54 protein-coding genes (1 of these 54 cut by a window edge) are annotated in these 54,630 nt (G+C 72.1%); 25 read left to right on the top strand and 29 right to left on the bottom strand.

From position 1 onward, the window contains the following. Both ACZ6I3_RS08165 and ACZ6I3_RS08170 read right to left on the bottom strand, forming a co-directional pair. A protein-coding gene (locus tag ACZ6I3_RS08165; RefSeq protein ID WP_469412761.1) for an ATP-dependent DNA ligase crosses the window boundary here: on the bottom strand, positions 1 to 278 show its 5' end (the start). Its footprint begins 1,261 nt before the window's first position; 278 of the gene's 1,539 nt are visible here — the first part of the coding sequence; its start codon is at positions 276 to 278; its stop codon lies off the left edge, out of view. A gap of 142 nt (positions 279 to 420) precedes the next feature. Then, positions 421 to 1,362, bottom strand: a complete 942-nt coding sequence (locus tag ACZ6I3_RS08170; RefSeq protein WP_469412763.1) for an NAD(P)/FAD-dependent oxidoreductase — start codon at positions 1,360 to 1,362, stop codon at positions 421 to 423. A 77-nt stretch (positions 1,363 to 1,439) separates the two neighbouring features. Between ACZ6I3_RS08170 and ACZ6I3_RS08175 the strand changes: the two genes are divergently transcribed. The 6 genes from ACZ6I3_RS08175 to ACZ6I3_RS08200 all read left to right on the top strand — a co-directional run bounded on the left by ACZ6I3_RS08175 (position 1,440) and on the right by ACZ6I3_RS08200 (position 6,679). Beyond that, entirely contained in the window at positions 1,440 to 2,012 is a 573-nt protein-coding gene (locus ACZ6I3_RS08175; protein WP_469412764.1) for a helix-turn-helix domain-containing protein, read from the top strand. 95 nt (positions 2,013 to 2,107) lie between these two features. After that, positions 2,108 to 3,076 (top strand): NADPH:quinone oxidoreductase family protein, encoded by a 969-nt coding sequence (locus ACZ6I3_RS08180; protein WP_469412766.1) that lies wholly within the window; start codon positions 2,108 to 2,110, stop codon positions 3,074 to 3,076. Next, the gene (locus ACZ6I3_RS08185) at positions 3,073 to 4,254 is read left to right on the top strand and encodes an acyl-CoA dehydrogenase family protein (protein ID WP_469412767.1); all 1,182 of its coding nucleotides are present in this window, start codon (positions 3,073 to 3,075) and stop codon (positions 4,252 to 4,254) included. Before ACZ6I3_RS08180 ends, ACZ6I3_RS08185 begins: the two co-directional genes overlap by 4 nt. Next, entirely contained in the window at positions 4,251 to 5,324 is a 1,074-nt protein-coding gene (locus ACZ6I3_RS08190; RefSeq protein WP_469412770.1) for an acyl-CoA dehydrogenase family protein, read from the top strand. The genes ACZ6I3_RS08185 and ACZ6I3_RS08190 overlap by 4 nt, the downstream gene beginning before the upstream one ends. A 185-nt stretch (positions 5,325 to 5,509) precedes the next feature. Beyond that, positions 5,510 to 6,373, top strand: coding sequence for a phosphatidylinositol-specific phospholipase C/glycerophosphodiester phosphodiesterase family protein (locus ACZ6I3_RS08195; protein WP_469412772.1), 864 nt, complete (start codon positions 5,510 to 5,512; stop codon positions 6,371 to 6,373). A 111-nt stretch (positions 6,374 to 6,484) separates the two neighbouring features. Continuing rightward, complete coding sequence (locus tag ACZ6I3_RS08200; protein ID WP_189724366.1) at positions 6,485 to 6,679, top strand: hypothetical protein; 195 nt, start codon at positions 6,485 to 6,487, stop codon at positions 6,677 to 6,679. 35 nt (positions 6,680 to 6,714) lie between these two features. On the opposite strand, the gene ACZ6I3_RS08205 is transcribed toward ACZ6I3_RS08200, so the two are convergent. The 6 genes from ACZ6I3_RS08205 to xylB all read right to left on the bottom strand — a co-directional run bounded on the left by ACZ6I3_RS08205 (position 6,715) and on the right by xylB (position 13,185). Continuing rightward, positions 6,715 to 7,950, bottom strand: a complete 1,236-nt coding sequence (locus ACZ6I3_RS08205) for a phosphodiester glycosidase family protein (protein ID WP_469412774.1) — start codon at positions 7,948 to 7,950, stop codon at positions 6,715 to 6,717. A 123-nt stretch (positions 7,951 to 8,073) separates the two neighbouring features. Next, the gene (locus ACZ6I3_RS08210; protein WP_469412776.1) at positions 8,074 to 9,243 is read right to left on the bottom strand and encodes a bifunctional class I SAM-dependent methyltransferase/NUDIX hydrolase; all 1,170 of its coding nucleotides are present in this window, start codon (positions 9,241 to 9,243) and stop codon (positions 8,074 to 8,076) included. A gap of 6 nt (positions 9,244 to 9,249) precedes the next feature. Further along, a complete protein-coding gene (locus ACZ6I3_RS08215; RefSeq protein ID WP_403887634.1) occupies positions 9,250 to 9,645 on the bottom strand; it encodes a luciferase domain-containing protein in 396 nt (131 codons plus the stop codon). 128 nt (positions 9,646 to 9,773) lie between these two features. Further along, the gene (locus ACZ6I3_RS08220) at positions 9,774 to 10,376 is read right to left on the bottom strand and encodes an N-acetylmuramoyl-L-alanine amidase (RefSeq protein WP_469412779.1); all 603 of its coding nucleotides are present in this window, start codon (positions 10,374 to 10,376) and stop codon (positions 9,774 to 9,776) included. A gap of 142 nt (positions 10,377 to 10,518) precedes the next feature. Continuing rightward, positions 10,519 to 11,727 (bottom strand): ROK family protein, encoded by a 1,209-nt coding sequence (locus ACZ6I3_RS08225; protein WP_469412781.1) that lies wholly within the window; start codon positions 11,725 to 11,727, stop codon positions 10,519 to 10,521. A gap of 15 nt (positions 11,728 to 11,742) precedes the next feature. Continuing rightward, positions 11,743 to 13,185 carry a xylulokinase gene (gene xylB, locus ACZ6I3_RS08230; protein WP_469412782.1) on the bottom strand — a complete coding sequence of 481 codons (1,443 nt, stop codon included), beginning with the start codon at positions 13,183 to 13,185 and terminating at the stop codon, positions 11,743 to 11,745. Between the two features lie 141 nt (positions 13,186 to 13,326). On the opposite strand from xylB, the gene xylA reads away from it, so the two are divergent. Beyond that, a complete protein-coding gene (gene xylA / locus ACZ6I3_RS08235) occupies positions 13,327 to 14,493 on the top strand; it encodes a xylose isomerase (RefSeq protein WP_261683683.1) in 1,167 nt (388 codons plus the stop codon). A 106-nt stretch (positions 14,494 to 14,599) separates the two neighbouring features. Beyond that, on the top strand, positions 14,600 to 14,920 hold the full coding sequence (locus ACZ6I3_RS08240; protein ID WP_469412783.1) for a hypothetical protein: 321 nt from the start codon (positions 14,600 to 14,602) through the stop codon (positions 14,918 to 14,920). On the opposite strand, the gene ACZ6I3_RS08245 is transcribed toward ACZ6I3_RS08240, so the two are convergent. Next, positions 14,909 to 16,186, bottom strand: a complete 1,278-nt coding sequence (locus ACZ6I3_RS08245) for an SWIM zinc finger family protein (RefSeq protein WP_469412784.1) — start codon at positions 16,184 to 16,186, stop codon at positions 14,909 to 14,911. The genes ACZ6I3_RS08240 and ACZ6I3_RS08245 overlap by 12 nt on opposite strands. Beyond that, a complete protein-coding gene (locus ACZ6I3_RS08250) occupies positions 16,186 to 19,020 on the bottom strand; it encodes a DEAD/DEAH box helicase (protein WP_469412786.1) in 2,835 nt (944 codons plus the stop codon). The genes ACZ6I3_RS08245 and ACZ6I3_RS08250 overlap by 1 nt, the downstream gene beginning before the upstream one ends. Positions 19,021 to 19,333: 313 nt before the next feature. Between ACZ6I3_RS08250 and ACZ6I3_RS08255 the strand changes: the two genes are divergently transcribed. Next, complete coding sequence (locus ACZ6I3_RS08255; protein WP_469412788.1) at positions 19,334 to 19,516, top strand: hypothetical protein; 183 nt, start codon at positions 19,334 to 19,336, stop codon at positions 19,514 to 19,516. A 36-nt stretch (positions 19,517 to 19,552) separates the two neighbouring features. On the opposite strand, the gene ACZ6I3_RS08260 is transcribed toward ACZ6I3_RS08255, so the two are convergent. Further along, the gene (locus tag ACZ6I3_RS08260) at positions 19,553 to 20,437 is read right to left on the bottom strand and encodes a hypothetical protein (protein WP_469412789.1); all 885 of its coding nucleotides are present in this window, start codon (positions 20,435 to 20,437) and stop codon (positions 19,553 to 19,555) included. A gap of 133 nt (positions 20,438 to 20,570) precedes the next feature. Next, a complete protein-coding gene (locus ACZ6I3_RS08265; protein ID WP_469412791.1) occupies positions 20,571 to 20,867 on the bottom strand; it encodes a hypothetical protein in 297 nt (98 codons plus the stop codon). A gap of 99 nt (positions 20,868 to 20,966) precedes the next feature. Here ACZ6I3_RS08265 and ACZ6I3_RS08270 point away from each other — a divergent pair, with 99 nt between their 5' ends. Beyond that, on the top strand, positions 20,967 to 21,869 hold the full coding sequence (locus ACZ6I3_RS08270) for an oxygenase MpaB family protein (protein ID WP_469413123.1): 903 nt from the start codon (positions 20,967 to 20,969) through the stop codon (positions 21,867 to 21,869). 9 nt (positions 21,870 to 21,878) lie between these two features. Here the strand turns inward: ACZ6I3_RS08270 and ACZ6I3_RS08275 are convergent, their stop codons facing one another. Then, positions 21,879 to 22,478, bottom strand: coding sequence for a class I SAM-dependent methyltransferase (locus tag ACZ6I3_RS08275; RefSeq protein WP_469412793.1), 600 nt, complete (start codon positions 22,476 to 22,478; stop codon positions 21,879 to 21,881). Between the two features lie 153 nt (positions 22,479 to 22,631). On the opposite strand from ACZ6I3_RS08275, the gene ACZ6I3_RS08280 reads away from it, so the two are divergent. From ACZ6I3_RS08280 to ACZ6I3_RS08300, 5 genes are all read left to right on the top strand, one after another. Next, positions 22,632 to 23,405 (top strand): MHYT domain-containing protein, encoded by a 774-nt coding sequence (locus tag ACZ6I3_RS08280; RefSeq protein WP_469412795.1) that lies wholly within the window; start codon positions 22,632 to 22,634, stop codon positions 23,403 to 23,405. Positions 23,406 to 23,475: 70 nt separating this feature from the next. Further along, entirely contained in the window at positions 23,476 to 25,992 is a 2,517-nt protein-coding gene (locus ACZ6I3_RS08285; RefSeq protein ID WP_469412796.1) for a sensor histidine kinase, read from the top strand. Beyond that, complete coding sequence (locus ACZ6I3_RS08290; protein WP_469412799.1) at positions 25,989 to 26,426, top strand: roadblock/LC7 domain-containing protein; 438 nt, start codon at positions 25,989 to 25,991, stop codon at positions 26,424 to 26,426. Before ACZ6I3_RS08285 ends, ACZ6I3_RS08290 begins: the two co-directional genes overlap by 4 nt. 22 nt (positions 26,427 to 26,448) lie before the next feature. Further along, entirely contained in the window at positions 26,449 to 26,859 is a 411-nt protein-coding gene (locus ACZ6I3_RS08295; RefSeq protein ID WP_469412801.1) for a DUF742 domain-containing protein, read from the top strand. A 38-nt stretch (positions 26,860 to 26,897) separates the two neighbouring features. Beyond that, positions 26,898 to 27,503, top strand: a complete 606-nt coding sequence (locus ACZ6I3_RS08300; RefSeq protein WP_469412802.1) for a GTP-binding protein — start codon at positions 26,898 to 26,900, stop codon at positions 27,501 to 27,503. A gap of 25 nt (positions 27,504 to 27,528) precedes the next feature. Here ACZ6I3_RS08300 and ACZ6I3_RS08305 read toward each other — a convergent pair whose 3' ends face one another. After that, a complete protein-coding gene (locus tag ACZ6I3_RS08305; protein ID WP_469412803.1) occupies positions 27,529 to 27,957 on the bottom strand; it encodes a PPOX class F420-dependent oxidoreductase in 429 nt (142 codons plus the stop codon). Between the two features lie 104 nt (positions 27,958 to 28,061). Here ACZ6I3_RS08305 and ACZ6I3_RS08310 point away from each other — a divergent pair, with 104 nt between their 5' ends. The 3 genes from ACZ6I3_RS08310 to ACZ6I3_RS08320 all read left to right on the top strand — a co-directional run bounded on the left by ACZ6I3_RS08310 (position 28,062) and on the right by ACZ6I3_RS08320 (position 29,977). Then, positions 28,062 to 28,475 carry a roadblock/LC7 domain-containing protein gene (locus ACZ6I3_RS08310; protein WP_468188710.1) on the top strand — a complete coding sequence of 138 codons (414 nt, stop codon included), beginning with the start codon at positions 28,062 to 28,064 and terminating at the stop codon, positions 28,473 to 28,475. A 126-nt stretch (positions 28,476 to 28,601) separates the two neighbouring features. Further along, the gene (locus ACZ6I3_RS08315) at positions 28,602 to 29,528 is read left to right on the top strand and encodes a DUF6397 family protein (RefSeq protein WP_469412805.1); all 927 of its coding nucleotides are present in this window, start codon (positions 28,602 to 28,604) and stop codon (positions 29,526 to 29,528) included. 77 nt (positions 29,529 to 29,605) lie between these two features. Beyond that, positions 29,606 to 29,977, top strand: a complete 372-nt coding sequence (locus tag ACZ6I3_RS08320) for a VOC family protein (RefSeq protein WP_469412807.1) — start codon at positions 29,606 to 29,608, stop codon at positions 29,975 to 29,977. Between the two features lie 4 nt (positions 29,978 to 29,981). Here ACZ6I3_RS08320 and ACZ6I3_RS08325 read toward each other — a convergent pair whose 3' ends face one another. From ACZ6I3_RS08325 to ACZ6I3_RS08340, 4 genes are all read right to left on the bottom strand, one after another. After that, positions 29,982 to 30,731 (bottom strand): SDR family oxidoreductase, encoded by a 750-nt coding sequence (locus tag ACZ6I3_RS08325; RefSeq protein WP_469412808.1) that lies wholly within the window; start codon positions 30,729 to 30,731, stop codon positions 29,982 to 29,984. Between the two features lie 35 nt (positions 30,732 to 30,766). Then, entirely contained in the window at positions 30,767 to 31,720 is a 954-nt protein-coding gene (locus ACZ6I3_RS08330; RefSeq protein ID WP_469412809.1) for a DMT family transporter, read from the bottom strand. 92 nt (positions 31,721 to 31,812) lie between these two features. Further along, positions 31,813 to 32,685 (bottom strand): acyl-CoA thioesterase, encoded by an 873-nt coding sequence (locus ACZ6I3_RS08335; protein ID WP_382824798.1) that lies wholly within the window; start codon positions 32,683 to 32,685, stop codon positions 31,813 to 31,815. Between the two features lie 37 nt (positions 32,686 to 32,722). After that, positions 32,723 to 35,236: a DEAD/DEAH box helicase gene (locus ACZ6I3_RS08340; RefSeq protein ID WP_469412811.1), complete on the bottom strand. Its 2,514-nt coding sequence runs from the start codon at positions 35,234 to 35,236 to the stop codon at positions 32,723 to 32,725. 146 nt (positions 35,237 to 35,382) lie between these two features. Here ACZ6I3_RS08340 and ACZ6I3_RS08345 point away from each other — a divergent pair, with 146 nt between their 5' ends. Beyond that, positions 35,383 to 36,177 (top strand): metal-dependent hydrolase, encoded by a 795-nt coding sequence (locus ACZ6I3_RS08345; protein WP_469412813.1) that lies wholly within the window; start codon positions 35,383 to 35,385, stop codon positions 36,175 to 36,177. A 47-nt stretch (positions 36,178 to 36,224) separates the two neighbouring features. On the opposite strand, the gene ACZ6I3_RS08350 is transcribed toward ACZ6I3_RS08345, so the two are convergent. From ACZ6I3_RS08350 to ACZ6I3_RS08365, 4 genes are all read right to left on the bottom strand, one after another. Beyond that, positions 36,225 to 36,470, bottom strand: a complete 246-nt coding sequence (locus tag ACZ6I3_RS08350; protein ID WP_376384044.1) for a type B 50S ribosomal protein L31 — start codon at positions 36,468 to 36,470, stop codon at positions 36,225 to 36,227. A 14-nt stretch (positions 36,471 to 36,484) separates the two neighbouring features. Next, the gene (locus ACZ6I3_RS08355; RefSeq protein ID WP_193482264.1) at positions 36,485 to 36,955 is read right to left on the bottom strand and encodes a DUF5709 domain-containing protein; all 471 of its coding nucleotides are present in this window, start codon (positions 36,953 to 36,955) and stop codon (positions 36,485 to 36,487) included. Positions 36,956 to 37,220: 265 nt separating this feature from the next. Next, entirely contained in the window at positions 37,221 to 39,002 is a 1,782-nt protein-coding gene (locus tag ACZ6I3_RS08360) for an ABC transporter ATP-binding protein (RefSeq protein ID WP_469412815.1), read from the bottom strand. Then, positions 38,999 to 40,804 (bottom strand): ABC transporter ATP-binding protein, encoded by a 1,806-nt coding sequence (locus ACZ6I3_RS08365; protein ID WP_469412816.1) that lies wholly within the window; start codon positions 40,802 to 40,804, stop codon positions 38,999 to 39,001. The genes ACZ6I3_RS08360 and ACZ6I3_RS08365 overlap by 4 nt, the downstream gene beginning before the upstream one ends. Before the next feature lie 211 nt (positions 40,805 to 41,015). Between ACZ6I3_RS08365 and ACZ6I3_RS08370 the strand changes: the two genes are divergently transcribed. Both ACZ6I3_RS08370 and ACZ6I3_RS08375 read left to right on the top strand, forming a co-directional pair. Then, positions 41,016 to 42,611: a peptide-N4-asparagine amidase gene (locus ACZ6I3_RS08370; RefSeq protein WP_469412818.1), complete on the top strand. Its 1,596-nt coding sequence runs from the start codon at positions 41,016 to 41,018 to the stop codon at positions 42,609 to 42,611. A 177-nt stretch (positions 42,612 to 42,788) separates the two neighbouring features. After that, the gene (locus ACZ6I3_RS08375; protein WP_469412819.1) at positions 42,789 to 44,222 is read left to right on the top strand and encodes a cation:dicarboxylate symporter family transporter; all 1,434 of its coding nucleotides are present in this window, start codon (positions 42,789 to 42,791) and stop codon (positions 44,220 to 44,222) included. A gap of 150 nt (positions 44,223 to 44,372) precedes the next feature. Here the strand turns inward: ACZ6I3_RS08375 and ACZ6I3_RS08380 are convergent, their stop codons facing one another. Continuing rightward, on the bottom strand, positions 44,373 to 44,822 hold the full coding sequence (locus tag ACZ6I3_RS08380; RefSeq protein ID WP_469412821.1) for a MarR family winged helix-turn-helix transcriptional regulator: 450 nt from the start codon (positions 44,820 to 44,822) through the stop codon (positions 44,373 to 44,375). Positions 44,823 to 44,927: 105 nt separating this feature from the next. Here ACZ6I3_RS08380 and ACZ6I3_RS08385 point away from each other — a divergent pair, with 105 nt between their 5' ends. Both ACZ6I3_RS08385 and mltG read left to right on the top strand, forming a co-directional pair. Then, positions 44,928 to 46,730, top strand: coding sequence for an ABC transporter ATP-binding protein (locus tag ACZ6I3_RS08385; protein ID WP_469412823.1), 1,803 nt, complete (start codon positions 44,928 to 44,930; stop codon positions 46,728 to 46,730). A gap of 43 nt (positions 46,731 to 46,773) precedes the next feature. Then, on the top strand, positions 46,774 to 47,664 hold the full coding sequence (gene mltG, locus ACZ6I3_RS08390) for an endolytic transglycosylase MltG (RefSeq protein WP_469412824.1): 891 nt from the start codon (positions 46,774 to 46,776) through the stop codon (positions 47,662 to 47,664). Between the two features lie 33 nt (positions 47,665 to 47,697). On the opposite strand, the gene ACZ6I3_RS08395 is transcribed toward mltG, so the two are convergent. The 5 genes from ACZ6I3_RS08395 to ACZ6I3_RS08415 form a co-directional block, all read right to left on the bottom strand. After that, complete coding sequence (locus ACZ6I3_RS08395; RefSeq protein WP_469412826.1) at positions 47,698 to 48,774, bottom strand: NAD(P)-binding domain-containing protein; 1,077 nt, start codon at positions 48,772 to 48,774, stop codon at positions 47,698 to 47,700. Positions 48,775 to 48,826: 52 nt separating this feature from the next. After that, positions 48,827 to 49,876, bottom strand: coding sequence for an ABC transporter substrate-binding protein (locus ACZ6I3_RS08400; protein WP_469412827.1), 1,050 nt, complete (start codon positions 49,874 to 49,876; stop codon positions 48,827 to 48,829). 63 nt (positions 49,877 to 49,939) lie between these two features. Then, complete coding sequence (locus tag ACZ6I3_RS08405) at positions 49,940 to 50,680, bottom strand: ABC transporter ATP-binding protein (protein ID WP_469412829.1); 741 nt, start codon at positions 50,678 to 50,680, stop codon at positions 49,940 to 49,942. Then, positions 50,653 to 51,522 (bottom strand): ABC transporter permease, encoded by an 870-nt coding sequence (locus ACZ6I3_RS08410; RefSeq protein ID WP_469412831.1) that lies wholly within the window; start codon positions 51,520 to 51,522, stop codon positions 50,653 to 50,655. The genes ACZ6I3_RS08405 and ACZ6I3_RS08410 overlap by 28 nt, the downstream gene beginning before the upstream one ends. 136 nt (positions 51,523 to 51,658) lie before the next feature. After that, positions 51,659 to 51,742: a putative leader peptide gene (locus ACZ6I3_RS08415; RefSeq protein ID WP_349817350.1), complete on the bottom strand. Its 84-nt coding sequence runs from the start codon at positions 51,740 to 51,742 to the stop codon at positions 51,659 to 51,661. Between the two features lie 122 nt (positions 51,743 to 51,864). Between ACZ6I3_RS08415 and ACZ6I3_RS08420 the strand changes: the two genes are divergently transcribed. After that, entirely contained in the window at positions 51,865 to 52,287 is a 423-nt protein-coding gene (locus ACZ6I3_RS08420) for a secondary thiamine-phosphate synthase enzyme YjbQ (protein WP_469412834.1), read from the top strand. Positions 52,288 to 52,350: 63 nt separating this feature from the next. Next, complete coding sequence (locus tag ACZ6I3_RS08425) at positions 52,351 to 52,728, top strand: recombinase family protein (protein ID WP_469412836.1); 378 nt, start codon at positions 52,351 to 52,353, stop codon at positions 52,726 to 52,728. 144 nt (positions 52,729 to 52,872) lie between these two features. Here ACZ6I3_RS08425 and ACZ6I3_RS08430 read toward each other — a convergent pair whose 3' ends face one another. Then, positions 52,873 to 54,351 (bottom strand): DUF1996 domain-containing protein, encoded by a 1,479-nt coding sequence (locus tag ACZ6I3_RS08430; RefSeq protein ID WP_469412837.1) that lies wholly within the window; start codon positions 54,349 to 54,351, stop codon positions 52,873 to 52,875. Positions 54,352 to 54,630 lie beyond the last annotated feature (279 nt).

Consider the following 54,630-nt stretch of genomic DNA (forward strand, 5'->3'; position numbering starts at 1 on the left):
GAGCCGGGGCCGGACACCTTGCTCAGCTCCGCGAGCCGGGCGTCCACCTCCCGCACGGTCAGGCCCGGTTCCTCGGCCGGGGCGACCGGGCGGCTCAGCGTCTTCCAGCCGACGCCGATCCGGCCCTGCGGCAGCCGTCCCGCCAGATACGGGATGACGATCGGCACCTCGTCCGCCTCCGCGTCCCGGAACAGCTCCGCGAGCAGGGCCGTCTTCCGGGACCGCGCCGAGGTGGCGGCGACCTCCTGGGACACTCGGGCCAGCCGGTGCAGCAGCATGCAGCCATGGTGCACCTCCGGCGGCGCCTCTACACCCGGGCGGCGGTGCCGGGGTCCGGCCGGCGACGGGTGCCGCCGGGAGCTCCCGGGCGGGTTTCAGGTTCGTCACCAGCCGGTCGCCGACGGCCGGGAAGCGGCCCTTCTACAGTCCGGCTGCCGCGTCGAGGTCCGTCATCAGCAGATCCCCGACGATCGCGGACGCCGCCCGGTAGCCGCCGCTCGCCGCGTGCACGACCTGCTCGGCGAAGCCGATCGCGTTGCCGGCCGCCCACACGCCGGGCACGGTCGTCAGGCCCGTCGGGTCGACCACGGGATACGCGCCGAAGGGCGTCTCCTGCAGCTCGGCGCCGAGCTGTTCCAGCAGGCCGGTCTGCGGGACGGCGTGCGGGGCCACGAACAGCGCGGAGCGGGCGTGCGTCGCCCCGTCGGCGAGCCGGACGCCGGTGAGCCGGTCGTCCTCGACCACCAGCCCCGCGACCTCGCCCGGCACCACGTCGACGCCGGCCGCGGCGAGCCGGCGCAGATCCTCGTCGGACAGCTCCTCCTCGGCGACCGTGTGCAGGAAGAACCGCACGTCCTTCGACCACTGGGACACCATCAGCGCCTGGTGCACGCTCTTCGGGGACGTACCGAGCACGCCGAACGGCTGGTCGCGCACCTCCCAGCCGTGGCAGAACGGGCAGTGCAGCACGTCCCGGCCGAACCGCCCGGCCAGGCCTGGGACCGCCGGCAGCTCGTCCTTCAGCCCGGTCGCGACGACCAGCCGCCGGGCCCGCACGGTCCGCCCGCCGGCCAGCACCACGGCGAAGTCCTCGCCCTTCGTCACTTCCACCACCCGGTCCCGCACGAGTTCGACGCCGTAGCGCGCGATCTCCTCTCTGCCGATGGCGAGGAACTCGGCGGGCGGCATACCGTCCCGTGTCAGGAAGCCCTGCATGTGCGCGGCGGGCGCGTTGCGCGGCTCGCCCGCGTCGACGACCAGCGTGCGCTGCCGTGCCCGGCCCAGCACCAGCGCCGCCGACAGACCCGCGGCGCCGCCGCCGACGACCACGACTTCGTACTTCTCGGTGTACGTCCCGGTCATGTGACCACCTCCACTGCCGAGCGTCGCCCCGGACCGGCGGTATTGACAAACATGTTTGCCGAACCTGCAATACGACCATGACCACGGACGAGGTACTCGCGGGCGTCGGCCCCCGGCTGCGACAGATGCGCAAGGAGCGGGAGGTGACCCTGGCGGCGCTCTCCGAGACCACCGGCATCTCCGTCAGCACCCTGTCGCGGCTTGAATCCGGACTGCGTAAACCCAGTCTGGAACTGCTGCTGCCGATCGCGCGCGCTCACCAGGTGGCCCTGGACGAGCTGGTCGGCGCCCCTGCGGCGGGTGACCCGCGCGTGCGGTCGAGGCCGATCGTGATGGGCGGCCGTACCCACTGGCCGCTCACCCGCCAGCCCGGCGGCCTCCAGGCCTACAAGGTGCTGGAGCCGCAGCGCAGGCAGGAGCCGGATCCGCGCACGCACGAGGGCTACGAGTGGCTGTACGTGCTGTCCGGGAAGCTGCGCATCGTGCTGGGCGAGCACGACGTGGTGCTCACGGCGGGGGAGGCCGCCGAGTTCGACACGCGGGTGCCGCACTGGTTCGGGTCGACGGGGGAGGGGCCCGTGGAGTTCCTCAGCCTGTTCGGTCCGCAGGGGGAGCGGATGCATGTGCGGGCGCGGCCCAGGAAGTCGTGACCCGATGACTGTTCCCTGATCGGCAAGCAACCGCTTAGTATGCGAACCGACCCCGGTCGTACGACGCAGTCGACGCAGTCCCGTGGAGGCCCCGCATGCAGGCATGGCAAGTGCACGAGAACGGCGAGCCGGGCGAGGTGTTGCGCCTGGCGGACGTGGCGCGGCCGGTGCCCGGCGACGGCCAGGTCCTGCTGAAGGTGCGTGCCGCGAACATCAACTTCCCGGACGCCCTGCTGTGCCGGGGCCAGTACCAGGTCAGGCCGCCGCTGCCCTTCACCCCCGGCGTGGAGATCTGCGGCGAGACCGAGGACGGCCGCCGGGTGATCGCCAACCCGGCACTGCCCCACGGCGGCTTCGCCGAGTATGCGGTCGCCGATGCCGCCGCCCTGCTGCCCGCGCCGGACGCCCTGGACGACGCGGAGGCCGCGGCCCTGCACATCGGCTACCAGACCGGCTGGTTCGGACTGCACCGCCGGGCCGGCCTGGAAGCCGGCGAGACCCTGCTCGTCCACGCTGCCGCAGGAGGGGTCGGCAGCGCGGCCGTGCAGCTCGGGAAGGCCGCCGGCGCCACCGTCATCGGTGTCGTCGGCGGCCCCGGGAAAGCGGCCGTCGCCCGTGGGCTGGGCTGCGACGTCGTGATCGACCGGCGCGCCGAGGACGTCGTCGCCGCCGTCAAGGAGGCCACCGGCGGCCGGGGCGCCGACGTCGTCTACGACCCGGTCGGCGGCGAGGCCTACACCCAGTCCGCCAAGGTCGTCGCCTTCGAGGGGCGCATCATCGTCGTCGGCTTCGCCGGCGGCACCATCCCCAGCCCGGCCCTCAACCACGCCCTGGTGAAGAACTATTCGATCATGGGCCTGCACTGGGGCCTCTACAACACCAAGAACCCGAAGCTGGTCCAGCACTGCCACGAGCAGCTCACCGAGCTGGCCGCCCGGGGCGCGATCAAGCCGCTGGTGAGCGAGCGCGTCCCGCTCTCGGGGGCGGCCGCCGCCGTGCAGAAGGTCGCGGACGGCCTGACCACCGGACGGATCGCCGTCGTCATGGAGGAGGCAGCAGCATGACCAGCGCCGAGGAACTGCGCCGCCGTACCCGGGAGTTGCTGGCCGCCCATCCGCCTGCCTCGACCGACCGCCTGGACTTCCTCCGGGCCCGTTTCGACGCCGGACTCGCCTGGGTGCACTACCCGGAGGGCCTCGGCGGGCTCGATGCGCCGCGCTCGCAGCAGGTCGTCGTGGACGCCGAACTGGAGGCGGCCGGCGCTCCCGACAACGACTCGCGCCGCAACGGCATCGGGCTCGGCATGGCCGCCCCGACGATCCTCAAGTACGGCACCGAGGAGCAGAAGCAGCGCTATCTGCGGCCGCTGTGGACCGGCGAGGAGGTCTGGTGCCAGCTGTTCAGCGAGCCCGGCGCCGGCTCCGACCTCGCCGCCCTCGGCACCCGCGCGGTACGGGAGGGTGACACCTGGGTGGTCAACGGGCAGAAGGTGTGGACGTCCGGCGCGCACAACTCCCGCTGGGCGATCCTCATCGCCCGCACCGACCCGGACGTGCCCAAGCACCGGGGCATCACGTACTTCATCTGCGACATGACCGACCCGGGTGTCGAGGTGCGGCCGCTGCGGCAGGTCACCGGTGAGGCCGAGTTCAACGAGGTGTTCCTCACCGACGTCCGGATCCCGGACGCGCGCCGCCTCGGCGAGGCCGGCGACGGCTGGCGGGTCGCGCAGACCACGTTGAACAACGAGCGCGTGGCCATCGGCGGCATGCGGCTGCCCCGTGAGGGCGGCATGATCGGACTCGTCTCCAAGACCTGGCGAGAGCGGCCCGAGCTGCGCACCCACGACCTGCATCAGCGGCTGCTGAAGCTCTGGGTGGAGGCCGAGGCCGCCCGGCTCACCAGTGAACGGCTGCGCCAGCAGCTCGCCGTGGGCCAGCCCGGTCCAGAAGGCGCCGGCATGAAGCTCGCCTTCGCCCGCCTCAACCAGGAGATCAGCGGCCTGGACGTGGAACTCCTCGGCGAGGAGGGCCTGTTGTACGACGACTGGACCATGCGCCGCCCGGAACTGGTCGACTTCACCGGCCGCGAGGCCGGTTACCGCTATCTGCGCTCCAAGGGCAACAGCATCGAGGGCGGGACCACCGAGGTCCTGCTGAACATCGTCGCCGAGCGCGTCCTCGGCCTGCCCGCCGAACCGCGCACCGACAAGGACGTCGCCTGGAAGGACCTGGCCCGATGACGGATCTTCTCTACTCCGAGGAGGAAGAGGCGCTGCGGGCCGCCGTACGGGACCTGCTCGCCGACCACTGCGACGCGCCCGGCGTGATCGCCCGCACCGAGTCGGACACCCCGCACCACCGTGAGGCCTGGAAGGCGCTCGCCGACGGCATGGGCCTCGCGGGGCTCCTCGTACCCGAGGCGAAGGGCGGTCAGGGTGCCACGCACCGCGAAGCCGCCGTAGTCCTGGAGGAGCTGGGCCGCGCGGTCGCTCCCGTGCCCTACCTCACCAGCGCCGTCGTCGCCACCGAGGCACTGCTCGCCTGCGACGCCGACGACCTGCTCGCCGACCTGGCGTCCGGACGGCGGATCGGCGCCCTCGCCGTCGCGCTGAACGTCGCACCGGGCACCGCCTACAAGGTGGTCCGGCACGAGGACGGCCGGCTGGGCGGCGAGCTGACCGGCGTCGCGGACGCGGCCGTCGCGGACGTCCTGCTGGTGCCCGCCGACGACGGCGGCCTCTACGCGGTCGACGCCACGGCGGCGACCGTCACGCCCCAGGTCTCCCTGGACCTGACCCGGCCGCTGGCGACCGTCACGCTCGACGGGGTGCCGGGCCGGCTGCTGGGCGACGCCGAACCCGCCGTACGCCGGGCCCTGACCGCCGGAGCCGGACTGCTCGCCTCCGAACAGTTCGGGCTCGCCGACTGGGCACTGACCGAGACCGTGCGCTATCTGAAGGAACGCAAGCAGTTCAACCGGCCCGTCGGCGGCTTCCAGTCGCTCAAGCACCGGCTGGCCCAGCTGTGGCTGGAGGTCGTCAACCTCCGCGCGGCCGCCCGCAACGCCGCCGACGCGCTGGCGAACGGCGAGGACGTCGAGGTGGCCGTCACCGTCGCCCAGGCCTTCGCGGCACCCGTGGCCGTGCACGCCGCCGAGGAGGCACTGCAACTGCACGGCGGCATCGGCATGACGTGGGAACACCCGGTGCACCTGTATCTCAAGCGCGCGAAGGCCGACTCGATCGCCTACGGCACGGCGGGCGCGCACCGCGAGGCCCTGGCCGGACTCGTCGACCTCCAGGCCCCCTGACGTACACCTGGTCGACGCGCGGGGAAAGCCCGTCCCACCTGGGGCGGGCTTTCTCGTGCGCACCGCTCCGGTGAAGTGAACCCGGGGCGGCGGTCCGGCCAACTCCGTGCACGGGCCTGCTTCCTGGGCCTGCCGGGACCCCATACTCGCAGGGTTCCCGTAAGGCCCTTCCAGGGAGGCAGAGCATGGCCCTCACCACCCGACGCAGAGCCCTCACCACCCTCGGCGCCGCCCTCGCGGGCTCGGTCGCCCTCCCCGCCACCCCCGCGGCGGCCGGCGAACGGCGGCACGGGTGCCGCCCGTTGTGGCGTGCCCACGCCCACAACGACTACGAGCACCCGCGCCCCCTCCTCGACGCGCTCGACCACCGGTTCGGCAGCGTCGAGGCCGACATCTACCTCGTCGGCGACCGGCTTCTCGTCGCCCACGACCCCGAGGACCTCGACCCGTCCCGCACCCTCGAGTCCCTCTACCTCGACCCGCTCGCGGCCCGCGTCCGGGCCAACCGCGGCCGTGTGTACCGGGGGTACCGCGGCTCGCTGCAACTCCTCGTCGACATCAAGACCGAGGGCTCGTCGACGTATCTCGAGCTCGACCGCCACCTCAGGCGCTACCGGCACCTGTTCACGACGTACGCCCACGGCCGGGTGCTCCCCGGCCCGGTGACCGCCGTGATCTCCGGCGACCGCGCGGCCCGCGCCCCCATGGAGGCCCAGAGCGTGCGGCGCGCCTTCTACGACAGCCGCCTCGCCGACCTCGGCAGCCAGGCCCCGGCCTCCGTCGTCCCGCTGATCAGCGACAACTGGACGCTCAACTTCACCTGGCAGGGCGTGGGCGCGTTCCCGGACGCCGAGCGGGAGAAGCTGCGGGGCATCGTCCGGGCCGCGCACGCGCGGCGGCAGAAGGTGCGGTTCTGGGCGACCCCGGATCTGGCCGGGCCCGCCCGTGACGCGGTGTGGGCGGAACTGCTCGCCGCGGACGTCGACCACCTCAACACCGACGACCTCGCCGGACTGGAGGCGTTCCTGGACGCCCGCCGGGCGGCGTAGGACTTCACACGTTCGGCGGACAGGTCAGCCCACCGGACGAACCCTCCGCTACGCCACACTTGCGGCCGAACGCCGTGAATCGGATAGGGCGGCGTGGCGGAGGAGTTGACGATGGCCATTTCCATCTCTGTGGTGCTGCTGCTCGTGATCCTTGCGGTGATCTTCCTGCGCAACGGCGGGCTGAAGGTCTCCCATGCGCTGGTCTGCCTGCTGCTCGGCTTCTACCTGGCCAGCACGAGCATCGCCCCCACCATCCACAGCGGCATCACGGCGACGGCGGAGATCGTCAGCAGCCTGAGGCCCTGAGGAGAGGCTTTGAGGCCTTGGGGCTTCGCGGTCGCCTAGCCCGAGAACACGCCGATGCCGTTCGGGACGGCGCGTTCGGCGCCGCCACTGGGGTGGTTGCGTACGGACACGGTGCTCGCGCCCGGCTTCCGGGCGACCAGCGTCGACGATCCGCCGCCGTCCAGGCTCAAGGCGTCCTGTGAGCCCAGCCGCCGCATGGTGTCGGCCACTTCGGCGATCGTCAGGCCGCTGCGGTAGGCGGCGCCGCCGTCCAGCGCGAGCAGCAGCATGCGCCGCCCGTCGTCGGCGAGCCCCACGGCCGTACGGACGGCCGACGCCGTGTCGTCCAGACCCGGCAGCGGCCGGCCGCCCGAGAGGACCGGGTAGCCGCCGACGGCGAGACGGTACGGGACGCCGCTCGTGGCCGCGACGAGAGCGTGCTCGATCTCGACCGCTTCACCGGTGGAGAACTTCCGCAGCTTCTGAGCGCCCGCCTCCCGGCCGACCAGCACGGTCGTCCCCGCGGCGATGGGACCGCGGCCGGGGGTGTCGGCGGCCGATACGACCTTGCCGTCGCGGACCGTCACCTCGTAGGTGTCCGTACTGCACGGAGCCGCACGGTCCGTGTCCGTGCCGCAGGTGGCGCGCACCCGGGAGGCGCTGCCCCACTCGGAGGTGAACGCGCCGACGGAACCCACCGGCAGCGCGTACTGGTTGAGCCCGCCGAGCGGCAGCCGACTCCCGGAGGCGCGGACCGAGCCGTCGAGGGCCAGCCGGTCCAGCCGGGCCCGTCCGTCGGTGCCCACACCGAACACGTCCTCGGTGGTGGTGCCGGGCGGCAGCTCCGGGCCGAACCGCTGGCCGTTCGGCACGGCCGCCTTGAGCGTCCGCCCGGCCGTGATAGCCGGACCCACGCTCGCGCCGGTCGCCTCGACGCCCGGGTGCTGCGTCTCGGTGATGTTGAAGAAGTCGCCGTTGACGCCGGCGACCGCCTCCTGCGCGTCGGCCATCCGCGAGACCAGCGCCCGCGAGGCCACCGCCCCGGGGTACAGCAGGTCGACCTGTACGCGCGGGTTGCCCAGGTCGACCTTCAGCACATGCGCGTGTGTCACCCCCTTGGCCGCCTGGATGTCGAAGTGCTCGTAGGTGACGCCCGGCGCGACACGGACATGCTTCTGGACGGCGTCGGCCTCGGCCGCCCCCGCCACCCCCGCACCGACCAGTGCGCCGAACGCCGTGAGAAACGCCAGGACCGCTCTGCCTGCTCCGCGCCGCTTGTGACGACCTGTCACCGCCGTACCCCCTGATGCCTCGTCAGAAGTCCTCAGGGCAGTGGACCAGACGTCGGGGCACAGGAGTACGGCTGACTGCCGACTACGCGGGAAAAGTCGGAAAAACACACCCCTCCGGGTGCTTCAGCTGCCGTCCGTTCCGGTGGCGTACGGCGTGTAGTGCGCGGGCGAGTGGTCGATCGGCAGGCCGGGCCGCCAAGCCGTGAGTGCCTGCGCGCTGCACACGAACAGCTGTTCAGGCAGCCGGTCCAGGCCGAACCAGCGCCAGCGGCCCACGCTCTCCTCGGGCTGGTCCGCCGGCTCGCCCCGCCAGACGGTGACCCGGGCGGCGACGGTCACCCGGACGACCCCGCCGGCATCGTCGAGGAGCGTCCCCAGCAGCCGGACGTCCTCCGGCCGTGCCGCGAGCCCGGTCTCCTCGCGCAGTTCGCGCACCACCGTCTCCCGCAACGACTCCCCGGGTTCCACCGTCCCGCCGGGCAGCTCCCACGTCCCGCGCCGGTGCCGGCCCAGGAGCAGTCCGCGGGGCCCGTACAGGATGGCGCCGACCCCGAGCGCGGCATGGGCCGGCGGCGGCCGGTCGACGCGCGGCCGGGAGGAGACGCGGACGGGCCGGGTCACCTGGAAGAGCCGGTAGGACGCGTGGTTGCCGGCCTCCGGTGTGTCGAGGACCTCGACATGCTCCACGCGCAACCCGTACTCGGTGAGCAGCTCCGTCCAGAGGCCCGGGGTGAGGACCCACATGTGGACGGTGGTGTCACCGCCGCCGGCCAGTCGCAGGATCTCGGGCCGGGCCGTGACCCGGTCCGAGGGTCCGTCACCACGCGAGTTGGTGTGCAGCACAGTGAAGCAGAGCCTGCCGCCCGGCCTGAGCGCCGAGGCCAGGGCGGGCAGCAGCCGGTGCGGGTCGAGATACGGGACGGCATGCAGGGAGTAGATGACGTCGTACGGCTCCGCCGTGCGCAGATGCTCCACCGCGTCGGCCAGGACCAGCCGCAGCCCGGGCAGGGAGCCATAGCGGGCACGGGCCCGTTCGTACTGCCCGTCCGAGGCGTCGACCGCGTCCACCAGCGCGCCGCGGTCACGCACCAGATGGGCGGCGTGCCGTGCCGGACCGCACCCGAGGTCCAGCACCCGCCGGCCCGCGAGCTCCCCGAGGACCTCGGCCCCCGGCCCGGCGCCCTCGCAACCCCAGTCGATCCGCGCCACCTCGGGCAGCTCCGTGCCCCGCCGCAGGTGGTGAACTCCGTACGCACGCCAGGCCTCGGCGTTGGCGTCCTCCGCTGGTGTCACCAAGGCTCAGCCGCCCGCGGCGGCGTCGCGCGGAAGCACCCTGACCCGGTGGAAGTTGCATCCGACGGGCCGCGGCTCGTCGGCGGCGGGCGGGGTCTGGTGGGCCTTGAGGGCGATGCTCACCAGGCTCAGCAGCAGGTCGACGTCGGCCTCGCAGTCGAGGTGGACCGTCACCCAGGACGATCCGGGAACCAGGTGGATCGCGCTCGAACCGGCAAGGTCGTAGTGGAAGCGCTGGATGGCCCGGCGGGTGAGGTGGAGGTCCACGTCCCGTGCCGAGTGGAAGTGGACGATCTCGTCACGGACGGAACGGAGCGCCCGTCCGGTACCGCAACTCGCCGGGCCCGGCATCAGGTCGGGCCAGGCCTGCAGTCGCTCCATGGCGCGCTGGGCCAGAGTCATGGCCCCATCGTTGCGTGCTTACCGTGCCGCAACCAGAGGTTGAGCGCTTTGTAACCGGGACGTGAGGTGGGGTGAGGGAGGAGGGCGGGCGACGAGAGCGGGGGAGGGGCGGCTCGGGTGGCCTCTTCTCAGGCGGCCTCTCCGATCAGTCTCATGTAGCGCTGCCAGTCCCAGTGGCGGCCCGGGTCGGTGTGGTCGCTGCCCGGTACCTCGTGGTGGCCGATGATGTGGGTCCGGTTCCGGGGGATGCCGTGCCGCGCGCAGATCGCCGCGGTGAGCCGGGCCGATTCCTCGTACACGGCGTCGGTGAAGTACGAGGGCTCGTCCACCCAGCCTTCGTGCTCGATGCCGATGCCGCGCTTGTTGTAGTCCCAGTTCCCGGCGTGCCACGCGATGTCGGTCTCGCGCACGCACTGCGCCACATGGCCGTCGGCCGAGCGCACCACGTAGTGCGCGGACACCTGCTTCCTCGGGTTCCGGAAGATGGACAGGGTGCCGGCGAAGGTCGTCTGCGCGACGTGGATGATCACGCGGTCGACGGGATGGCCGCGTGGGCGGTTCGACGCCGTGTAGTTGGCGCCGGTCGCCGGGTGCCATTCGGCCCCGGGGTGGTCGGGGGCCTGGGGCCGGGCGGCGGCCCGGGTACCTGGGAGCAGGACGTACGGGACGGCGGTGAGGGCGGCGCCCACGAGGACGCCCCGCCTGCTGGGGAGCGGTGCTGCCTGGTCCATGACGGGATGCCTTTCGCTTCGACGGATCATCACGGTACGGCGCCTGCCGGTCCGTCAGGAGGGAGCGACGTGGTTCGGTGGACGGGCCGGGGATTGTGGATAACTCGCCCACCCCATCGGGTGATTCGGGCGGTCCGGGGGGTCAGGCCCGCTCGGCGACGGCAGCCGGATCGTCCAGCACCGCCCGCACGACCGAGTGCGCGGCCCCCAGCAGCGGCCCCTCCGGGCCCAGCCGTGACACGGACACGGGACAGGCCGGACCCGCGGTGCGCCGCGCCAGCTCCTCACGCAGTGAGGGCAGCAGCCAGGGCGCGAGACCGGACAGCTCCCCGCCCAGCACCACGCTCTGCGGGTCGAGCAGGTTGACCGCCCCGGTCAGGGCGACACCGAGCGCGGTGCCCGCGTCGCGCAGGGCACGGCGTACGTCCTCGTCGCCTTTTGCCGCGCGCCCCGCGAGCAGTCCCACGCGGTCCTCGTCCGGCTCCAGGCCCGCCGCACGCAGCACCGCCTCCTCACCGGCGTACTGCTCCAGGCATCCGCGCCCGCCGCACGCGCACGCCGGCCCGTCCGGCCGGACCGGCACATGTCCCAACTCGCCCGCGAAACCGCGGGTTCCGCGCAGCAGTCCGCCGTCCACGACGACGGCCGCACCGATGCCGATCTCCGCCGACACATGCAGGAAGTCGCGCGGTGTGCCGTCCTCGAGCCAGAGTTCGGCGAGCGCGCCGAAGTTGGCCTCGTTGTCCACGGTCAGCGGCAGGTCCGCCGGCAGCAGGGCACCGAGGTCCGTGTCGTGCCAGCCGAGGTTCGGGGCGCGGACGACGGTCCGGGCGTCGCGCGCCACCAGACCCGGTACGGCCACGGCGAGCCCGGCGGGCCACAGGCCCTCGCCCTCCGCCTCGGCGACGACCCGGCCGATCAGTTCGGTGAGCTCCGCTGTCACGGGCCCGGGTGAGCGGCCGCGGTTCGCGCCCGTCCGTATCGCCCGCGCCCTGGTCGTGCCGCGCAGGTCGACGGCGCAGACCGCGAGATGGTCGACTCCGATCTCCGCGCCGATCCCGGCCGGGCCCCGTCCGCTGACAGCGAGCGCGGAGCCGGGGCGGCCCACCCGTCCGGGCCGCTCGGGCCCCAGCTCCTCGATCAGCCCCGAGCGGACGAGTTCGTCGACGAGCGTCGACACCGCGGCCCTGGTCAGCCCGATCCGCGACGCGACGACGGCCCGGGACAACGGCCCCTCGGCGCGGACGGCGTGCAGGACACGGGCGAGGTTGCGGCGGCGCATGCCCTGCTGGGTGTCGGGCAGCGCGCGTCCGGGCCCCGCCGGGTGCGCCTCGTGCAGCGGTGCGGTCATGCCTGACGCCAGTCCTCAGTGGGTGTCGGTGGGCCGCTCCAGCAGCGCGGCCGCGTCGGAGAGTACCCCGGCGATCCTGGCCAGCGTCTCCTCGTCCCGCTCGACGGCGTCGAGCACCGGCCCGGCCGCCGTGTCCCAGCGGCGCGCCACGGCCGCCGCGTCCTCCCCGGTCAGCAGCCCGGCCGCCTGCGCGGCGGCGCCGAGCGCCACCAGCTCCTTGGCCTCGGGCACCTGCACGGGACGCCCCGACAGCCTGCGCACGGTCTGCTGCCAGGCCGCGCCCCGGGCGCCGCCGCCGATCAGCAGCAGGGGCGCCGAGGGGTCGGCGTCCTGGTCCAGGACCACGTCGAGCGCGCCGAGCAGGGAGTGCACGGCACCGTCGTAGGCGGCCTGGAGCACTTGGCCGCCGGTCGTGTCGTGGCGCAGGCCGTGCAGCAGGCCGGAGGCGTTGGGCAGATTCGGGGTGCGTTCGCCGTCCAGGTAGGGCAGCAGGGTGACGGCCGTGCCGGGCTCCACGGCGTCGCGGTCCAGGCCCAGCAGCGTCGCGACGCGGTCGACGGCGAGGGTGCAGTTCAGGGTGCAGGCCAGCGGCAGCCAGTCACCGCGGGCGTCGGCGAAGCCCGCCACCGTGCCGCTCGGGTCGGCGGGCCGGTGCCGCGACACGGCGTACACCGTGCCCGAGGTGCCGAGGCTCATCACCGGCACGCCCGGACGCAGCCCGAGCCCCAGCGCCGCGGCGGCGTTGTCGCCGGTCCCGGGAGCGACCAGAGTGCCCTTGGAGAACGGCAGATCGTGGCCGTGCACCGTGCCCGCCACCTCCCCGGGCCGGACCACACGGGGCAGCAGGGCCGGGTCGAGACCCACGTGCGCCAGGATCTCCTCGTCGTACGACTCCGTCCCGGACGCCCACCAGCCGGTCCCGGAGACGTCGCCGCGGTCGGTCGTGCCCTGCCCGGTGAGCCGCTCCGTGAGGTAGTCGTGGGGGAGGCGCACGGCCTTCGTGGCCCGCACCGCCTCCGGCTCGTGCTCGGCCAGCCAGGCCCACTTGGTGACCGTGAAGGAGGCGGCGGGGACGCTTCCGGCGCGCTCGGCCCAGACCTTCGCGCCGCCCAGTTCCCCGGTCAGCCGGCGCGCCTGCGGCGCCGAGCGCACGTCGTTCCACAGCAGGGCCGGACGCACCGGCTCGCCCCGGTCGTCCAGGGTGACCAGGCCGTGCTGCTGCCCGCCGACCGACACCGCGGCGGCCTCGTGCGCCGCGTCACCGCACTGGCGCAGGGCCTCGCACAGCGCGTCCCACCACTGGCGCGGATCGCTCTCGCGTCCCGCCCCCGCGGAGACGGTGTGCGGGGCCTGGCCGCTCGCCACGACCCGGCCGGTGGCCGCGTCGACGACCAGCGCCTTGGTGGACTGGGTGGACGAGTCCACGCCGACGACGAGCGGACCCTCGGCTGCTGACATCGGGCTTCTCCCTCTTCTCTCGTCCATCTCCGGTCCTGCTTCTCTCGTTCCGAGACACCTTGTCTCTTCCCAGAGAGGTGCTCGCATACTAATTTGTAAATCGCCATGACGAAATAGTCTCAGCGAGCGAGGAGCCGCGGCATGAGCTACCAGCCCACCCCCGAGGACAGGTTCACCTTCGGCCTGTGGACCGTCGGCTGGCAGGGACGGGATCCCTTCGGCGACGCCACGCGACGTGCCCTCGACCCGGTCGAGTCGGTGCAGCGTCTGTCCGAGCTCGGCGCGCACGGCGTCACCTTCCACGACGACGACCTGATCCCGTTCGGCTCGAGCGACACCGAGCGCGAGGCCCACATCAAGCGCTTCCGGCAGGCGCTGGACGCCACGGGCATGAAGGTCCCGATGGCGACCACCAACCTCTTCACTCATCCGGTCTTCAAGGACGGCGCGTTCACCGCCAACGACCGCGACGTGCGCCGCTACGCGCTGCGCAAGACCATCCGCAACATCGACCTCGCCGCCGAGCTCGGCGCTCAGGTGTACGTGGCCTGGGGCGGCCGTGAGGGTGCCGAGTCCGGTGCCGCCAAGGACGTCCGCGCGGCCCTGGACCGGATGAAGGAGGCCTTCGACCTGCTCGGCGAGTACGTCACCTCCCAGGGCTACGACCTGCGCTTCGCGATCGAGCCCAAGCCGAACGAGCCGCGCGGCGACATCCTGCTGCCGACCGTCGGCCACGCCCTGGCGTTCATCGAGCGCCTGGAGCGTCCGGAGCTGTACGGCGTCAACCCCGAGGTCGGGCACGAGCAGATGGCCGGGCTGAACTTCCCGCACGGCATCGCGCAGGCGCTGTGGGCGGGCAAGCTGTTCCACATCGACCTCAACGGCCAGTCCGGCATCAAGTACGACCAGGACCTGCGTTTCGGCGCCGGTGATCTGCGTGCCGCGTTCTGGCTGGTCGACCTGCTGGAGTCGGCCGGCTACACCGGCCCGCGGCACTTCGACTTCAAGCCCCCGCGGACCGAGGACCTCGACGGGGTGTGGGCGTCGGCGGCCGGCTGCATGCGCAACTACCTCATCCTCAAGGACCGCGCCGCGGCCTTCCGGGCCGACCCGGAGGTCCAGGAGGCGCTGCGCGCGGCCCGCCTGGACGAGCTGGCCCAGCCCACCGCCGCGGACGGCCTCCAGGCCCTGCTCGCCGACCGGTCGGCCTTCGAGGCCTTCGACGTCGACGCGGCCGCCGCCCGCGGCATGGCCTTCGAGCACCTGGACCAGCTGGCCATGGACCACCTTCTGGGAGCGCGCGGCTGAGTCCACCGCCTGGAATGCTACGGAATCATGCGATCCACGCCATGGGTCCGTATCAACTCCCGTGCACCGCTCGCGTCCTGAGCGGTGCACGGTGACCCTGGTCGCCATGGCCCTGTCGCCCGTACCGCCTCAGCGGCGGAACCCGCTGCTCATCCTGATCACCGTGCTCGTGGCCGCCGCAGCCGTGTGCGCGGTGGTGCTGATGGCCAGGGGAAGCGACGGCTCGCCGGACCGGGAGCCGCCCGCCGGGAGCACGAGCCGCACCCCTGCTCCGTCCTACGGCATCCCCACCAAGCTGCCCACCGAAGTGCCCAGCGAGCTGCGGACCCGGTTGCCGTCGGGCTTTCCCAGCCGGCTGCCGAGCGATCTGCCCAGCGACCTCGAATCGCTCCTCCCGTCCCTGGACACCGGCGAACTACTGCCGTAGGGGCGCCTCTTCCGGTGCGGTTCCGTCTCCGGCGGCCGGCTCAGCCGACGTCAGGGCCGTCGCCGGATCCTGTGCGGCGCCTCCCGCGGGCACCCAGCGGCCGCGTTCCTTGCGGTACGGCCACCACCGGCCGTCCCGGCCGAGGCGCAGCTGGACCGGTGCGCCGGCGACCGTCCACCGGTTGCCCCGTGCCCGCAGCCCGGGCCGCTCGTCCGTGTCCCAGGCCGACTCCAGGGCGGCACGCGCGCGTGCGAGCGTTTCGCCCTCGACCCGCCACTCCTCGTCGAGCACGGCGAGTGCGGCCGTACCGCCGAGGTGCCAGGCACGGACCGCCGCCTCGAGCCCCTCCCGGCCGCGTCCCGACCCGTCGGCGAGACGATCCGCCACATCGCGTCCGGGGGCGCCCGCGGCCAGCCGCACCGCGTCCTGCGCCACCGTCAACTCCGCCTCGGGGGTGCCCCGGAGGGCCCCCGCGAGCAGACGGTGGGCCTGTACGGCGGTCCGTGCGGCCAGGAACTCCAGCGCGGCCGGGTCGATGCCGGGCGCGGGCGGCGTCTCGGTGTCCAGGGACGGCGGCAGCCCCGGCCCGTCGGGGAGTGCGGGCAGGTCCGGCAGCGGAGGCAGGATGTCACCGGCCGCATACGCCTCGGCCGCGTCCACGCCCTCCGGCCCGGAGGACTCCGCTGCGGATCCGCCGCCGCGGGTCTGGAGATCGTCCAGCAGGGCGGCTTCGTCGCGGCCCCGCATCAGCATCAGGACGAACGGATCCTGGTCCAGCAGGCGCGCCACCTGGTAGCACAGCGCCGCCGTGTGCCCGCAGTGGTCCCAGGCGCCGCAGTCGCACTCCGGCTCCAGATCGCCCAGGCCCGGCAGCAGTTCGACACCAGCGGCCGCCGCGTCCTCGACCAGGTGCGGCGGCATCTCCCGGTCCAGCAGTGCCGCCACATGCCCGGCCCGCTCCACCGTCATGTCCAGGAAGCGGTCCCACTGCTCGGGCGAGAGCTCCTCCAGCAGGACGTCGGCCCGGTGCGCCGTGCGGTCGCGGCCCTGGACGACGGCCGTGAGCCGTCCCGGGCGCACCGACACCGCGCCGACCGCACCCGCGCGGGCGAGCCGTCGGCCCGACTTGAGCTGCGCCGAGTCCAGCGCCGTGTCCTCCAGGGCCTTCAGCCAGGCCTGGCCCCACCAGGTCTGCGCGAAGCCGCGCCCGTGCGCGGGCGGCAGCGCGGCGAACGTGCGCTCCGTGTCACCGTCGTACCGAGTCATCACAGGTCCCCTCGCAGTTCGACCAGTTCCGCCAGTTCCGCGTCCGTCAGCTCCGTGAGCGCCGCCTCGCCGGAGCCCAGGACGGAGTCCGCCAGCTCCCTCTTGCGGACCAGCAGTTCGGCGATGCGGTCCTCGATGGTTCCCTCCGCGATGATCCGGTGCACCTGCACGGGCCGGGTCTGGCCGATGCGGTAGGCGCGGTCGGTGGCCTGCGCCTCGACGGCCGGGTTCCACCAGCGGTCGTAGTGCACGACGTGCTCGGCCCGGGTGAGGTTCAGACCGGTGCCCGCCGCCTTCAACGACAGCAGGAACACCGGCACTTCGCCGTCCTGGAAGCGCCGCACCATGGCCTCCCGCTCGGCGACGGGCGTCCCGCCGTGCAGGAACTGCGAGGGCGTGCCGCGGGCGGCCAGGTGCCGTTCGAGGAGGCGGGCCATCTGGACGTACTGCGTGAAGACCAGCACGCCCGCCTCCTCGGCGAGAATCGTCTCCAGCAGCTCGTCCAGCAGTTCCAGCTTCCCGGAACGTCCGGCGATCACCGGGCGCTCCTCCTTGAGGTACTGCGCCGGGTGATTGCAGATCTGCTTGAGGCCGGTCAGCAGCTTCACGATCAGGCCGCGTCGCGCCATGCTGCCGGCGCCGGAGATCTCGGCCAGCGCCTCGCGCACCACCGCCTCGTACAGACCCGTCTGCTCCGGGGTGAGCGACACGGCGTGATCGGTCTCCGTCTTCGGCGGCAGCTCGGGCGCGATCCCCGGGTCCGCCTTGCGGCGGCGGAGCAGGAACGGCCGTACGAGCCGGGCCAGCCGGTCCGCGGCGGCCGGGTCCTGACCGCCCTCGACGGCCTCCGCGTACCGCCTGCGGAAGGTGCCGAGCCGGCCCAGCAGGCCCGGGGTGGTCCAGTCGAGGATCGCCCACAGCTCCGACAGGTTGTTCTCCACCGGGGTGCCGGTGAGCGCCACGCGCGCGCGTGCGCCGATGGCACGCAGCTCCCGCGCGGTCGAGGAGTACGGGTTCTTCACGTGCTGGGCCTCGTCCGCCACGAGCAGGCCCCACGGCACCTGGGTGAGCCGGGGCGCGTCCAGGCGCATCGTGCCGTACGTGGTGAGCACGAACTCCCCGTCGGCCAGGTCGTCGAGGCTGCGCCGTGCACCGTGGAAGCGCCGTACGGGGGTGCCGGGCGCGAACCGCTCGATCTCCCGCTGCCAGTTGCCCATCAGGGACGTCGGGCAGACCACCAGCGTGGGCCCGGCGGACTCGGCGTCGGACTGCCGGTGCAGGTGCAGGGCGATCAGCGTGATCGTCTTGCCGAGCCCCATGTCGTCGGCGAGGCAGCAGCCGAGACCCAGGGAGGTCATGCCGGCGAGCCAGTTCAGGCCCCGCCGCTGGTAGTCCCTCAGGGTGGCCGAGAGGGCGGCGGGCTGCTCCACGGGCCGCTGTGCCTCGGGGTCCGCGAGCCGCTCCCGCAGGGCCGCCAGCCATCCGGTGGGCCGTACCTCGACCCGGCTGCCCGCCACTTCCGCCCAGCCCGTCAGGGCCGCGCCCAGCGCCTCCACCGGTGTGACCTTGTGGTCCTGCCGGGAGCGGGCGAGCCGTACCTCCTGAGGGTCGATCAGGACCCACTGGTCGCGCAGCCGCACCACAGGGCGCTTGGCCTCGGCGAGCCGGTCCAGCTCCTCCCGGCTCAGCCGACGGTCGCCCAGCGCGAACGACCAGTTGAAGGCGAGCAGCGCGTCGGCGGACAGGAACGACGGAAGGGCCGCGGCGGACCTGCCGGACTCCTCCGCCTCCTCGTCCGAAGGCCCCACCGGCCCCACCTCCGCGCGCGTGCTGAACTCGCGGGTCAGTCCCTTCGGCCAGTGCACGTCGACCCCGGCCGCCGCCAGCGCACGGGCGCCCGCGCCGAGCAGTTCGGTGACCTCCTCGTCGGCGAGGTCGACGGCGTCCGGCACGGTCGCGGACAGCAGCGGCGTGAGCGGGGCCCAGGCCCGGGCCGCGCGCCGCAGGGCGAGCAGGGCGTCCATCCGCGCGCGCGGGCCGAAGGCCTCGCCCTTGGAGCCGGCCCAGACCTCCGCGGCGTCGGCGACCAGCGCGGGATCGCTCACGCCGTGCACCTGGAGCACGGCCCGGAACGAGACGTCCGCGTCGGCCGCCGCGTTCGTCAGGCCGGGCACCTCGATCCGCAGCGACAGCCGCACGCCCGCGTCGTGGCCCGCGGCGACGTCGGCGGCCCAGGTGCGTTGCTCGGGCAGGTGCACCGGCTCGGGCGACGCGAAAGCGGGACCGCCGGTCACCAGCGGTGCGGCGGGGGAGCGGGGCAGGGTGTCGGCGACGGCGTCGAGGAAGGCGCGCAGGAGCCGCTCCGGGTCGGGCAGCCGCAGCGGCCCCGCGCCCGCGACGGGCACGGCGTGCGCCTCGGGCGGCATCGCGGCGGCGAGCCGGCGCAGGGCCTCGACGTCCTGGGCGCGCAGGGGACCCGTGCGCCAGGCGTCGTGGTCGCCCGGGGACAGCCCCGGCAACAGCAGCCCGCGCGCCGCGAGGTGCAGGGCGTGCACGGCCGCCGCGCCCCAGAACACGGTGGACCGGTGTCCCGACGCGCTCACCCGCGCGCTGGTGAGGACCGGCAGGGCCGCGTGTACCGGCATCAGGACGGCCGGCACGCTCTCCGCCTCGACTCCGTCGCCGCCGGGCACGACGACGGTCAGGTTCGCGGCGGAGGCCGCTGCCAAGGTCGGCGATGTCGCGGACGCCGCTGCCAAGGTCGGCGGGGCCTCGCCGTCGGGCCGCCAGAAGGCGATGCCGCCGGTGCGGGCCGGGTCGCCGGGCAGGAACACGGCGCGACAGTGGGTCAGTTCGGAGGGGACGGAGGCAGGTGCGGTGGAGGGCGAGGAGGGGGATGCCGGGGAAGTCGAGTACTCGGCTATGACTGATTCCTCAAACTTGACTAGTGAGTCGGAGTCGCCGAGGGTACAGCACGTCTGGCGCACACGGGTATGACTAAGGTGTGAGCTGGGTCACTATAAGGGGGTCGGGGGTGTGTACGGGTCGCACCTCAGGGATGTCTCAGGGTCGCGGTCAGGAACCGCCGCGGGCGCGGGCCCGTTTTCGAGACAGAGAGCGGCAGTGGCCGCGAAGGAGGCGACACTCATGTCCAAGAACGCCAAGATCGCCGCAGGTGGTGTGGCGGTCGGGCTCATCCTGTTGATCTGGCTGCCCTGGTGGGCATCGCTCCTGATCATCCTGGGCGTCCCGACCGCCGCGTATCTCATGCTCGACCCGTCGCAGCGGCGCAGGCTGCGCCGTGCCACCCGTAAGGAGATCGGTCGCTGAGGCGCCGGCCCGGCGCGGCCGAAGGCCGTCGCCGGATCAGTTCGGCCGCACGGCCATCTTGTCGAGCGCGTCGAGGAGCCCCGGCAGCTCCGGCCCCCGGCCCACCGGCAGGACCTCGCCGGGTTCCTCGTCGAGCAGCACGAAGGCGATGTCGTCGGTCCTGGCCACGAGCGACCAGCCCGGACCGTCCGCCCGCAGGATCCGCGCGTCACCCGTCGCGAACGACGAGCGGACCCGGCCCAGCGGCGGCGGCGAGTCGATGTAGGTGCGGGCCTCCGCGAGGACCCGCCGGATGACGCTGCGGCCCGGCCGGCCGCTCTCCCCGCTCCCGTCCGGAGCGCCGGCCGCCTCGCCCTGGTCCTCGTCGTCCGGTGTCCGGTCCTCGTCGTCCGGCGCGTCCGAGGGCCCAGGCACCGGAAATTCCGAGTCGTCCACCTGCTCCCGCCATATCGCCCACTGCAGCGCGATCTCGTCCGCGCCCAGGCGCCGCTGCGCCGGCCCCCAGACGGTGGTGTCCGGCGGAGCCAGCGGAGGCCGGTCGTCGGCCTCCGGGCCGGGATCGTGCGGCGCGGGCACACCGGGCGCCGCGACGGCGACCGCGAGCGGCCAGCCGGGCAGAGCCGCGACGACCGAGCGCTCGTCGGGCGACAGCTCGTACTCCATGCCGCAGTCCCAGGACGCGATCGCGACGGCGACCAGGGAGACGTCGTCGATGGCGACGGTCCACCGGCAGCCGTCGCCGTCCTGGCCCAGCACCAGCCCGTACCCGTCGGCGAGCGGTGCGAGACCGAGCGCCGCGCACGCCTCCGGATAGTCGTCGCCCAGGACGCTCGGGAACTTCGCAGGCGTCAGCAGCACCGCCGTGAGCACATAGAGCGCGTCGTCCGCGGCGGCGACGGCGTCCTCGTCCGTCCCGGCCATCCCAGCCTCCCCATCGATTCGTCCAACGGCGCGCACCCTAGTGCGCGCGTAAGCCGCTTGTCACTGCCCGCAAGCGCACCCGAGCTGCAGTTTTCCGGCGGACAGGGCGAATCGGCCGTCCGGACCCCGCTCATCACGCCGTCGGCAGCCCCAGCAACTCACGGGCCACGGTCCGCGGCGACTCGCCGCGTTCCCGCGCGAGCGCGATGACGGCCCGGCAGGCCAGCTCGTTCACCCCGAACGACAGTGCCTCCGGCGACACCCAGCCGGCCGCCTCGTCGGCCCGCTCCTGGTCGTCCTCGGCGCCCGCCGCGACATAGACCGCGGCAGCCTCGAAGAGATTGTGCGGACGTTTGTCCCCGCCCGTCTTCGTCTCCGTGCGCAAGGCACCGGCGACTCGCCCCCCGGCCTTGCGGAACCTGCCCCACATACTGACCACCTTCCCCCAGTGCGGTTGTTGTGTCTGATCATTCATCTCCCGGTCACCAACGTAAAGTTGGAGAACCTGTGGCAGAAGGGGGACGGCACGGTGAAGCGCTTCGACCGGCTGGTTCAGATCCGGCGGATGGACCCGTACCAGGAGGCGACGGAGATCTACCGGCTGAGCGTGGCGTACGAGTTCCCCTGGGACTACACCCGCGCCCTGGAGCTGGCCCTGTACCGCACCTACGCCGTCCCGAGCATCGGCCGGCTGCTAGCGCAGACCGCGGAGCTCACGGAGCGGACCCAGAAGCGCTACGACGACACCTCGCTGCTCCTGGACGCCGTCGTCGAGCACGGCTTCGGCAGCGACCCGGGGAAGACGGCGATCCGCCGCATCAACCAGATGCACCGCGGCTACGACATCAGCGACGACGACATGCGCTACGTGCTCTGCACATTCGTCGTGATGCCCAAGCGGTGGATCGACGCCTACGGGTGGCGCAGGATGTCACGCCACGAGACCGTCGCCAGTGCCGTCCACTACGGCACGCTGGGGCGGCACATGGGCATCAAGGACATCCCCGAGACCTACGAGGAGTTCGAGACCTGCCTCGACACCTACGAGGCGGCCCACTTCGCCTGGGACGCGGAAGCCCGGCGGGTCTCCGACGCCACGCTCGACCTGATGGCGTCCTGGTACCCGAGCCCACTCGCACCGCTGCTGCGCGCCACGACCCTCGCGCTGCTCGACGACGCGCTCCTGCACGCCTTCCGCTACACCCCGCCGAGCACCGCCACGCGCGCGTGGGTGCGTCGCGCGGTACGGCTCCGAGGGCGCGCCGTCCGTCTGATGGCGCCCCGGCGCGCCCCGCACTTCGCCCGCCAGAACTGGGAGATCAAGGGCTACCCGTACGGATACCGGCTCGCCGACCTCGGCACGCGTCCGGTCCCGGGCCTCAGGGGCTGCCCCGTGCGGCTCATGGAGGCGACGGACGACGAGGCCGGATGACACGCCGGCTCAGTCCTCGCGGACGGAGAGCGCCAGGAAGCGGATGTCCTCGTCGACGTACGACGTCATGCGCCATCCGGAACCGGCCAGCAGCGGACGGAGGTTGGGCTCGGCGCGTAGGTCGTCCGGGGTGAGCGGGCGGCCGTGGCGTGCGGCCAGCGCCGCCCTGCCGATCGGGTGGAACAGCGCCAGCACACCACCGGGACGCACCACACGCGCCAGCTCGCGCAGGTTCTCGGCCGGACTCGCCAGGTGCGAGACGAGGCCCGCCCCGAACACCGCGTCCAGCGACCGCGAACGCAAGGGCAGCGCGGCGACGTCCGTGAGCAGCAGCTGCCCGTCACGGTCCCGTCCGGCCCGTACGGCCTCCCGCAGCATGGCCGGGGTCAGATCGGCCCCGAGGACCACCCCCGAGGGCCCCACGGCGTCCCGCAGCGGCGGCAGGGCCCGTCCGGTGCCGCACCCCGCGTCGAGCACCCGGTCGCCCGCGCGCAGTCCGAGCTCGGCGACCGCCGCCGCGTAGGCCGGACCGTCGTCCGGGAACCTGCTGTCCCAGCCGGCGGCGCGGGGGGCGAAGAACTCCTGGACACGCGTCTGGTCGTCGCTCATGTACCGCATGATTCCTCACCGGCACGGATCGACGCCTCTGTGCACATGTTCGAGCGTGACGCGATCGTTCCGGTACATCCTTGCGTCACATTCCAATACCTTTCGAAATGCGCCCCTTTCGTGCGCCCTTGCCGGGTCTAGCGTCCCGGGGCCATGGGACATCTGGACCACGCCGCCCTGGGGTGGCTGACCCCCGCGCTGTCGTACGCGATGGCCTGCACCGGCGCCGCGCTCGGACTGCGCTGCACCGTCCGCGCGCTCGGCACCACCGGGCGTTCGCGCCGCAACTGGCTCGTCACCGCCGCCTCGGCGATCGGCACCGGCATCTGGACCATGCACTTCGTGGCCATGCTCGGGTTCGGCGTCGACGGCACCGACATCCGCTACGACGTGCCGCTCACCCTGCTGAGCCTGCTCGTCGCCATGGTCGTCGTCTGCGCCGGCGTCTTCGCCGTCGGCTACGGCCGGGACCGCGGCCGGGCCCTCTTCCTCGGCGGCCTCACCACCGGCCTCGGCGTCGCGAGCATGCACTACCTGGGCATGGCGGCCGTCCGCCTGCACGGCGACGTGACCTACGACCCGGTGCTCGTCGGGCTCTCCGTCCTGATCGCCGTCGTCGCGGCGACGGCGGCCCTGTGGGCGGCGCTCAACATCAAGTCGCCCGTCGCGGTCACCCTCGCCTCCCTGATCATGGGCGCGGCCGTCAGCAGCATGCACTACACGGGGATGTTCGCGGTGAGCGTGCGGGTCACGCCCTCCGGGGAGGCGCTGCCCGGGGCCACGGCGATGCAGTTCATCTTCCCCCTCGCCGTCGGCCTCGGGTCCTACCTCTTCCTGACCTCGGCGTTCGTCGCGCTCTCGCCGACGGCGGGCGAGCGCGAGGCGTCCGCCTCGGCCCAGCTGCCGGTCGAGAGCGTCGCCCCCTAGGGACTCCTGATGGATCTCCGCGGCGGCACGACGCCCGGCCCGCCCCCGAACACTCTTCAGCGAGGAGTCCATGCGTACACCCCGTAGGACCCCCACAACCGGCGGCGAGGCGCCGCCCCCGCCCGTGCGCGGCCGCCGCGCGCACGCCGGGCCACCGGCGGACGAGAGCCCGGAGGCGCCCTCGCGCGCCGCACCGGACGGGGCGGCGCCGCGCGCGGAGCGCTGGCACATACGTCCGCGCACCGTGCGCGCCAAGATCGTCTGCCTCCTGATGGTGCCGGTCGTCTCCCTCCTGGCCCTGTGGGCCTACGCCACCGTCACCACCGCCCAGGACGTCGCCCGGCTGCGGCAGGTCCAGCGCGTGGACGCCATGGTCCGCGCCCCCGTCTCCGCGGCGGTCGCCGCCCTCCAGGCCGAACGCGCGGCCGCGGTACGCCACGCCACCGACCCGTCGGCCGTACCGTCAGGCGAACTGGACGAACTCGCCCGGCGCACCGACCGCGCCGTCGCCACACTGCGGCTCGGCAAGAACAACACCGTCGCCGACAGCGAGGAACTCCCCGCCGGAGTCGCCCGCCGGCTGGAGGCGTTCGTCACCGGCACGGAGGAACTGCGGCCGCTGCGGACCGCGGTGCGGGACGGGAGCGTGGGCTGGGCCGAGACGTACAGCCGCTACACGCGGACCATCTCGGCGGCCTTCGGCGCCGGCGGTGCCCTCACCGGCATCCAGGACGCCGACCTCGGCTCCGACGCGCGCGTGCTGCTCGAATTCGCCCGCGCGGGCGAGGCGCTGGCCCAGGAGGACGCGGTGCTGGCCAGTGCCCGCCTGTCCGGCACCCTGACCGGGGAGCGGCTGCGGCTCTTCACCGGCGCCGTCGACCTGCGCCGCACCCTCACCGAATCGGCCGTCGCCGACCTGCGCGGCACCGAACGCTCGGCATGGAACGCCCTCGCCGACAGCAGCGCCTACGCGGGCCTGGGCGACGCCGAGGACGGGATCCTCGCCCGCGGGCCGGGCGCCAGGGCGGTCGAGGCGGCGCCCGAGAGCACCTGGAACACCGCTCACACGCGCGTGCAGCACGGCATGCGCACCATCGAGGACGACGCGGCACGCGGTGTCGCGAAACGGGCCGACCCGTTCGCCCGGGGACTGCTCACCCCGGCCGGCGCCGCCGTCCTGCTCGGTCTCGCCGCAGTCGCCGCCTCGCTCGTCATCTCCGTACGCATCGGACGCGGCCTGGTGGTGGAACTGGTCGGCCTGCGCAACGGCGCCCTGGAGATCGCCCGGCGCAAACTCCCCGAGGCCATGCGGAGACTGCGCGCGGGCGAGGAGATCGACGTCCGCGCCGAGGCGCCGCCGGGACCGCCCGCGGAGGACGAGGCCGGACAGGTCGCCGAAGCCCTCCACACAGTCCATCGCGCCGCGCTGCGGGCCGCTGTGGAGCGCGCCGAGCTCGCCAGCGGCATCTCCGGCGTCTTCGTCAACCTCGCCCGCCGCAGCCAGATCCTCGTCCACCGGCAGCTGAGCCTCCTCGACAGCATGGAGCGCCGCTCCGACGACCCGAACGAGCTGAGCGACCTCTTCCGCCTCGACCACCTCACCACCCGTATGCGGCGCCACGCGGAGAGCCTGATCATCCTCTCCGGAGCCGCCCCCGGCCGGGCCTGGCGCATGCCCGTCGTCCTGACCAACGTGGTCCGCGCGGCCGTCTCCGAAGTCGAGGACTACGCGCGCGTGGAGGTACGGCCACTCCCCGAGGCAGCCGTCATCGGCACGGCCGTCGCCGACCTCACCCACCTGCTCGCCGAGATCATCGAGAACGCCGCCCAGTTCTCGCCGCCCCACACGCGCGTGCGCGTCACCGGCGAACCCGTCGGCAACGGCTACGCCGTCGAGGTCGAGGACCGCGGCCTCGGCATGGGCCAGGAGACCCTCGCCGAAGCCAACCGCCGCATCGCGCAGTCCGAGGCACTCGACCTGTTCGACAGCGACCGGCTCGGCCTGTTCGTGGTCAGCCGACTCGCCGCCCGGCACGACGTCAAGGTCCATCTGAAGACCTCGCCCTACGGCGGCACCACCGCCGTCGTCCTGCTGCCCACCGCCCTCCTGCACACCGGAGCGACGGAACGTTCCCCCGGCGAAGCGGAACACGCGCGGCAGCCCGAGGAACGCGCCTACGCGCGCGTGCCCGACGACACCCCGCTCCAGGACGTCGCCCCCGCACCGGCCGACCGGCGCGCCCTCGTGGCTCCCGTACCGGCCGCGGCCGAGACCCCGCGCCACACCCCACCCCCAGGAGTCGCCACCTTGCGACTGCACCGACCCCAGGAGCAGCCCGAAGGCTCCGAGGACCTCCCGCGTCGCGTACGACAGGCCAGTCTCGCTCCCCAACTGCGCGAGGGGCGCCCCGAGGAACCGCCACCGACGCCGGCTCCCCAGGACGACGAACGTACCCCCGAAGTCGTACGCGACCGCATTGCGGCGTACCGCGACGGCTGGGCACGAGGCGGCGGCAGGCGACCCGGTCGCGGCACCACTCCCGGCCCCGCGAAGGGCAGAGACAGCAGCGAAGGAGACCCCGCATGATCCAGGACCCGAGCACGCACACCGCCCGGCGCTCCGGCGAACTCGACTGGCTGCTGGACGATCTGGTGCTCCGCGTGAGCGACATACGGCACGCCGTGGTCCTGTCCAACGACGGCCTCGCCGTAGGCGCCTCGACCGGCCTGCGGCGCGAGGACGCCGAACACCTCGCAGCGGTCGCCTCGGGCTTCCACAGCCTCGCCAAGGGAGCCGGACGGCACTTCGGCGCCGGCGGTGTCCGCCAGACCATGGTGGAGATGGACGAGGGTTTCCTGTTCGTGGCCGCCGCCGGCGAGGGCTCCTGCCTCGCCCTTCTCACCGCCGTGACAGCCGACATAGGACTTGTGGCGTACGAGATGGCCCGCCTGGTCAAACGCGTCGGCGAGCACCTCGGCACGGCGCCCCGAGCCGGCGCGCGGCCGCCCGCCGCCGGATGAGCCGAGAGAGCGGTCCGCGCAGATGACCGAGGACATGACGGGCACCCTGAGCGAGCAGGGCAGCCAGTGGTACGACCACGAGGCCGGCCCGCTCGTCCGCCCCTACGCCATGACGGGCGGACGCACCCGGCCCGGCCCCACCGGCGTGCGGTTCGACCTGATCGCCCTGGTCACGCTGGATCCCGGCGCGCCCGGCGTGGACGACGCCCCGCTCGGCCCGGAACACCGGACCCTCCTCGACCTGTGCCGCCCGGAGACCCAGTCGGTTGCCGAACTCGCCGCCGGAGCGGATCTGCCCGTGGGCGTGATCAGGGTCCTCCTCGGTGACCTCCTGGAACTCGGCTGCGTCACCGTCAGCCGCCCCGTACCGCCGGCCCAACTGCCCGACGAACGGATCCTGCGCGAGGTGATCGCGGGACTGAGGGCGCTGTAGATGACCGCACACCCCACCCGACACGAGAGAAGTGACCTATGGTCTCCGAGCACTCCGACGCCTCAGGCGGCGACACCGGCGCACTGGCGTTGAAGATCCTGGTCGCCGGCGGCTTCGGCGTGGGCAAGACCACGCTGGTGGGCGCCGTCAGCGAGATCCGGCCGCTGCGCACCGAGGAACTGCTCAGCGAAGCGGGGCAGTCGGTGGACGACACCGGCGGCGTGGACCACAAGACCACCACGACCGTCGCCATGGACTTCGGGCGCATCACCATCCGGTCCGGCCTCGCCCTGTACCTGTTCGGCACGCCGGGCCAGGACCGGTTCTGGTTCCTGTGGGACGAGTTGTCACAAGGGGCGCTCGGCGCGGTGGTGCTCGCGGACACCCGCCGTCTGGAGGACTGCTTCCCGGCGGTCGACTACTTCGAGCACCGGCGCATCCCGTTCGTGGTGGCCGTCAACTGCTTCGCGGGGGCCCGGCAGCACGGCGCCCCGGATGTCTCGCGCGCCCTCGACCTCGACCGGGGGACGCCCGTGGTGCTGTGCGACGCCCGGGACCGCGACTCGGGGAAGGAGGTGCTGATCAGGCTCGTCGAGTACGCCGGGCGGATGCACACCGCCCGGCTCCTCGACTCGGTCCGCTGAGCGCAGACCCGGACTCGCCCCGCGGTCAGTCCGCGATGTCCCGCTCCGCCAGGACCCGGTCGACGGCGACACGGACGAGCAGCTCGCCCGGGACGCCGTTGCGCACGCCGAACTCCTCGGCGCGGTCCTCGCCCATGTACCGGGCGCCGATCCGCGTCGCCCAGTGCCGCACCTCGTCGAGGTCGCTCACCAGTCGGGCACGGCCCTGGACCACCACGAAGGAGAAGGGCGGCCGGTCGTCGTCCACACACAGGGCGACCCGGCCGTCACGGGCGAGATTGCGCCCTTTCACGGTGTTCTCGCCGGTGTTGAACACCACCTCGTCCCCGTCCAGCAGGAACCAGATCGGGGCCACGTGCGGACTCCCGTCGGCCCTGACGGTGGAGAGCTTCGCGGTGCGGGTGCCGTAGGAAACGAACTCCCGCCATTGCGCATCGGTCATCTTCTCTGCCATGGCTCCCATCCTCCTTGCCCCGGCAGCGGTCGTGGGGAAGGCTGGCGTGGAGATCCTCCGGCCAGGGGGAGAATCGCACGGGGAGAAAACGGGGAGATCGGAACATGGCGCAGAACCAGGGACTCGACTGGCTGCTGGACGACCTGACCGAGCGCGTCCACCAGGTGCGGCACGCACTGGTCCTGTCCAACGACGGCTTGGTGACCGGGGCGAGCACGGGACTGCGCCGCGAGGACGCGGAGCACCTCGCGGCCGTGTCGTCCGGGTTGCACAGCCTGGCCAAGGGCTCGGGGCGGCACTTCGGCGCGGGCAGCGTACGCCAGACGATGATCGAGTTCGACGACGCGGTGCTCTTCGTCACCGCGGCCGGCACGGGCAGCTGTCTGTGCGTCCTCAGCGGTGCCGAGGCCGACATAGGCCAGATCGCGTACGAGATGACACTTCTGGTCAACCGGGTCGGCGAGCATCTCGACGTGGATGCCCGCCAGCCGGAACGGAAGCCGACCACAGAAGCCTGACCTGCGGATTCGCCCTCCTCCGCGGAGTTATCCACAGGCTCGTCACGCAACGTGCCGGAGCGGTTACGGTTCTCTCACGGCGACCGCACACGGCGTGAGCCGCCGACTCCACGGGGGAGACCGACCATGTCAGGCACCATCGCGAAATCCGACCGCCTCACCTGCGCCCCGAGCCGGGCCGCCCGGGAACTCGACCTCAGGCGCGGTGAGTTCGACCTCGCGGTGAATCTCGGGCTCATCCGGACCGTTCCCGACGAAGGCGGCGGAGGGCTGCGCGTCGCCCGCGCCGAGATCGACCGGCTGCGCGCCGGGGACGGCTTCCCGGACGAACTGCGCGAGCGGGTCGCGACCGCCGGCACCCATGAGGGCGCCGGGCTCCTCGGGGTGACTCCCGCCAGATTCACCAGTCTCGCCCGCTTCGGCCTGCTCGTGCCGGTGAAGTTCTATCTGAACCGCTATCGGGCGGTCGTCTGGCTGTATCTGGCCGAGGAACTACGGCAGTTCGCGGCGGAGGAGAGCAACGCCCGACTGCTGAAGGGGCGCACACCCGCACAGATCCGGGAAGGGCAGAAGGACGGGCTGGACCGGCGGCCTCGCAACTGGCGGGGACGCCACATCGGATTCCTGACGCGGGAGGCGGGGGACGACGCCTGGGCTCGCGCGGCAGCCGTCGCCTGTCTCCTCGACCCCGCCGACGTGGCGGAAGTCGTGGCGGACCCCTACGAGCGCGCCCACCTGAACCGCCTCCGTCCTCGCCTCCCGGCGTACGGCACCCCCGGTTCACCCGCCGCCGAACGGGCCGAGACGCTCATGACCGTGAGCGAGTCGGACGAAGTGGCCTGGTTCCGAGCGGACCTTGCCCACACGATGGAGACAGCGCGGAGGCAGCACCCGGCACCGCTTCCCGCCCCGGAAGCGGCCCCGACGCCACCGGCAGCGCCGACCGCGCCACCCCCGGTTCCGGCTGGAGACCGGCCCGAGACCCCGGACCGCGCCCCCTCACACGGCCTCCTGGGATGGCTGCATCGCAGAGGCCGGCGACGCTCAGGGTGAAAAGGGACGAGTTTCCGATGAGTTTCCGGATGCGTCCCGGTCGGAATTCCGAGGAGACCATTTTCCAGGAGGCGATCATGTTCAGTGAGACGAAGGCGTTCAGCGGGTTCTCGGTGAACGACATCGACGCGGCCAGGACGTTCTACGGCGAGACGCTCGGACTCCGGGTGTCCGAGGAGAACGGCCTGCTGTTCCTGCACATCGCGGGTGACCGGGACACCCTGGTCTATCCCAAGGAGGACCACACCCCGGCGACGTTCACCATCCTCAACTTCCCCGTCGACGACATCGAGGCCGCGGTCGACGAGCTGGCGAAGAGAGGCGTGCGTTTCGAGCACTACGACCACCTCAAGTCGGACGACAAGGGCATCTTCCGCGGCGGCGGCCCGCTGATCGCCTGGTTCACCGACCCCGCGGGGAATGTGCTGTCCGTGCTCCAGGAAACCTGACCGGTCAGTCGTCAGGAGTCAGAACGGCCGGCGCCCCGGCGAGGATGCCGCCGTCCACGATGAACTCGCAGCCCGTCGAGAAGGTCGCCTCGGTGACGATGAAGAGCACCATGCGGGCGACCTCCTCGGGCTCGCCGAACCGGGGGACGGGCTGCCCCGCGGTGTACGCGTCGCCGAAGCCGGCCGTCATCCGGGTGCGGATGGCGCCGGGGTGGACCGAGCAGACCCGGACCCGGTCGGGCGCGAGTTCCAGCGCGGCGACCTTCGTCAGGCCCCGCAAGCCCCACTTGCTGGCCGCGTACGCCCCGACACCGGCGTAGGCGGTCAGCCCGGCGAGGGAGGACATGTTCACGATCACGCCGCCCCCGGCCCGGCGCAGCGACGGTGCCGCCGCGCGCATGCCCAGCCAGGCACCCGTGAGGTTGACGTCGACGACCCGGCGGAACGACGCGGGGCTCTGTTCCTCCATCGGGCCCCAGTCGATGACCCCCGCGATGTTGACCAGGACCGAGACCGGGCCGAGGTCCCGCTCCGTCTCGGCCAGGGCCCGCTGCCAGTCGTCCTCGGCGGTGACGTCCAGATGCAGGTAGCGGGCCGGGCCGCCGAGCTCGGCCGCCAGGGCAGCCCCTTCGGTGTCCCGGATGTCGGCGACCACCACGGAGGCGCCCTCGGCCGCGAGCGCGCGTGCCACCGCGGCCCCTATGCCTCCGGCACCGCCGGTGACGATCGCCACCCGCTCGCTGAGACGCTCCATCGTGACCTCCTCGGCTCAGGGTGCTCCCGCCGTCTTCAGGGTGCTCCCGCCGTCTGACGTTCCTCGCCCGGCGCCACCAGCGACTGGGTGAGCGGGATCCGCGCCAGGGCGAACACCCCCGCGGCGATCAGTGCGACGCCGAACAGCTGGGGCAGCAGCCACCACCCGGAGCGGATCGTCTCCTCGTACAGGAGGATGCCGAGGGTGAGGCTCACCAGCGCGTCGCCGAGGGTGAGCGCGGGCTGCGAGGCGACCAGCGGGCCGGCCTGCATGGCGTTCTCCAGCAGGAACAGGGCGCACACGCCGGTCACGGCGAAGGCGTACGTCTGCCACGCGGTGAAGAAGCCCACGAGTCCCTGCTCGTCGAGGATGTGCATGGCGGCCTTCATCAGGGCCGCGGTCACCGCGTAGCTGATCGCCGTCGCGGCACCCAGGCAGGCCGCCCGGGCGCGGCCCTCCGGACGCTTGAGGGCGGCCAGGGCGAGGGCGACGACCGCTCCCGCGCACACGGCGAGCGCGGGGATCCAGCGGTCCAGCTCCACATGGGTGCGATTGCCCGTGGGGGACGCGGCGGCGAGCGCCACCGCCAGCCCTGCCACCACCACCGTCACGGCCAGCCAGCCCGCGCCCGGCAGATGCCGGTGCATCAGCAGGGAGGCGACGACGAGGGTGAGCGGAAGTTCCAGCACGAACAGCGGCTGCACGATCGTCAGTGGCCCGGTCGCCAGCGCCAGCGCCTGGCAGACGGCGGCCGCGATCACCGCGAGGATGCCGGCCAGCCAGACGCGCCGTCGCAGCAGATCGAGGATCAGCCCGGCCCGGAAGCCCTCGGAGCGCGGCACGGTGAGCGCGGCCTTGCGCTGCAGCACCGTCGCGACGGCATTGCTGAAGGCCGCGCAGATCGCGAAGAGGACGGGGAGCACGGTGTGCAGCGTGGCCACCTCCCGGATCGGCGGGCGTGTGACGCCGGCGGTGCCTCCTCCTGCCATGGTCACCGGATCGGGACACGGGCGCGAACGGAGTGCCGAAGCGCGCGTGTCCCGAGCGGCGGAACCCCGGGCCGGTCCAGCCCGCGGACCGATCAGTCCAGCTTGCGGAAGAGACCTTCCTGCACGACCGAGACGACCAGCCGGCCCTCACGGTCGTAGATCCGGCCCCGGGCCAGACCACGGCCGCCGACCGCGATCGGCGACTCCTGGTCGTACAGCAGCCAGTCGTCGGCGCGGAACGGGCGGTGGAACCACATCGCGTGGTCCAGGGACGCCATGTCGAAGCCCCGCGGCCCCCACAGCGGCTCGACCGGGATGCGGACGGCGTCCAGGAGGGTCATGTCGCTGGCGTAGGTGAGGGCGCAGGTGTGGACCAGCGGGTCGTCGCCCAGCGGTCCGACCGCGCGCATCCACACCGCGCTGCGCGGCTCGGAGTCCTCGACCTCCTCGGCGCTCCAGCGCAGCCGGTCCACGTAGCGGATGTCGAAGGGCTGGCGGCGGGCCATCCGCTCCAGCTGCTCGGGCAGCGCGCCCAGGTGCTCCCGGATCTCGTCCGTGACCGTGGGCAGCGACTCCGGGTCCGGGACCTTGCGGGCCGGCGGCAGCTGGTGCTCGAAGCTGCCGTCTTCCGGCTTGTGGAAGGAGGCGGTGAGATTGAATATCGTGCGGCCCTGCTGCACGGCCGTGACCCGGCGGGTGGTGAACGAACGCCCGTCGCGTACCCGCTCGACCTGGTAGACGATCGGCACACCCGGGATGCCCGGGCGCAGGAAGTACGCGTGCAGCGAGTGCACGGGGCGGTCGCCCTCCGTGGTGCGGCCGGCGGCGACCAGGGCCTGGCCCGCCACCTGGCCGCCGAAGACCCGCTGGAGGGACTCCTGCGGGCTGCGGCCGCGGAAGATGTTGACCTCGATCTGCTCCAGGTCGAGCAGGTCGACGAGTCTCTCGGCCGGGTTCGTCGTCATGAGTGGGATTCTCCTGTGCTCGCTGCGGTCCGGCCGTTCACAGCTGGCCGACGTCGGTGACGCGGACGATGGCACGGCCCTCCGCGTCGGAGGCGGTGAGGTCGACCTCCGCGCTGATGCCCCAGTCGTGGTCGCCGTTCGGGTCGTGGAAGATCTGCCGGACCCGCCACAGGGCGTTCTCCGGCTCCTCCTCGATGAGCAGCAGCTTGGGGCCGCGGGCGTCGGGGCCGGTGCCGAGGTCCTCGTACTCGTCGAAGTACTTGTCCAGTGCCTCGCCCCACGCGTCGGCGTCCCAGCCGGCGTCCGCGTCCATCTCGCCCAGCTCCTCGACCTGGTCGAGGGCGGCCAGCTCGACCCGGCGGAACATGGCGTTGCGGACCAGCACCCGGAAGGCGCGGGCGTTGGCGGTGACCGGCTTGACCTCGTCGGCCTTCTCCTGGGCCTCCTCGGCGGTCATCTCCGCCGGGTTGGCGAGCTGCTCCCACTCGTCCAGCAGGCTGGAGTCGACCTGGCGCACCATCTCGCCCAGCCACGCGATCAGGTCTTGAAGATCCTCGGACTTGAGGTCGTCCGGGACGGTGTGGTCCAGGGCCTTGAAGGCGCTGGCGAGATAGCGCAGCACGATGCCCTCGGTGCGCGCCAGCTCGTAGTGGGACACCAACTCCGTGAAGGACATCGCCCGTTCGTACATGTCACGGATGACCGACTTCGGCGACAGCGGATGGTCGCCGACCCACGGGTGGCTCTTGCGGTAGGTGTCGTACGCGTGGAAGAGCAGCTCCTCCAGGGGCTTCGGGTACGTGATGTCCTGGAGGCGCTCCATGCGCTCCTCGTACTCGACCCCGTCCGCCTTCATCAAGGCGACGGCCTCGCCGCGCGCCTTGTTCTGCTGGGCGGCCAGGATCTGCCGCGGGTCGTCGAGCGTCGACTCCACGACGGACACCATGTCGAGGGCGTACGACGGGGACTCGGGGTCCAGCAGCTCGAACGCGGCGAGCGCGAAGGTGGACAGCGGCTGGTTGAGCGCGAAGTCCTGCTGGAGATCGACCGTGAGGCGGACGACACGGCCGGTCGCGTCCGGCTCGTCGAGCTTCTCGACGATGCCGCCGTCCAGCAGCGAACGGTAGATCGCGATGGCCCGGCGGATGTGCCGCAGCTGCTGCTTGCGCGGCTCGTGGTTGTCCTCCAGCATGCGGCGCATCGCCTCGAAGGCGTTGCCGGGGCGGGCGATCACCGACAGCAGCATCGTGTGCGTCACCCGGAACCGGGAGGCCAGGGGCTCCGGTTCGGAGCCGATGAGCTTCTCGAAGGTCTGCTCCGACCAGGCGACGAAGCCCTCCGGAGCCTTCTTGCGGACGACCTTGCGGCGCTTCTTCGGATCATCGCCCGCCTTGGCGAGCGCCTTCTCGTTCTCTACGACGTGCTCGGGCGCCTGCGCGACGACGAAGCCCTCCGTGTCGAAACCCGCGCGCCCGGCGCGGCCCGCGATCTGGTGGAACTCCCGGGCCCGCAGGGTGCGTACGCGGGTGCCGTCGTACTTGGTGAGGGCGGTGAACAGCACGGTGCGGATGGGGACGTTGACGCCCACGCCGAGCGTGTCCGTGCCGCAGATGACCTTCAGCAGACCGGCCTGCGCGAGCTTCTCCACCAGGCGGCGGTACTTGGGCAGCATGCCCGCGTGGTGGACGCCGATGCCGTGCCGGACGTAGCGGGAGAGGTTGCGGCCGAACTTGGTGGTGAAGCGGAAGTTGCCGATCAGCTCGGCGATCTGCTCCTTCTCCGCGCGCGAGCACATGTTGATGCTCATCAGCGCCTGCGCCCGCTCCACGGCCTGCGCCTGCGTGAAGTGCACGATGTAGACGGGTGCCTGCCGGGCCTCCAGCAGGTCGGTCAGCGTCTCGGTCATCGGGGTGTAGCGGTACTCGTAGGACAGCGGCACCGGACGGGTCGCCGAGCGGACCACCGCGGTCGGGCGGCCGGTGCGGCGGGTCAGGTCCTTCTCGAAGAAGGAGACGTCGCCGAGCGTCGCCGACATCAGCACGAACTGTGCCTGCGGCAGTTCCAGGATCGGGATCTGCCAGGCCCAGCCGCGGTCGCCCTCCGCGTAGAAGTGGAACTCGTCCATCACGACCTGGCCGACGTCCGCGTCCTTGCCGTCGCGCAGCGCGATCGACGCCAGGACCTCGGCGGTGCAGCAGATGACGGGGGCGTCGGAGTTCACGGACGCGTCGCCGGTCAGCATGCCGACGTTCTCCGTGCCGAAGATCTTGCACAGCTCGAAGAACTTCTCCGACACCAGCGCCTTGATCGGAGCCGTGTAGAAGGTGACCTCGTCGCGGGCCAGCGCGGCGAAGTGCGCACCCGCCGCGATCATGCTCTTGCCGGAACCGGTGGGCGTCGACACGATCACGTTCGCGCCGGAGACCACCTCGATCAGCGCCTCCTCCTGGTGGGGATAGAGCGTGAGACCCCGCTCGCCGGCCCACGACTCGAAGGCTTCGTACAAGGCGTCGGGGTCGGGGGTCCGCGGCAGCTGATCGATGAGGGTCACGCCCCCCATCTTGCCTGGCCTGATGCCCGATGCGGGAATCGGCTGCGGGCCCGAAGATCACGAACGCTACGCTGGGTCGCCGACGACACGTCAGCGCACCCGGTCAACTGGACAGCGGCACACGAGGAATGGGGCGGGCAACTGCCATGATGGGACCAGCACACTCACTGTCGGGCGCCGCCGCCTGGCTCGGCGTCGGTGCGGCGGCCGCCGCGGCCGGGCATCCGATGCCCTGGCCGGTCCTCCTCGTGGGTGCCCTGATCTGCGCCGGTGCCGCGCTCGCCCCGGACCTCGACCACAAGGCCGCCACCATCTCCCGGTCCTTCGGACCCCTGTCACGCTGGCTGTGCGAGATCGTCGACAAGCTGTCCTACGCGGTCTACAAGGCGACGAAGAAGCAGGGCGACCCGCGCCGCTCCGGGGGGCACCGGACGCTCACGCACACCTGGCTGTGGGCGGTCCTGATCGGTGCGGGCACCTCGGTCGTGGCGATCACCAGCGACCGCTGGGGCGTGCTGGCGATCCTCTTCGTGCACCTGGTCCTGGCCATCGAGGGCCTGCTGTGGCGGGCGGCGCGCGGCTCCAGCAGCGATGTCCTGGTGTGGCTGCTGGCCGCGACCACGGCGTGGATCCTCGCCGGTGTCCTGGACAAGTCGGGCAACGGCGCGGACTGGCTGTTCGCGGCGCCGGGCCAGGAGTACCTGTGGCTGGGGCTGCCGGTAGTGCTGGGGGCGATCGTCCACGACATCGGGGACGCGCTGACCGTGTCCGGGTGCCCGATCCTGTGGCCCATACCCGTGGGGCGCAAGCGCTGGTACCCGCTCGGGCCGCCGAAGGCCCTGCGGTTCCGTGCGGGCAGCTGGGTGGAGCTCAGGGTGCTGATGCCGGTGTTCATGCTGCTCGGCGGGGTGGGCTGCGCGGCGGCGCTCAACGTCATCTGAGCGCGCCCCGGGCCCGGAAGGCGCGCCCCGGGCCTGGATGACGGGGCTCAGGTGCCGCCGTACCGCCGCTCGAACCGGGCGACCCGGCCCTCCGAGTCCACCGTGCGGGCCTTGCCGGTGTAGAAGGGGTGGCTCTCCGAGGAGATCTCCACGTCCACGACCGGGTAGGTCTCGCCGTCGTCCCACTCGATGCGTTCGCCGCTGGTCGCGGTGGACCGGGTCAGGAAGGCGTATCCGGCGGTCCGGTCGCGGAAGACGACCGGGTGGTAGTCGGGGTGCTTGTCCTGCTGCATGGATGCTCCTTGCCTCAGCCGGACAGGGTGTCCTCGTCGACGACGTGCACGGCGGCCTCCTCGGCCGACGCCGCCGCGCCGTCGATGCCCACGTCCATGGCGACCAGCGCGCTCTCCTCGTCCTCGTGCGCGCCCTCGTCGGGTGCCACGAGCCGGCCGGAGCGGGCGTCGCCGACCTCGTTGTCCAGGAGTTCCCCGTCGGTGCCCTGGCAGTCCCCGAGACCGTCACCGTCCGGGGCGGCGGCATCCGGCAGCTCCTCGGCGAGCCGCTGGTCCAGCGTCTCGCCCGCGCGCCGCTCGGCCGCCGTCACACCGAGGTGCTCGACGGCCCAGGGCCGCTCGGGAGGTGACCAGCCCCGGTCCAGGGGATCGTCGACGCCGTCGTCCACCAGGGTGTCCTCGGCGTCGAGCAGCCCCGTGTCCTCTCGCTGCTCGTCTTGATCCGGTTGGTAGACATCGTCTCCCCAACCGTCGGACCTGTTCACGGGTACCTCCAGGGGGTGGGGACGGGCCCGTTCCCCGAGCCGGTGCCTCCTTCCAGCCTTCCACCCGGCCTCGACACCGCGCAACGCCACGGACCCCTGCCGGGGGCTCGGCCGAGGCCCTGAGGCTTCCGGCCTGTCTCAGACACCGGGCCCCACCGTCTGGCGGGCAGCAGCCGGAGCCGCCGACGGCCCTGGGTCACACGGTCCTGGCCGCCCGGCTCGGCCGGTCGAGGTCCGTCGGTTCAGGTACCGCCGGGGCGGTGCGTCACCCGTGCCAGGACCTCCACAGCGCCGCGTACGCCCCCTCCGCCGCCACCAACTCGTCGTGGCTGCCCAGCTCGCTGATCCGGCCGTTCTCGACGACGGCGATGACGTCCGCGTCGTGGGCGGTGTGGAGGCGGTGGGCGATGGCGACGACGGTGCGGCCGTCGAGGACCCGGGCCAGGGAGCGTTCCAGGTTGCGGGCGGCCCGGGGGTCGAGCAGGGACGTGGCCTCGTCCAGGACCAGGGTGTGCGGGTCCGCGAGGACCAGGCGGGCCAGGGCGATCTGCTGGGCCTGGGCCGGGGTGAGCGCCAGGCCGCCGGAGCCGACCTCGGTGTCCAGGCCGTCGTCGAGCGCCCGGGCCCAGCCGTCCGCGTCGACCGCGCCCAGCGCCGCCCAGAGCTCGGCTTCGACCGCCTCGGTCCGGGCGAGGCGCAGGTTGTCGCGCAGGGAACCGACGAACACGTGGTGCTCCTGGTTGACCAGCGCGACATGGGCGCGGACGCGTTCCGCCGGCATCCGGGACAGCTCGGCGTCGCCCAGGGTGATCCGGCCGTCCCGGGGCGCGTAGATCCCGGCGAGCAGCCGGCCCAGCGTCGACTTGCCCGCCCCCGAGGGCCCGACCAGGGCCAGCCGGGTGCCGGGGGAGACCTCCAGGGACACCTTGCGCAGGACGTCCACGCCCTCCAGATAGCCGAAGTGCACCCGGTCGGCCCGTACCTGGCGTCCCTCGGGCGCCACGGAGGAGTCGCCGGCCTCCGGTTCGATGTCCCGGACCCCGACCAGCCGGGCCAGCGACACCTGGGCCACCTGCAGCTCGTCGTACCAGCGCAGGATCATGCCCACCGGGTCGACGAGCATCTGGGCGATCAGCGCGCCCGTCGTGAGCTGGCCGACGTCGATCCAGCCCCGGAGGGCGAACACACCGCCGACCATCAGGACCGAGGCGAGGACGGTCACGTGGGTGACGTTGATGACCGGGAAGAGCACCGACCGCAGCCACAGCGTGTAGCGCTCCCAGGCCGTCCACTCCTTGATCCGCTGCTCGGAGAGGGCCACCCGGCGGGCACCGAGGCGGTGCGCCTCGACCGTACGGCCGGCGTCCACGGTCTCGGCGAGCGCGGCGGCCACCGCGGCGTACCCGGCGGACTCCGAGCGGTAGGCGGCCGGCGCCCGCCGGAAGTACCAGCGGCAGCCGGCCACCAGCAGCGGCAGGGCGAGCAGCACGGCGAGCGCCAGTGGCGGCGCCGTGACCACCAGCCCGCCCATCAGCAGCACCACCCACACCACGCCGATCGACAGCTGCGGCACGGCCTCGCGCATGGCGTTGCCCAGCCGGTCGATGTCCGTGGTGATCCGCGACAGCAGATCCCCGGTCCCGGCCCGCTCCAGCACGCCCGGCGGCAGCCCGACCGACCGTACGAGGAAGTCCTCGCGCAGGTCCGCCAGCATCCGCTCACCGAGCATCGCGCCGCGCAGCCGCACCTGGCGGACGAACGCCGCCTGGAAGGCCAGCGCGGCCACGAACAGCCCCGCTGTGAGTTCCAGCCGCAGGTCCCGCGCCCCGTCGGACACCCGTTCCACGAGGCCGCCCAGCAGCCACGGACCGGCCATCGAGGCGATGACGGCGACCGTGTTGACGGTGACGAGCAGCAGGAACGCCCTGCGGTGCCGGCGCAGCAGCTCGGCCGCGTAGGCGCGGACGGTCGCGGGGGCGCCGACCGGCAGGGTGTTCGCCGTCGTCGGGGCCGCCGGGTCGTACGCCGGTGGCGCCACGCCGATCATGCCTTCTCCTCGATCTCTTCCAGTTCCGCCAGTACGTCGGTCAGGTCGGCCACACCGTTCGGGGCGGCCTCGTCCTCGGTCTCGCGTGTGACCACCGCCCGGTAGCGGGGCTCGGTGCGCACCAGCTCGCGGTGGGCGCCGACCGCGGCGACCTCGCCGTCGTCCAGGAACACGACCCGGTCGGCGCGGTCCAGCAGCAGCGGGGAGGAGGTGAACACCACGGTCGTGCGCCCCGCGCGCAGCTCCCGCACGCCCTGGGCGATCCGTGCCTCGGTGTGCGAGTCGACGGCCGAGGTGGGCTCGTCCAGGACCAGTACCTCCGGGTCCGTGATCAGCGACCGGGCGAGCGCGAGCCGCTGGCGCTGCCCGCCGGACAGGGACCGGCCGCGTTCGGTGATCCGGGCGTCCATGGGGTCGGCGGCGTCCAGCGAGCCCTGCACCAGCGCCGCCAGTACGTCGTCGCACTGCGCGGCGGCCAGCGCCTTCCGCGGCTCCACGGCCCCGGACGCGGGTACGTCGAGCAGTTCGCGCAGCGAGCCGGAGAGCAGCACCGGGTCCTTGTCCTGGACGAGGACGGCCGTACGGGCCGAGTCCAGCGGGAGTTCGTCGAGCGGCACACCGTCCAGCAGCACCGCGGTGCCCTCCTGCGACGGGTGTCCGCCCAGCCGTTCCGCCAGCCGGCCCGCCGCGTCCGGGTCGCCGCACACCACGGCGGTGAGCCGGCCGGTGGACGCGAGCAGCCCGGTCTCCGGGTCGTACAGGTCCCCGGAGGGGGCCTCGGCGGCGCGGGACCCGGCGGTGTCCGTGGCGCGCTCCAGCGACAGCACGCCCGCGGCCCGCTTGGCCGAGGGCCGTGAGAAGGAGTACGCCATGGCGATCTCCTCGAAGTGCCGCAGCGGATAGGTCAGGACCATCACCGAGCTGTAGACGGTGACCAGTTCGCCGACGGTGATCCGGCCCTGGCGGGCCAGCTGCACGCCGTGCCAGACGACGGCGATGAGCAGCAGCCCGGGCAGCAGGACCTGGATCGCGGAGATCAGGGACCACATCCGGGCGCTGCGCACGGCCGCGTGCCGGACCTCCTGGGAGGCGCTGCGGTAGCGGTCGAGGAACAGTTCCTCGCCGCCGATGCCGCGCAGCACGCGCAGCCCGGCGACGGTGTCCGAGGCGAGTTCGGTGGCGCGTCCGGCCTTCTCGCGCTGGGTGTCGGCCCGCCGGGTGGCGCGGGGCAGCAGGGGCAGCACGGCGAGTGCCAGCACGGGCAGTCCGACGGCCACGACCACGCCGAGCGCGGGCTGGTAGACGACCAGGCCCACGCAGACCAGCACGATGGTGACCAGCGCCGCGGTGAACCGCGACCAGGCCTCCACGAACCAGCCGATCTTCTCGACGTCGCCCGTGGACACGGCGACGACCTCACCGGCCGCGACGCGCCGGGTCAGCGCCGAGCCCAGCTGGGCGGCCTTGCGGGCGAGCAGCTGCTGGACGCGGGCGGCGGCTGTGATCCAGTTGGTGATGGCGGTGCGGTGCAGCATGGTGTCGCCGACCGCGTTGCCGACGCAGGCCAGCGCCAGCAGGCCGCCCGCCAGGGCGAGACGCGCGCCGGAGCGGTCGACGACGGCCTGTACGGCGACACCGACGCAGAATGGCAGCGCGGCGACGGCGGCGAAGTGCAGCAGTCCCCAGGCCAGCGACTTGAGCTGTCCGCCCAGCTGATTCCGGAAGAGCCACCAGAGGAATCGGGGACCCGAACGCGCGTCCGGTACGCCGGGGTCGGCGTAGGGAAGGTCTTGAATCTGCATGACGTCCCAGTGGCTCGTGTCAGGGGGATGGGGGTTCGGCCGATGGCAGCAAACCGTGACAGGTTCGCGTCGCGGCGTGGTCGGAGGCAACCGGTTTTCCGCTGCTCGCGTCTCCCACCGACGGGAACCGGCCGACAGGGGTGGGAACGGCGCTGCCTCGACGGGTGGTTGCTCATTGCGGAGGCGGCGGACTCCCCGTAGAACACCGGCCATGAAGAGACGGATAGTCATGTCCATGCTTGCCGGAGCGACCCTCCTGGCGAGCACCCTCCTCGGCACCGGTCCCGCCCGGGCAGCCGACGTCCCCGCCGAGTTCGGCACCGACTGGCACGACCCGGTCACCGCCGCCCCGCCCGTCGGGCGTCCTGCGGGCAAGTCCTGTGAAGTCACCGTCGCCCAGGCCCAGTTCCGCGACTTCACCCCGTACCGGGGCACGTACACCCCGCCCGGCGACTGCGGCGACCGCTGGAGCAAGGTCGTGCTGCGGCTCGACGGGAAGGTCAAGGGGCGCCAGTACGACCGGCTGGGCTATCTGCACGTCGGCGGGGTGGAGATCTTCCGTACGTCGACGCCGCAGCCCTCGCCCGACGGCATCGAGTGGTCCGTGGAGAAGGACGTCACGCGCTACGGCGACACCTTCCGAGGTCGCCAGGACGTCGAGATGCTCATCGGCAACGTCGTCGACGACACCTACACGGGCGTCCTCGACGTCAAGGTCACGCTGACGTTCTACGAGGGCCGCCCGGACGGCAAGAGCCCCGACCGGGTCCTCACCCTCGACGGCGATTCGGCCCTCACCACCCCGCGCAACAGCGAGCGCATCGTCGCCGAGGTGTACGCCACCGGTTCGGGCGGCGGCTGCGAGGAGTACTGGTACCTCTCGGTGCCCGATCCCGCGCCGTACTCCTGCAAGGCCGGCCGGGGCCCCTACCGGGAGGTGCAGATCCGCGTGGACGGGCGGCTCGCGGGCATCGCCACACCGTTCCCGACCGTGTGGACCGGCGGCTGGTCCAACCCGTTTCTCTGGTACGTGACCCCGGGCCCGCGCGCCTTCGACATCAAGCCGATCACCTACGACCTCACCCCCTTCGCCGGGCTCCTCAACGACGGCCGGCCGCACCGCGTCGAGGTCTCGGTCGTCGGTGTGCCGGAGGGACAGGCCGGCTGGAGCACTCCCGTGAACGTCCTCGTCTGGCAGGACGAGCGGCGCGCCCACGTCACCGGGAAGCTCACCCTGCACCGGGAGGGCGACCTCACCGACTCCTCGGCCTACACGCCCGGTCCGGAGCACCGGGTGGACACCGAGGGCGCGCACCGGCTGACCGTCGCCGGATACGTGGACACCTCGCACGGCCGCGTCACGACGACCGTCGGCCGCTCGCTCGCCCACACCTCCCAGCATCGCTGGACCGACGGCGAGACGAGCGACGGGCTCGATGCCGTCTGGACCGACGACGAGTCGGTGACCATCGACGGGCGCGGACCGGCCCGCGTCACCCGCACCCACCGGACCTACTCGATGGACGGCACGACCACCCTCGGGGCGGGCGACCGGCTGCGCACCGTGCTGACCCTCGGCGACCGCGCCACGACGGCCGAGTCGCGGGGCGGCCGGCGCACGGCCTGGTCGCGCCTGGACGACTCCTACACGGGCGACGCCACGTACACGGCGAACGTGCCCCGCGACCAGCGGCACGCGGTCGGCACCACGAGCGAGCGCTACCGGCTGTACGGCTCGCACGGCTGCTACGACCGCACCCTGACCACGGTGCAGGGGGTGCTCACGGGAGACCGCGACCGCTGCTGAGTGGGGGCGGTGTGGTCAGTGTGACATGCGTCACTTAAGTCACTTTTACGTGTCCGAAACATTGCGGTCTTGTGCGCGATCAAGACAGCCTCCAGAGTGTTCGGTTACGGAAGCAATTTTCCGTATCGCAGAAGTCTCCTCCGGCCTCTGTGTAGCCCGTCCCCCCAAGGAGGCCCCGTGCCACCGTCCGTACCGTCTCTGCCGCGACGTGTCGCACGCACACTGCGTACCTCACTTTTCGCGCAGGTTCTCTGCGCGCTCGTTCTCGGAATCGTCGTCGGAAAGCTGTGGCCGGACACGGCCACGGCTCTCCAGCCGCTCGGCGACGGTTTCACCCGCCTCATCAAGACCGTGATCTCGCCGCTGGTGTTCTGCGTGGTCGTCGTCGGCATCGCCAAGGCCGGTGACCTGAAGGCCTTCGGCCGGATCGGGGTCAAGGCCCTGATCTGGTTCGAGGTCGCCTCCACGGTCGCCCTGGTCATCGGTCTCCTCGCCGCCAACCTCGTCGGGCCCGGCAAGGGCATGAACGTCGACCCCGGCTCGCTGGACGCGGCCGCCGTGGAGAAGACGACCGGCGGCGGGCAGCTGCCCTCCACGACCGAGTTCCTCCTCCACGCGCTGCCCGAGAGTTTCGTCGGAGCCTTCGCCGAGAACGAACTGCTCCAGGTCCTGATCCTGGCCTGTCTGGTGGGCGCCGCCCTGCTGCACCTCGGGCACACCAAGGTGCCGAAGATCCTGCCCGCGATCGACCAGGCCCAGGAGGTCATCTTCGCGGTCGTCGGCTTCGTCATGCGACTGGCGCCGATCGCGGTGTTCGGCGCGATGGCCCACCTCGTCGGCAACTACGGGCTGGGCGTGATGAAGACGTACGCCAAGCTCATCGTGCTCTGCTATGTGGCGGCGGCGTTGTTCATCGTGCTGCTCGCCGTCGCGCTGCGCCTGGTGACCGGGCTCAGCTTGTGGAAGTTCCTGCGCTACATCCGCGAGGAGATGCTGCTCGCGCTCGGTACCGCGTCCACCGAGGCGGTCATGCCGCGGGTGATGCAGAAGCTGCGGCGGGCCGGTGCGCGCGATGACGCCGTGGGCCTGGTGCTGCCCACGGGCTACTCCTTCAACCTCGACGGCGCCTCGCTCTACCTGTCCATCGGCACGCTGTTCATCGCCCAGGCGGTCGGCGTGGACCTGACCCTCGGTCAGCAGGTCACCGTGGTACTGGTGCTGATGCTGACCAGCAAGGGCATGGCGGGCATCCCCGGTTCGGCGTTCCTCGCCCTGTCCGCGACCGCCTCCTCCCTGGGTGCGATTCCGGCCGGAGCGGTCGCCCTGCTGCTCGGCGTGGACCGCATCATGGACTCGATGCGCGTCGTCACGAACCTGCTCGGCAACTGCGTCGCCGTGTTCGCGGTGTCCCGCTGGGAGGGCGCCCTGGACGCCGACCGGGCGAAGAAGACGCTCGACGGGGACTACGCGGCTCTGCCGGAGGACGACGAGGGCGATGGTGACAAGGGCGCCAGGGCCGACGCCTCGGCGGTCGAGCCGACGGCGGCCGATGCCCCGGCCTCGGGCATCCCCACCCAGAAACCCAAGGAACCCGCCCCCGAGGTAGGTTGACCCACCCGAGCCGAACGGGCCGCGGCCACCGCTCCAGCAGCACGAGCGGCGGCCGCGGCCCGTTTCGCGAGCCGTGCCGGCCTCCGTCCCCGCTTGATCGGCGCAGGCCTCGGTGTCACCCGACCCGTCCCCGCCTGATCGGCGAAGCCCTCAGCACCCCCGTGCCGGCGCCCCGTCGATCAGCGTGTCCAACAGCCCCCCGAGGGCCGCACGCTGATCCTCCGCCAGCGGGGCGAGGATCTCCTCCGCGGCCGATCTGCGCGCGGCCCGCAGCTCGCGCAGCGCGCCGTGCCCGTCGTCCGTGAGCTCGATGCGGATCACCCGTCGGTTCGCCGGGTCCGGGACCCGCCGTACCTTTCCGCTCGCCTCCAGCGCGTCGACCAGCGTCGTCACGGCCCGGGGCACGACCTCCAGGCGCTCGGCCAGATCGGCCATGCGCGGCGGCGAGCCCCAGTGCGCGAGGGTGCGCAGCAGCCGGGACTGGGCGGGGGTGATACCGAGGTCGCGCTGCTCCAGATGGCGCTTCTGGATGCGATGGACCCGGCGGGTGAGCCGCAGCAACTGCTCGGCGAGCAGGCCGTCGGGATCGGGCGTGGTCATGCGGGAACAATATCAGGATGCAGTTCATTGTGAGTATAGGTAACAATGAGCTACGATCCGACCCGCCCGGCGCCCGCCGGTGCCGTACCGCTCTCGAAGGAGCCCATGCCTCCCGATCACGAAACCCCCTGGACCCCACCCGACGGCTCGAAGGAACAGCCCCGGCAGGTCCGCCGTATCCTCAGGCTCTTCCGGCCCTACCGAGGCCGCCTCGCGATCGTCGGCCTGCTGGTCGGCGCCGCGTCACTCGTCTCGGTCGCCACGCCCTTCATGCTGAAGGAGATCCTCGACGTCGCGATCCCCCAGGGGCGCACCGGCCTGCTCAGCCTGCTCGCCCTCGGCATGATCCTCAGCGCCGTCCTCACCAGCGTCTTCGGCGTGCTGCAGACCCTGATCTCGACGACGGTCGGCCAGCGCGTCATGCACGACCTGCGCACCGCCGTCTACGGCCGGCTCCAGCGCATGTCCCTCGCGTTCTTCACACGTACGCGCACGGGCGAGGTGCAGTCCCGCATCGCCAACGACATCGGCGGTATGCAGGCCACCGTCACCTCCACCGCGACCTCCCTGGTCTCCAACCTGACCAGCGTCGTCGCGACGATCGTCGCGATGGTCGTCCTCGACTGGCGCCTGACCGTCGTCTCGCTGCTGTTGCTCCCGGTGTTCGTGTGGATCAGCCGCCGCGTCGGCAGGGAGCGCCGCAGGATCACCACCCAGCGCCAGAAGCAGATGGCCACCATGGCCGCCACCGTCACCGAGTCGCTCTCCGTCAGCGGCATCCTGCTCGGCCGCACGATGGGCCGCTCCGACTCGCTGACGAAGTCCTTCGCCGACGAGTCCGAGGAACTCGTCGACCTCGAGGTGCGGTCGAACATGGCCGGCCGCTGGCGCATGGCCGTGATCACGATCGTGATGGCCGCCCTGCCCGCCGTCATCTACTGGACCGCCGGCATGGCCCTCCAACTGGGCGGCCCCCAGGTCTCCATCGGCACGATCGTCGCGTTCGTCTCGCTCCAGCAGGGCCTGTTCCGCCCGGCCGTGAGCCTGCTGTCGACCGGTGTGCAGATCCAGACCTCGCTCGCCCTCTTCCAGCGCATCTTCGAGTACCTCGACCTGCCCGTGGACATCACCGAGCGCGCGGACCCGGTCCGCCTCGACCGGGTCAAGGGCGAGGTCCGCTTCGAGAACGTCTCCTTCGGCTACGACGACAAGGGCGGCCCGGTCCTCGACGCCATCGACCTCACCGTCCCGGCCGGGAGCAGCCTCGCCCTCGTCGGCTCCACCGGCGCCGGCAAGTCCACGCTCGGCTATCTGGTGCCCCGGCTCTACGACGTGACCGGCGGCCGCGTCACCCTCGACGGGGCCGACGTCCGCGACCTCGACTTCGACACCCTGGCGCGCGCGGTCGGCGTCGTCTCGCAGGAGACGTACCTCTTCCACGCCTCGGTCGCCGACAACCTGCGCTTCGCCAGGCCCGACGCCACCGACGAGGAGCTGTACCGGGCGGCGAAGGCGGCGCAGATCCACGACCACATCGCGTCCCTGCCCGACGGCTACGACACCGTCGTCGGCGAGCGCGGCCACCGCTTCTCCGGCGGTGAGAAGCAGCGTCTGGCCATCGCGCGCACGATTCTGCGCGACCCGCCGGTCCTCATCCTCGACGAGGCCACCAGCGCCCTGGACACCCGGACCGAGGCCGCCGTCCAGGAGGCCATCGACGCCCTCTCGGCCAACCGCACCACGCTGACCATCGCCCACCGGCTGTCCACGGTGCGGCATGCCGACCAGATCGTGGTGCTCGACTCGGGGCGCGCCGTCGAACGCGGCACGCACGAGGAACTTCTGGAGCGGGACGGGCGGTACGCGGCGCTCGTACGCCGGGATGCCCAACTGGAACCGACAAGCTGAAGATATGCCAGGTTTGTGACGAAATGCGGGTTACCGTGCCCGCATGCAGACGAACACTCCGCCACGGAGCACTCCGCCACGGAGCACCCTGCGACTGACGCGCCGGGGCCGTATCGTCCTCGTCGCGACCGGAGCCGTCCTGGTCGGCACCGCCGTGGCGGTGCCGCTGCTGATTCTGGGGCCCGGGGACGGCGGCGGCCGGACCGCGACCCTGGTGATCCCGGAGGGCTGGCGCGCGAGCCAGGTCTACGCCGCCGTCGACAAGGCCCTCGCCCTGCCCGCCGGCAGTGCGAAGAAGTCCCTCGCGAAGGCCGCCGCGAAACTGCCGGACGACGCCCACGGCAACCCGGAGGGCTACCTCTTCCCGGCGACCTATCCGCTCCCCTGGAAGGCCAAGCCGGAGAAGCTCCTGGCGCGGATGATCGACACCGCGAACGAGAAGTTCAACGGCGCGCCCATCGCCGCGGGGGCGCAGCGCAACGCGATGAACGTCTACCAGGCCGTCACCATCGCGAGCATCGTCCAGGCGGAGGCGGCCACCACGTCCGACATGGGCAAGGTGGCCCGGGTCGTCTTCAACCGCCTTGAACGCGGGATGCCGCTCCAGATGGACTCCACCGTCAACTACGCGCTGGGCCGCTCCACCCTGCGGACGACAGAGAGCGACACCCAAATCGACAACCCCTACAACACGTACCAGCGCATGGGGCTGCCGCCCACACCCATCGCCAACCCGGGCGAGGAGGCGATGCGCGCCGCCGTCACCCCGCCCCCGGGCGACTGGCTGTACTTCGTCACGGTCCGGCCCGGCGACACCCGCTTCACCGCAGACTACGCGGAACACCAGCGCAACGTCGCGGAGTTCAACACCCAGCGGAAGAGCACGGGCACGGCGGCCCCTCAGGGGCCCGGGGAACTGCCCGACCAGCCGTAGACGGCCCGCAGCCGACGTCTCGTCTCGTCGTTGTCACGCCGCGGCCGGCTCGGGCGTCAGCAGCCGCCTGATGTCGCGGACGGCCGCCCGGCCCGCCCGGTTCGCGCCGATCGTGCTGGCCGACGGTCCGTAGCCGACGAGGTGAATCCGCAGGTCGGAGGCCGCGCGCGTGCCCTCGAGACGGATGCCGCCGCCCGGCTCGCGCAGCCGCAGCGGGGTGAGGTGGTCGACGGCGGGCCGGAAGCCGGTGGCCCAGAGGATGACGTCGGCGTCGACGTGCCGGCCGTCCTTCCAGTCCACCCCGGTCGGCGTGACGCGGTCGAACATCGGCTGCCGGTCGAGCACGCCGTCCTCGATGCCCTGCCGGATCGCGTCGTTGAGCGGCAGCCCGGTGACCGAGACGACGCTCCTGGGCGGCAGCCCCTGCCGCACCCGCTCCTCGACGAGCGCGACCGCCGCCCGGCCCGCGTCCTCGTCGAAGGGCCCCTCACGGAAGACGGGCGGACGCCGTGTCACCCAGGTGGTGGAGGCGGCGTACGCGGCGACCTCCAGCAGATGCTGCGTGCCCGACGCACCGCCGCCCACCACGACGACCCGCTGCCCGGCGAACTCCTCGGGCCCGGGATACCGCGCGGTGTGCAACTGCCGTCCCAGGAAGGTCTCCTGCCCGGGATAGCGCGGCCAGAACGGCCGGTCCCAGGTGCCGGTCGCGTTGATCAGCGCCCGCGTCGACCACACACCGTCCGAGGTCTCCACGAGCAGCCGCCCGCCGGAGCCCTCGCGCACCGCGCGTACGTCGACCGGGCGCCGTACCCGCAGGTCGAAGGTCCGCTCGTAGCGATCGAAGTAGTCGCTGATCACCTCGGCGGACGGCCGCGCCGGGTCCGCGCCGGTGAGTTCCATCCCCGGCAGCGCGTGCATGCCGTGCACCTTGCCGTACGTCAGTGACGGCCAGCGGAACTGCCAGGCGCCGCCGGGCCCGGGGGAGTGGTCCAGCACGACGAAGTCGCGGTCCGGCTCGAAACCGGCCCGCCGCAGGTGAAAGGCGCCGGCCAGACCGGCCTGACCTGCGCCTATGACGACCACCGCGACCTCGTGCGTGTTGTTCACGCTTCTACCAACCGCGCCGGAGACAGGGATCTTCCCGCACGGTCAGGTCAGGTCACGAGCCTTCCGAGGGCCGGGGCGCGGTGGTCGACGGCGGCAGGTCGCCGTTGAACCGGGTGTCGGTGAAGTCGGCGAAGTCGACCTTGCGCGGGATGAGCTTCAACGCCGTGAACGTGTCGGCGATCTCCTGCTCGGAGGCGATCAACGGCTTGTCGACCGCGACCTCGACCCGGGTGGTGTAGGTGCGCTTCACCGCCGCCAGTGCCACGTCCTCGGGGAGCCCGGTGTCCTTCGCCCAGACCTTCGCCCACTCCTCCTCGTGCTCGTACACCCAGGTGTAGGCGCGCCGCAGCCGTTCCAGGTAGTCCTTGACGGCGGCGGCCTTCTTCTTGTCCTTCAGCGCGTCCGGTGCCGCGACCTGGAAGGTGAGCCCGTTGGTCACCCCGTCGCCGTCGCTCAGCACGCGGCCCTGCTCGGCCTTGAGCACCTGCGAGGTGTACGGGTCCCACACCGCCCACGCGTCGACCTTGCCGGCGGTGAACGCGGCGAGCGCGTCGGCCGGCTGGAGGTACTTGACCTTGACGTCGCTCAGCTTCAGCCCGACCTTCTTTAGGTTCGCGACCAACTGGAAGTGCGCGGAGGATCCCTGGGCGACGGCGACCGACTTGCCCTTGAGCTGGGCGGGGTTCCTCAGGGACGAGTCGTTCGGGACGAGGATGGTGTCGCCCTTGGAGGTGCCGTGCCACGCGGCCACGACCTTGATCTTCGAACCCGCCCCCGCGGCGAACACCGGCGGGGTGTTGCCGACGCCGCCGATGTCGACGGCCTTGGCGTTGACGGCCTCCAGCAGGGGCGGGCCGGAGGTGAACGTCGACCACTTGATCTTGTAGTCGAGGTTCTTCAGTTCCCCGGCGGCCCGCAGGATGGCCTCCGAACCGCCCTTCTGGTCACCGACGTCGATCGTGACGTCGCCTTGGCCGTCGGTGCCGCCGTCCGAGGTACTGGCGGCCGAATTTCCGCCGCAGGCGGAGAGCAGCAGGGCGAGGGGGAGTAGCAGGGCGGCGGGCGGGAGAAGCAGAGCGGCGGGAGCGAGGCGTCGTCGCATGGCGGTTCCGTTCGTGTGGGTCGTACGTGTCGTACGTGTCGTGCGTGAAGTTCGCGGGGTGGGTCAGGCGGCTTCGGCGGCCGTCGCCTCGACGCCCAGGCGTTCGAGGAGTCCGGCGCGCAGCGCGGCGAAGCGCGGGTCGGCGATGTCGCGGGGACGGTCGAGGTCGATGTGCTGCTCGTGGGCGATGACGCCGTCGTCCATCACCAGGACGCGGTCGGCGAGCAGCACGGCCTCCTCCACGTCATGGGTGACGAGGAGCACCGCGCATCCCCTGCGCTGCCACAACTCGCCCACGAGCCGCTGGGCCTTGATGCGGGTGAGCGCGTCGAGCGCGCCGAACGGCTCGTCGAGCAGCAGCAGATCCGGCTCGCGCACCAACGCCCGTGCCAGGGAAGCGCGTTGGGCCTCACCGCCGGAGAGGGTCTTGGGCCAGGCGTCCGAGCGGTGACCGAGGCCGACCTCGTCGAGGGCCTGCTCGGCGACGGTCCGCTCGGGCTTGCCCGGCAGACCGAGCAGGACGTTGCGCCACACCTTCTTCCACGGCATCAGCCGCGGTGCCTGGAAGGCGACGGCCTTGCGGCGCGGCACCAGGACGCTGCCCTCGATGTCGCGGTCGAGCCCGGCGAGGATGCGCAGCAGCGTCGACTTGCCGCAGCCGCTGCGGCCGAGCAGGGCCACGAACTCGCCCGGCTCGACGTCCAGTCGCAGGTCGTCGATGACGGCACGGCCGTCGAAGGAACGGGTGAGCCCGTCGACATGGACGGCCTGGGGGGTCACCGGCCGGTGAACGTCGGTCGCCATTGCAGCAGCACCTTTTCGAGAGAGCGGACGATGAAGTCGGCGAGCAGGCCGAGGAAGGCGTAGACGACCAGGCAGACCACGATCACGTCGGTCCGCAGGAAGTCCCGTGCCTGCACCATGAGGAATCCGATGCCGGAGTCGGCGTTGACCTGCTCGGCGAAGACCAGCGCGAGCCAGGCGATGCCGAGCGAGTAGCGCAGACCGGTCATCGCGCTCGGCAGCGCACCGGGCAGCACGACATGCCGTACGAGGCCCCATCGCGACAGTCCGAGGGACTCCCCGGCCTCGATCAACTGGGAGTCCACGCCACGGATCCCGGCGTAGACGTTGAGGTAGAGGGGGAAGGTCACGCCGAGCGTGATGATGGCGACCTTGGGGGCCTCGCCGATGCCGAACCAGATGATGAACAGCGGGATGAGCCCCACGAACGGCACGGTCCGCAGCATCTGCAAGGGCGCGTCGACCAGGTCCTCGCCGATCCGGAACAGGCCCGAGAGCAGGGCGAGTCCGGTGCCGACGACCAGGCCGAACAGCAGCCCGAACGCGACGCGCTGGAGCGAGGTGCCCATGGCCGCGGGCAGTGAACCGTCGGCGACCATGTCCCCGCCGACCTGGGCGATACGGCCGGGCGAGGCGAGCACGTCCGGCGGCAACGAGCCTGTGCTGCTGAGGAGTTGCCACAACACCAGCAGCAGGACCGGGCCGGTGGTGCGGCGCAGCCAGCGGGGGACGCGGGTGCGGCGGGAGGAGGCGGGGACGAGGGGTTGGAGGTCGGGATCAGAAGCCGATACAGGCGAAATTTCGGGCGCCGATGACTTCGGCGGGGCATGGCTGATGCTCATGAAGGGGCTCCACAGGGGGAGAGCGAGGGCCGTTGACGGCACGCCTCGTCATCACCGCGCCCACGGGATCAGGGGAGATCGGCGGGCAAGCGCGACGAAGGCGAGGTGAGCGGAGAGGGGAGGAGAGAAAAGGGCGTCAGCAGCCGCGGCGACACGCGGCGGAGGCCACCCGCAGCAGGTCGATGTGACCGCGCGTGGTGAGCAGGGCTGAACGCAACATGCTGCTGAACCTAGCCAGGTGGCATGCGCACGGTCAACGGCGTCTCGTCCAGTGGACGCCGGTATCGCCACTCGGTCCGGCGTGACCCGGTGAAACGCGGCGGGTGCGTCAGGATGGAGGGTATGTCAGATGTCTTCACCACCCACGTTCTGAACATCACCTCCGGGTCCACGGAGAGGGTCGTCGACATCACCGGCGACTGCGCGTCCTTCCTGCGCGAGGAGGCTGCCGGCCGCGACGGCCTCCTCAATGTCTTCGTGCCCCACGCGACAGCCGGGATCGCCGTTCTCGAGACCGGCGCCGGCAGCGACGACGATCTCCTGGCCACGCTGCACACGCTGCTGCCGGCCGACGACCGCTGGCAGCACCGGCACGGCAGCCCCGGCCACGGACGCGACCACGTCCTGCCCGCCCTCGTCCCGCCCCACGCGACCCTGCCGGTGCTGGACGGCCGGCTGCAGCTCGGCACGTGGCAGTCGGTCTGCCTGGTGGACACCAACAAGGACAATCCCAACCGTCAGGTTCGACTGAGTTTCCTGGGCTGAGCGAGATCGTCCTGGGCGTGGCCGCCGATTCTCCGTACCTTGCGTGTTCGAAATGGAGAAGCCTTGCGCGGTACGGACCTGAACATGATCGAACGCCCCTACGCCGGATGCGGGAAGTGCCTGCTCGGCGTGCGACGGCTGTCGCGAATGAAGCTCGCCACATCGTCTCCGGAGCGGCAACGCGAGGACGTGCTGACCGCCGCCGCGTCTGTCGGGGGCCACATCATCGGCTGGGCCGACGACTGGGAGGTGTCGGGCGCCACCGACCCGATGACCCGGCCACAACTGGGCCCTTGGCTTCGCGATGAGAGGGGGCTGTACGACGGGTTGGTGGCTGCAGCCGTGGACCTCGTCACCTCTCACGTCGTGCTGCATCCGCGTGCCTCGGCCGTCATCCGTACGGCCGCCGCCTGCGGACCCTCACCGTCGACCAGGTGGTGAACCGGCTGTAGGACCGCTTCGGAACTGCAGGCCCATGGCTGCCGCGCTGCCCGCCCGCGTCAGCGGACTCCTTACACAAGTGCGGGCCTGCCCGCAGTGTGTCCTGTTGCGGACAGGCCCGGACGGGTGTCTCAACCCGTCAGGTCACTCGCACTGCCGGCCGGTGTTGATGCACTTGACCATCCGATTCATCAGCCGCTCGTCGAAGACGTTGACGAAGTCGCCGTGGTCGGTGATCGGCTTGTGCATCTGCTCCGGGAAGCCGTCCACGGCGAAGAAGGGACTGGACTGGCCATTGTCGTTCAGGCTCGGCGCGTCCACGTCGTACACCAGGCGCTGAACCAGTTGCGGAATGGCCTTGAAGCCGTTGGGGCAGGCACCGGTCCTCGGGTCGGTGAACGCTACGTGAGTACGGTGGTTGGCGCTGTCGATGTTCTGGCCGTCCCAGCAGCTCTGGAACTTGGACGTCCGTACCACGCTGCTGTCCTCGGGACAGACCGGGTACTTGTCCGTCAGCTGCCGGTCCTCGAAGCCGGTGCAGCTCCACGCGGCGTTGGCATTGGCCGTTCCGTTGGTGAACGCCTTGGCGTCTCCGGTGATGATGCGCAGGAACTTCGGCATCGCCACGACCTTGCCGCGCGGGTTGCCCACATACTCCAGAGTCACCTCCGAGGCGGTGAGGATCCTGCCGATGTTGCCCTCGGCGCCACCGCCCGGCTGGCCGGCGTCGAACTCCTGGGTGCCGTCCTGTAGGCGGAGGACCGGCCAGTAGTACGACGACTTGTCACCCTGGTTCTGGCAGGTGGTCTCTCCGGCCGCGAAGTCCTCGTTGTCGGCGAACGCGTCGTTCGCTTGGTTGCCCACGTAGTCGTGTGTGTGGTGCGCCCCGTTGCCCACACCGGGAGCGACGATGATGTTGTCGGAGTTGTACAGCTTGTTCTCGTTCACGCCGCAGTCGGTGGTGAACCTTCCTCTCGAGGCGTTGCGTTGCTTCTTGGCGTTGGGGACGTTGGGCTGGACGGTGGTGATGTCCACGAAATCGGAGGCGACGGGGCCGTTGCCGACCTGCCCAGCGTTGCCGTTCTGGCCCTGGCCGCTCTGGTCCTCGCCGGTAGCGCCGTTGTCGGCCTGGTTGCCGGAGGCGCGGAGGGTGCAGGCGGCAAGGGAGTCCAGGCCCTGCGGCTGGTCGGCCACACGGCCGATGGCGATCGCGATGCGGTCGATGGTCGCGACCCGCTTGGCCTTCAGCGGGCCCGTGATCGCGTTGCTGGCGAAGTTGCTGTCCTGCTGTATGGCTCGGGTCGAGCTCCGCAACCTCTGGTAGGCCTCCGAAACCTGCTGGTCCAGCAGTGCGAGTTCCCTGTCGACCTCCGCCCTTGCCTGGTCGGGCACCTGCTGCAGCCGGGTACCGACATCGGGACAGTCGATGGTTGCGGTCCCCGCCGCCATGGCCTGGGGGATTCGCCCCTGGGTCGAGCTCTTGGTGGTGTGGCCGCCTCCGCTCTCGCCAGCCGAGGCGTACACGTTCGCGGCTATCAGCCCTCCAGCTCCCAGGGCTGTCGCCGCCACGGCGGCGATGGCCCGGCGGGTCGTCTTCGATCGCTTGCGCGTGTTGCGTCGCATGGGACTCCTCATAGATCTCTGGGTCAAGTGCGCTGTGGTGCCGCTTCTGGTCACCGTGTGGCCGAGCATGAGATGCCGGACTCGGCGAAGCCGGACAGAGGGGAGGGCCTGTGACTTTGGGATGTGCCGGCCCTCCGAACCGTGGTAGGCAGCCTGTTTCCCGCGTCCCGGTCCAGTCGTACGGGAACCCGTCGTACTCGGGATTCCGGGCCCGACCGCCCTTGGCGGAAGACGCCGAGCTGGCTCGATGTCGACGTCGTTCGTGTGGGAACGGCTGCC

The organism is Streptomyces sp. NPDC041940 (assembly GCF_055589465.1).

Coding starts and splice junctions, on each gene's coding strand:
- ACZ6I3_RS08380 (WP_469412821.1), bottom strand. CDS start 44,822: ATGACCACGCCCGATCCCGACGGCCTGCTCGCCGAGCAGTTGCTGCGG.
- ACZ6I3_RS08430 (WP_469412837.1), bottom strand. CDS start 54,351: ATGCGACGCAACACGCGCAAGCGATCGAAGACGACCCGCCGGGCCATC.
- ACZ6I3_RS08245 (WP_469412784.1), bottom strand. CDS start 16,186: ATGACTCGGTACGACGGTGACACGGAGCGCACGTTCGCCGCGCTGCCG.
- ACZ6I3_RS08280 (WP_469412795.1), top strand. CDS start 22,632: ATGGGACATCTGGACCACGCCGCCCTGGGGTGGCTGACCCCCGCGCTG.
- ACZ6I3_RS08325 (WP_469412808.1), bottom strand. CDS start 30,731: ATGGAGCGTCTCAGCGAGCGGGTGGCGATCGTCACCGGCGGTGCCGGA.
- ACZ6I3_RS08345 (WP_469412813.1), top strand. CDS start 35,383: ATGATGGGACCAGCACACTCACTGTCGGGCGCCGCCGCCTGGCTCGGC.
- ACZ6I3_RS08185 (WP_469412767.1), top strand. CDS start 3,073: ATGACCAGCGCCGAGGAACTGCGCCGCCGTACCCGGGAGTTGCTGGCC.
- ACZ6I3_RS08360 (WP_469412815.1), bottom strand. CDS start 39,002: ATGATCGGCGTGGCGCCACCGGCGTACGACCCGGCGGCCCCGACGACG.
- ACZ6I3_RS08265 (WP_469412791.1), bottom strand. CDS start 20,867: ATGTGGGGCAGGTTCCGCAAGGCCGGGGGGCGAGTCGCCGGTGCCTTG.
- ACZ6I3_RS08350 (WP_376384044.1), bottom strand. CDS start 36,470: ATGCAGCAGGACAAGCACCCCGACTACCACCCGGTCGTCTTCCGCGAC.
- ACZ6I3_RS08415 (WP_349817350.1), bottom strand. CDS start 51,742: ATGTTGCGTTCAGCCCTGCTCACCACGCGCGGTCACATCGACCTGCTG.
- ACZ6I3_RS08320 (WP_469412807.1), top strand. CDS start 29,606: ATGTTCAGTGAGACGAAGGCGTTCAGCGGGTTCTCGGTGAACGACATC.
- ACZ6I3_RS08400 (WP_469412827.1), bottom strand. CDS start 49,876: ATGCGACGACGCCTCGCTCCCGCCGCTCTGCTTCTCCCGCCCGCCGCC.
- ACZ6I3_RS08220 (WP_469412779.1), bottom strand. CDS start 10,376: ATGGACCAGGCAGCACCGCTCCCCAGCAGGCGGGGCGTCCTCGTGGGC.
- ACZ6I3_RS08240 (WP_469412783.1), top strand. CDS start 14,600: ATGGCCCTGTCGCCCGTACCGCCTCAGCGGCGGAACCCGCTGCTCATC.
- ACZ6I3_RS08310 (WP_468188710.1), top strand. CDS start 28,062: ATGGCGCAGAACCAGGGACTCGACTGGCTGCTGGACGACCTGACCGAG.
- ACZ6I3_RS08315 (WP_469412805.1), top strand. CDS start 28,602: ATGTCAGGCACCATCGCGAAATCCGACCGCCTCACCTGCGCCCCGAGC.
- ACZ6I3_RS08410 (WP_469412831.1), bottom strand. CDS start 51,522: ATGAGCATCAGCCATGCCCCGCCGAAGTCATCGGCGCCCGAAATTTCG.
- ACZ6I3_RS08335 (WP_382824798.1), bottom strand. CDS start 32,685: ATGACGACGAACCCGGCCGAGAGACTCGTCGACCTGCTCGACCTGGAG.
- ACZ6I3_RS08420 (WP_469412834.1), top strand. CDS start 51,865: ATGTCAGATGTCTTCACCACCCACGTTCTGAACATCACCTCCGGGTCC.
- xylA (WP_261683683.1), top strand. CDS start 13,327: ATGAGCTACCAGCCCACCCCCGAGGACAGGTTCACCTTCGGCCTGTGG.
- ACZ6I3_RS08330 (WP_469412809.1), bottom strand. CDS start 31,720: ATGGCAGGAGGAGGCACCGCCGGCGTCACACGCCCGCCGATCCGGGAG.
- ACZ6I3_RS08295 (WP_469412801.1), top strand. CDS start 26,449: ATGACCGAGGACATGACGGGCACCCTGAGCGAGCAGGGCAGCCAGTGG.
- ACZ6I3_RS08285 (WP_469412796.1), top strand. CDS start 23,476: ATGCGTACACCCCGTAGGACCCCCACAACCGGCGGCGAGGCGCCGCCC.
- ACZ6I3_RS08180 (WP_469412766.1), top strand. CDS start 2,108: ATGCAGGCATGGCAAGTGCACGAGAACGGCGAGCCGGGCGAGGTGTTG.
- ACZ6I3_RS08170 (WP_469412763.1), bottom strand. CDS start 1,362: ATGACCGGGACGTACACCGAGAAGTACGAAGTCGTGGTCGTCGGCGGC.
- ACZ6I3_RS08195 (WP_469412772.1), top strand. CDS start 5,510: ATGGCCCTCACCACCCGACGCAGAGCCCTCACCACCCTCGGCGCCGCC.
- ACZ6I3_RS08260 (WP_469412789.1), bottom strand. CDS start 20,437: ATGGCCGGGACGGACGAGGACGCCGTCGCCGCCGCGGACGACGCGCTC.
- ACZ6I3_RS08225 (WP_469412781.1), bottom strand. CDS start 11,727: ATGACCGCACCGCTGCACGAGGCGCACCCGGCGGGGCCCGGACGCGCG.
- ACZ6I3_RS08300 (WP_469412802.1), top strand. CDS start 26,898: ATGGTCTCCGAGCACTCCGACGCCTCAGGCGGCGACACCGGCGCACTG.
- ACZ6I3_RS08405 (WP_469412829.1), bottom strand. CDS start 50,680: ATGGCGACCGACGTTCACCGGCCGGTGACCCCCCAGGCCGTCCATGTC.
- ACZ6I3_RS08385 (WP_469412823.1), top strand. CDS start 44,928: ATGCCTCCCGATCACGAAACCCCCTGGACCCCACCCGACGGCTCGAAG.
- xylB (WP_469412782.1), bottom strand. CDS start 13,185: ATGTCAGCAGCCGAGGGTCCGCTCGTCGTCGGCGTGGACTCGTCCACC.
- ACZ6I3_RS08370 (WP_469412818.1), top strand. CDS start 41,016: ATGAAGAGACGGATAGTCATGTCCATGCTTGCCGGAGCGACCCTCCTG.
- ACZ6I3_RS08290 (WP_469412799.1), top strand. CDS start 25,989: ATGATCCAGGACCCGAGCACGCACACCGCCCGGCGCTCCGGCGAACTC.
- ACZ6I3_RS08275 (WP_469412793.1), bottom strand. CDS start 22,478: ATGAGCGACGACCAGACGCGTGTCCAGGAGTTCTTCGCCCCCCGCGCC.
- ACZ6I3_RS08215 (WP_403887634.1), bottom strand. CDS start 9,645: ATGACTCTGGCCCAGCGCGCCATGGAGCGACTGCAGGCCTGGCCCGAC.
- ACZ6I3_RS08200 (WP_189724366.1), top strand. CDS start 6,485: ATGGCCATTTCCATCTCTGTGGTGCTGCTGCTCGTGATCCTTGCGGTG.
- ACZ6I3_RS08175 (WP_469412764.1), top strand. CDS start 1,440: ATGACCACGGACGAGGTACTCGCGGGCGTCGGCCCCCGGCTGCGACAG.
- ACZ6I3_RS08255 (WP_469412788.1), top strand. CDS start 19,334: ATGTCCAAGAACGCCAAGATCGCCGCAGGTGGTGTGGCGGTCGGGCTC.
- ACZ6I3_RS08365 (WP_469412816.1), bottom strand. CDS start 40,804: ATGCAGATTCAAGACCTTCCCTACGCCGACCCCGGCGTACCGGACGCG.
- mltG (WP_469412824.1), top strand. CDS start 46,774: ATGCAGACGAACACTCCGCCACGGAGCACTCCGCCACGGAGCACCCTG.
- ACZ6I3_RS08190 (WP_469412770.1), top strand. CDS start 4,251: ATGACGGATCTTCTCTACTCCGAGGAGGAAGAGGCGCTGCGGGCCGCC.
- ACZ6I3_RS08305 (WP_469412803.1), bottom strand. CDS start 27,957: ATGGCAGAGAAGATGACCGATGCGCAATGGCGGGAGTTCGTTTCCTAC.